Source organism: Algoriphagus locisalis, from assembly GCF_900116615.1.
Lineage (GTDB): Bacteria > Bacteroidota > Bacteroidia > Cytophagales > Cyclobacteriaceae > Algoriphagus > Algoriphagus locisalis.
The window spans coordinates 930,341-988,011 of record NZ_FPBF01000001.1 but is presented as its reverse complement, the minus strand read 5'-3'; the positions used below and the strand labels follow the sequence as shown (position 1 = coordinate 988,011).

Genomic DNA, 57,671 nt, shown 5'->3' with positions numbered 1-57,671 from the left:
GATCAGGAGTAAAGCCATCAATTTTGGTTGTATCCTGACCTTGCTCGGTTAGTTTAAATGCTTCATAAGCAATGTATAAAGCGCCATTGTCTGCCGTGTTTTCACCAATGGTCATAGCACCTTTTACATGTACTGAATCTAGTACAGTGAAGGTGTCGTATCGCTCAATTAATTGTTGGGTTTTGCCTTTGAACTTCTCATAATCAGCATCAGTCCACCAGTTTTTTACATTTCCATCTTTGTCGTATTGAGCTCCCTGATCATCAAAAGCGTGAGTTAATTCATGACCAATTACCATTCCTATGCCGCCGTAATTGATCGCATCATCAGCATACAAATCGAAATATGGATACTGTAAAATACCGGCGGGAAATACGATCTCATTAAGAGATGGATTGTAATAAGCAGTCACCGTAGAAGGAGTAGTTCCCCACTCCATCTTGTTTGGAGCTTTGCCAAACTTATCCAATTGATACTTGCTCTGATCCCTACGCAAGGCTAGTACATTTTCAAAGTACTTGTCTCTGTCTATTGTCACATCGTATTCTCTCCACTCATCTGGATAGCCGATTTTCTTAGTGATGGCATAGAGCTTTTCTTTTGCCTGTGTTTTCGTGCTATCACTCATCCAATCCAGCTTGTTGATTCTACTTTCAAAGGCTTTCTGAAGGTTATTTACCAGGTCTAAAACCCGTTTTTTGGCATCTTCATTAAAATATCGCTTTACGTAAAGCTGACCCAATGCAAAACCTAACTGACGGTCAACTTTCTGCACCATTTGTTGCGCTCTAGTCAGTTGGCTTGATTGTCCTGAGATCACTTTCTCATAGGCAAAGGAAGCATCTTCAAACGGCTTACTCAATACTTCTGCGTAGGAGGACAATGTGTGTGCTTTGATATAAGTCTTCCAATCCGAAAGCGGAACTGCTTTTAGCATTTTATCCAATGCTTCGTAGTAGGCTGGCTGTCTCACATCTACAGAGTCTGCATTCAATTCTAGCTGAGCCAGCATAGTTGACCAACCAATATTTGGATGTATCTGATCAAGCTCAGATACAGCCATTTTATGATAGTTCTCTTTCACAATTCTTCGCTCAATCCGCGTTTTATGCGATTCAGCAAGCTTTTTCTCAATGGCATAAACTTTTGCTGCTTCAGTATTGGCAGCAGGCCCCTCGGTTCCAGTCAATTCAAATAGTGTAGCCAAATATTCTAAATACGCTTGCTGAATTCCCAGCGTGGAAGAATCTGTTTTGAAATAGTAATCCCTATCAGGTAATCCCAAGCCAGTCTGACTAAAGTGGGCAATGTTGATACTGCTATTTTCTGCATCAGGAGAAATCCCCAAACTAACAAGGGATTGCGTGTTTGACTTGATTTCCTCTGTCACGAAATTCATCAGAGCTGGTAAATCATTGATTGCGTGGATATCTTCCAAGATAGGTTTGATAGGCTCAAAACCTCTCGCATCAATAGTCTCAGTATCCATTCCAGAAGCATAGAAATCTCCCACTTTCTGCTCTAAGCTGCCAGCAGTATGCTCAATTGCGGAGACTTCTTCCAAAATATCCTCTAGAAGCTGCTTTTGAGGGATATTCAAAAATGAATACGAACCAACACCGGACTGATCATCCGCGATCTTGGCCGTGTCGTACCAGATGCCATTAACATACCTGAAAAAATTATCTCCAGGCTTGATCGAAGTATCTATTTCGGAAACTTCCACGAACTTTCGAACAGGTTTTGTGTCTCTAGTATCTTCTTGAGGGCTACAGGAGATGAAAAGAATAAAAAGGACAAAGAGTAGATTTTTCATCTGTTTATAATTTGATTTTTAAAGGCCATAACCTGTCCCGTGACAAAGGATACGGGATGGAATCTCGCAGTGATTATAATCAAGCTAGTGTGTGAATTTTTAGTCATGCCTGTCTGCCTCAGGCAGGCTCGATTTCATAAGGGCTCATATTTTGTGAAAAAGTTACTTGATTTCTGGACATGCTCAAACACCGTTTATAAAAGCATTTCTAAGCAATATTAAAATCACCTATTTTTGTGGTAATTTTTATACTAAATTACTCATTATCAGTAATTACTATTCTGTTGACCAAGTTCATACTTTTATAAACCGGCATATTTTTAATGAAAACATTTAAGTTGGAATCCATTCCTTCGCAAAAAGGCAAGGTGGCTGTAGTCACTGGAGGGAATATAGGACTGGGGTATGAAACCGCATTGGCTTTGGCACAAAAAGAAACCACGGTTATATTGGCCTGCCGATCCTTGAATAAAGCACAAAAGGCCAAACAGGATATCCTGAAAAAGGTACCGAAGGCTGATTTGGAAATTATTTTGCTCGATTTAAACAGCCTGAACTCTGTTCGTGAGTTTTCGAAAGAGTTTTCTCGAAAGTATAGCCGGCTTGACTTTTTGATAGCAAACGCTGGGATAATGATGCCACCATTTCAAACCACTGAGGATGGTTTTGAAAGCCAATTTGGTGTGAATTACCTCTCCCATTTTTTATTGGTAAACCTACTTTTCCCACTTATTAAAAAAACAGCAGATTCTAGGGTAGTACTTCTAAGCAGTCTTGCGCATAAGAGCGGGTCGATAAATTTTGATGATTTGAATTCCAAGCGAAGTTATTCAGCTTGGAAAGCCTATGCACAGAGTAAGTTGGCTTGTTTGATTTTTGCGTACGAACTGCATAGAAGATCGGAAGATGCAAGTAGCGATGTAAAAGCTCTTGCCGCTCACCCTGGCTATTCCAATACAAACTTATTTAAGTTCCTTCCAAAATTTGCCCTATCATTATTTAGTCCTCTATCATCAGTCATAGGCCAAAATGCAAAGTCTGGAGCACTTCCTACTCTTAGGGCGGTGTTAGACCTAGAAGTTAAAGGTGGCGAATATTTCGGTCCTTCAGGATTTGGCGAATTCAAAGGCCCGCCTAAAGTGGTTACATCCTCATCAAAATCGCATGATTTGCTTGTCGCATCTAAGCTATGGACAGTGTCAGAAGAAATGACTGGAGAAAAGTTTGAATTGTGAGGGTAGATAATTATTAATCATGGATAGACGGAATGATGCCAGTAACCAATATTTCCTTGCTCACCTGGTCAGAAGACCCCTGCCCGACAGCCTGCGGGGATGACCGAAGACTCCCGCAGTGGCGGGACAGGCTGAAGTGGCCTCATTTCTAAAGTTTAACATGTGCTATTTTGCTTTAGCCCCCTTACTGGTATCAAAGCGGATATACATAATTATTAAAAGCAGCTCCACTATGCACAATCAAGCTTGATAACTCCATTTTGGTGATCATTTTAATAGCATAAAATCATGTGGACGAGCGAAGTCGAGGCCATTTTAATCTACAGGAAAAGAAGTGGATAACTTTTATATTTTTTTATCAGTATCAATTTTCAAACTGAGAGAGAAAATGAAATAGAATTTTTATTTTAAAGTGTTTTAAAAATTAACCACTAAATATCTTTTTTATGAAAAATTTGAAATTAGTAGCCACAATTTTAATTGGAATGGCAGCATTTGGCTGTCAAGAGAAAGAAGACACCTTGGTCAAGGACCAAAATCTGCCCCATGAAGAGATAGTTTACAAGTCTCTTGATTGGGATCTTATGGATGCAAATAGGATTTCGGTTAATGGTAGAGTTTCTGAATCTCCTTATCGACTGGAATTAGTCAGCGCTGAATACATTACGGCACCGGAAAGTGATAAAGCAGGACAAACCGTGATTTTCAACGATCGGGGAAATAAGCAATTGGAATTTGATTTTTCTCCAGTGGCCAAACTAAATGGGATAGCTGATATTTCTTATTATGTGGATCAGGTAAGACCAGGAACTGATTTGGATCTTAGTACTAAGGAAGCTGCCATTGACCGTGCTGCTGCAACATGGGATGCAGTAAGCTGTTCGGATTTCGGACTTTACAAAGTAGCGGGCTTACCATTGCCAATAGGTATTGTCGCAGCCCAGCTGGGTTTCCCAAGTGTTGCAGGCTACATAGCTGACGTCAATCATGCGGGATGGATGCCTGCTAGCTTTTTCGATTTTTTGGCACCTGATGGAAGTCAATTCATTTTAGGAGTGACTTTTACCCTGCTTTTGGTCGATGAGAATGGAGATAATGTAGATACAAATGGAGATGGTAAACTTGATGTGGGATTAAGAGAAATCTACTACAATGATAATTTCTTCTGGGGAGATGGGGATCTGGTGGATGTGGAATCTATCGCACTTCATGAGATGGGACATGGGTTGAGCCAAGGACACTTTGGAAAAGCATTTATTAAGAAAAAAGGAGACATACAGTTCGCTCCCAAAGCTGTAATGAATGCTTCTTACACAGGAGTACAAACAGCGATCAAAGGAACTGACAATGGCGGCCATTGCAGTATTTGGGGTGATTGGCCTAATCAATAATAAAGTTAGTCATTCTTGAATGAAAGCTTAAACTAACGCTTTTCGTTGACGCAAAAAATATTCCTGTTATGAGGTTAATTTCTTATTGAAGTCTTCATAACAGGATTTTTTTTAAAGATTCTTAGCTCCTAGCAACAAGTATAAACGAAGAGTCTGGTTTCCAAAGGCTATTTCGCTGCAGCGATAAGTATTCTGCCACCCTCCCATCAAAGTAATTTACTTCCATCCCAGGATATTCTGCTTCAAGATAGGCATAGGACTTTTTGAAATCCCTTTGATCTCTAAAACCCGACTTCATCAGGTGAATTAAAATCTCTCTTTTGCTGTCTTTACTGATTAAAAAATCCCTCATCCATTTTCTAAGTCTCTTGTGTTTTTTATTTACAGCAGTATCATAGTTATTGATGCCAAAGGGAGGAATCGGACCGTAGTGCCCGACATAGGTGTGTTCGGGGCCTTCAGAAGGTTCTTTTCTGATTTCACTCTCCCATCTATTCATTCTGTCAATGGAAGGCAAATCGACTCTGGATGGAGACATCGCAATAGCATCATACATAAACCGCTTTATAGAAGGCAAAAAACGGTGACTTCTAATTGGAATTCCTTTTTCTACAGACCAGTTGTGAAAAAAACAAAATAACGGTTTATTGAAGGTATGAATATCATGATGGGAAGTCAGATGATCTGGCTCTCTGCCAAAAATGTTTTTGAATTTTTGGTATTGTGCTTCAAATTCGATTTTTACCTGCTCCACTACTTCTGGCTTTTCATATTCCCTGCTGAATTTTTGAAATCCTAAAAAATGATTTTTTTCATCTACCAAAGCTGGAACAGTCTCTGGGTCAACTATAGGACTACCACTGGTAATCGTGAAATGCAAGCCAATAAGACTGGTTTCAAAAAGGTTTTCAGAAGTCCCTTTTCTACTGTACTTTTTAAGTGACTCTACGAAGCTTCTTAAATTTTCCCCATTTACATCGTTAGGTTTATTGACCAAAACCGCTATGGAATTGATCCAACCATGATACAGCGCTAATTGAGCACCTACATCCACTTCATGCACTATCCCTATATCATCTGCAGTCACAATCAATTTTTTCTCTATCAGCGGAATTGCTGAAGTAGTACTAATCGCCCCACTCCATACAAAGCAGTTATTATCCAGAACATACCAGATTTTGGAATCCATGTACTTTTCGCCAATCACCGCATGGGAAATAGTTACTTCAGTATTCTTTCTGATCACCTTAAGTTTTTCAGATTTCACACTCGGGAAGTCTTTTCTTGCATTTACTTGTGCGCTCACCAATCCTTTAAATGTTTCCATTACCCAATTGTTTGTGTGGTGTCTTCATTCGAAGCCTGAGTTCCATTTGATTTTTGACCGATTGGGATTTGTATGGAGTTTCGGACTTTCATCAGCTTATTTAGAATATCAAACCAAAAAGGTGCCCCAAGAGATACTGCAAAAGCAGTGATCAAATAGCCTAGCCAAGTGAGGATTTTTTTGGAATTTTCAGCATTGAGCCAGAAAATTTGAATCTCTGCCGTAGATTTTCTTGTACTCAGGGTCTGGCTATGCTGTTTTACTTCCTCACTCCAGGCATCCAAAAAGTCTTTATTTTTCTTAGTAGTAGTACTATCAATACCAGAAGGATTGTTTGCAAGAAAATCCCTTGCTCCTTCCACATACAATTCACGCATTTCATCATTGACCGATAGATCCTCTGCAAGTTTTATACTATCCACTTGAAAAATAACTGCTAAAACGAATCCTATGATAAATGTAAAATAGGTGACCTTACGCTTAAACCAGCCGGCGATTCTATCCATTTGGTCATCGTACCAGTTTTCGATTAATGCCTTGAATTTTTCTACGTCTGTAGCAGCTTGTTCCCAAAGCAGTTTCAATTGGTATTTTGTTTCTGTTCCTATAGAAAGTCCACTTATTTCCCAATCAAAATCGGCGCTTGTTCGCTTGAATAGTTCTGCTTTTTGAAAATCTATTTCCTCTACCAAAGATTCTATTTCAAACTTATTTGGGGCTTCAGACTGTTTCAAAATCACCAATTCCTCTTCTAGCAATGCGATTTTAGACTCAAGTTTGGTATAGTCAAATTTCGGGATTAGATCTAATGTAGCTTCAATATTATCTACATCATCTAAGTATTGCCCCTTTTTCAAAAGATCTACCAAGGTGCTTGCAAACCTATCTTTAGCAATGTATGAAGGCTTAGAATTCAGGCCTTTATGTCCCAGATATTTTATCGAAGGATGAGCAAAAAAAGCCTTGGTGAGGGGATTGATTGTTTTCACCCAAAATAGATTTAACATGGTGTGATTTATCTGACTTGACTGCTGGTCATCCGCCAACAGACGGTCTATGCCTGTTATCAAATTTTTGGATCTGGAGCTGAAACTAGAAGTGATAGTCTCAATTACAGTCATGGCTAGGAGACTGTACAATAAATAAATAAACACCAAACTGATAAAAACATCAAGTACTATTAATCCGGTCATAAAATATGGAGTTGATTTGAAAAATGATTTAAAAAAGGAATTTACTAAAAAATCTTATTTGTCTGATATACTTACTCTTATGATTTTTAAAAGGGAGTTAGAAATCTATAATTGATAACACATCCATACCCGATTTTAACGGAAAAGCCCTGCAATTATTCAACTGCAAGGCTTTTGTATATTTTTGGAATTAGCTGAAGATTTCACTTTTCATAATCCAACACCCGATTTGCCCAAGGGATAAAATGCTGAAAATTAGGCCCATCGGTGTGCCCACCATCATGCTGACGCCATGCCAAATCTCCATCCAGCATATCTGTACTGTGTGGAGGCATTTCTTCTTTCATGTAGTCATTTGAAACGCCGAGATCAGTTGCACCAAGTAACTTATAAGCAACTCCGGCAGCTACGACAGCCATGTAACTCCCTTTCTGATCTAGCCATTTTGCATCTCCACTTTCTGGAATACCGTAGCTAACAAAAACTGGCCTAGGAGCACAAAGCGCTAGCATATCATGCGAATCCACTGGTAAATCACAACCATCCATTCTCCCAAAAACTGACTCTTCAGCTCCGTATTTCATGTAGTTTCCAGCCATCCAGTAGTTTTCTCCACCTGTGAGGCTTTCCACAGCTTCACCAAAAACTCTTCTATGTAAAGTCGTACCACCTTTTCCTGAGGAACCTATCAAAGCTGTTGCAAACCTTGGCTCGAATGCCATAGTCACCAAAGCTGCTTTTCCATATCTAGAAACGCCTTCAATACCCACTTTTTTGGCATCTACCAAAGGTTCTGTTTCCAGGAAATCCAAAGCTCTCGCAGCTCCCCAGGCCCAAGCCCGAAGTGCTCCCCAATCTTCTGGAGATCGAGGTTGGCCTTTGTTCACCAAACCGATAATTCCCCTTGTGATCCCGGCATGATTATCAGCTTGTATGCTACTTGGGTCAATAGTCACATATCCCCATCCAGCAGCTAGTAGTTGCTCTGTGGATGGAGATTCGCCATTTACAGGCGGTCCAAAAAAACTTGGGCCAGGAAGTCTAGTGACGGGGTTGTATGCGGGGTATTTATCAAAAAGAGCCTTTAGAGAAGGATCATTCTTAATCATCATTTCCTTGAAAGAGGTATTTAATACCTCCATATCTTCTCCATTTGGCTGAGCTGGTGCAGGAAAAGAAGGTCTGCCAAACATCATCAAAACTGGAACCGGGCCTTTTGCATTGGCTGGCACCACTAGCATCATGTTTATATCTACTTCAATAAGTGGATAAGAACTATTGTCCACATGTCCAATAATTTGCTTTGCAATCACAGGCGTTCTGGCCACGAATTCCCTGTCAGTGATTTTTACTTCCCAGTTTACATCTGGTATATTATCAGGAAGCTTACCATATACTTCCCGCTCTAGTGCTTCAACCAGTTCCGGTCTTCTGGTTTCCCACCACATTTCTTCTGAGGTCACTTTCTTTCCTGCATTTGTGGTCAAAATATCTGGCAATTCAGGGCAAGGATTTGCTTTAGACTCGTCGTAATTAGCTGCATTTGGAGCCGACTCATTTCCACTTGGGCCAGGCCGTAGAACTTTGATTCCCAACTGCTGCTGCATATTTGCATGATCTTCCTGATTGGTAAAAGTTACCGGAGCAGGATATTTACTTGTATCAACTTTAGCAGTTTGAGCAGTTGCTAAACCACCAAATCCTAGGAAGAGTGTGAATAAAAATAGCTTGTTCATAATAGGTTAAGGGTATATTGAGAGTTTTAGTCTTGATGTTCTTTTACATGTTTTGCTGCCTCCAGCATGGTCGTAGTCCAAATAGTGTCTTTATTTTCTTCCAAATAATCCAAAAGTATTTGATGAGCTTCCAAAGACACATTTAAGTCATGCTCGCCTCCAACTCCATGAAAAAGGAAAGTGATCAAGGCATTTTTTTCCTGCGCCTCTTTAACTAATTGAATCAGTTCTTCGCCTGTTTCACCATTGATCCCATAACTATCCACGTTTAGTAAATTGATATTACCTATAGAATTCAATGCACCTCGGACACCTCTGGAAGCAACAAAATCATCTTTAATCTCCTCCATAAAAGAGCCTTCACCTGTCGCAGTATCTCCACAAGTGTACGCAAAGGTGCGTTCCTTTTGACCGTCCAAGGACTCCAAAAACACATTAGTCATTCGTATTTCTTTGAGAATCTGAGCGGTGGTGTACTTATGCAAATCATTATCCGGAGAAACCCAGGTCCTTCCTGGAAGCGAAGCATCACAAGGATGGTAAAGTGTGTGATTTCCTAATTCATGACCAAATTCACCAGCTTTTTTCCAATCTTCTAATCTATTCTTACTTCCATCAAAAAATGCTGAGAGGTAAAATGTACCCTTTAGACCACTAGCTTCAAGAGCAGGAATTACATTATCCAAATGCACATTGAGCGCGTCATCGTAGGTGAGAACTACAGCAGCTTGCTTTCCTTGCCATAGTTTTTCGGAAGTTGAAGTTTGTTGTGCAAAGCTGGGAGAGGATACACTGATCAATCCTAGCGATAGGATTTTAAAAATTGATTTCATTCTACAGGTTTTAGGTTGGGTTTGGTCAATTTATGATTTTTCAAATTGAATACATTATTTGATTTAACCTTATTGAAAAGGAAAAAAATTCACTGTCCACAGACAACAGTCGTCCGTCGTCTGTGGACCAAATAAATCAAGTGGTCAACTCCTCAACTCTGCCTTCATAGTCAAACTGCAAATCTTCATGTAGCCCAGATATCAGTTTAACAGCTTTTGCTAATTGCATCTGATAGATATTGTCCAACACCTGATTTCTATGGCGTAGAAAGCCATATTCCTTCAACTTTTCACAGAAAAACAGCAAAACTTCTATTTGATCAGTTTTGACCTTACTGAGTTTGAGTAGCTTGTTCATCTTTCGACGAAGCTTCTGCGCTGACTTTTTCGCATAGTATGAATGATCACCTCTAGCCGTTTGAAAATCAAGTTCCAGTTCTTCCTGCACCATTTCCACATAGAGTTGCGGTTGGTCTTTTTCATTAAGTTTAAAAAACAAGTACGACTTATTATCCCTACTGAATTTACTAAGATCCGCCACCAGATCGATCAATTCCTTCTCATTGAGATAGCTAAGTTCTTTTTTAAGTTGGGCTAGACTTGGGATTTTCATACTGCAAGTTATAGGTTGACCTATATTATTGCTAAAATGATTACCATCGAAATTAATCTTCTTGAAAATGTTGAAGAAGTTCTACTAATTAGGCCTTCTCATTGCCATGAAAGAAATCCTATCAATTATCCAAGCGTATGAATCCAGTCAATCTGAAGGACAAAAAGTAGCACTGGCTACCGTCGTCCAAGTTGATGGTTCGGCCTATCGACGTCCAGGAGCAAGAATGCTAGTGACTGAAGAGGGGCAACTCACCGGTGCCATCAGCGGAGGCTGTTTGGAAGGTGATGCGCTGCGCAAAGCTCAAACTGTAATTTTTCAGCAGAAATCCATGTTGGTCACTTACGATACTACCGACGAGGACGATCAGAAATTCGGAGTAGGATTAGGTTGCAATGGAATTATACATGTTTTGATAGAACCTATTGATTATCAAAACACTATAAACCCTATTGAATTGCTTAAAATTGCAATTTCCGAGCGGGTATTTTGCAGATTGATCACTGTGTTCTCTGTGAAATACTCCAAGCAGGAGCAAGTTGGAACAAGAGTACTTTTGAAGGGAAATCAAACTGTTGGTAATCCAGGATTTTTGGAAAGATCACTTTGGAATCGGATTGAGCATGAAGTAAATTCTTCAGATACGAGTAACCATATCATTCGAAAATATGAGGATCTGGATGATATTCAGGTGTTTTTTGAAGCTATTACACCTGGTATAAGGATCTTACTTTTCGGAGCTGGAAACGATACAATTCCTCTTGCCAAAATCGCTAATGTTTTAGGATTGGAAGTAATACTGATTGATGGGAGAAAGAATCTGGCCACATCACAACGCTTTCCAACAGTTCATCGCATTGTGACAGGTTCAGGCGATGAAGTAGTTAAAGAACTGGAAACTGATGCCCACACCGCAGCTTTGCTGATGACCCACAATTTTGAATATGAAGCTCAGGTATTAAAAGATATTACGCCATTGGGTTTGGCTTATATTGGAATATTGGGACCAAAGAAGAAATCCGAAAAACTGATCGAACGCCTGGGAAATCAGGGACTCACTGTGGATCAGACTGCTATCTACTCACCAATGGGTTTGGATATAGGAGCTGAAGGTTCGGAAGAGATCGCCTTGTCTATTTTGGCTGAGGTGAAAGCGGTTTTGGCAAAAAAACAAGGTACCTTTCTGCGGGAAAAGGATGGTCCCATACACGAAGAAAACTGATGAATACAGGAATAATCATACTTGCTGCAGGAGAATCCAGCAGACTAGGATACCCAAAGCAGATCGCTAAGTACAAGGAAAAGACATTGCTGCAACTAGCAATAGATGGTGCAAATGAGGCTAAAGTTGAAAAGCGAGTAGTAGTACTTGGTGCTTTTAAAGACGAAATCAAGAAGACTTTTCCTGGAGCAAGCATCCCAAACATTCCTAATCCTCACTTCGAAAAAGGCATGTCTTCCAGTATCAAAATTGGTTTGGAATATATGTTGAAGTTCGACAAGCCTGACCAAGTAATTATCATGCTTTGCGATCAGCCTTTTGTAGATGCGAAGATTCTGAACAAGTTAATTGCAACTCAAAAGAAAGAGTCCAAAGGCATAGTAGCCTGTGAATATTCCAAGACCTTTGGTGTTCCTATTCTCTTCGGAAAACAGTATTTCAAAGAATTGATGCAGCTTACTGGTGATGAAGGAGCAAAAAAAATTGCGATGGCTCACGAAGATGATATGGTCACTGTAACTTTCACTAAAGGTAAAGTTGATATTGACACTGAGGAGGATTTGAGGGATTTAAACTTGTAGGTATATCTCCCGCAATGACGCAAAGTTGCAGGTTTCTCTCGCGGCGACGCAGCGACGCCACGCACTTTTAACCTTTGAGGTGTCATTTCGACTGAGGAACGAAGGAGAAATCTCCTTGAAGGTTTTTAAGTAAAATCCACTTTTAATAATTCTAAGAATAATCACTCTTGTCCTTGCATTTAGGCGATTTTGGTGGGCCCATAAAATTACGCCGCGCCGTTGCGTCGCCGCGAGAGATTATATCCCTCTTAAATCCCCAACAACTTTCTCCACCCAAGCCACCGTATCCAACACATCCTGTTCGGTAGTATTCTTTCCCAAGCTAAAACGAATAGAGGCTCTACCTAGGTCTGAATCTAAACCCATCGCCTGTAGTACGTGAGATGGTTTTGGTGAAATGCTGGTGCAGGCAGAGCCTGAACTGACAGCCACTTTCTGGCAAATCTTGCGAAGCAAATCCTCGCCTTCTACCCCTCCAAAAGCAATGTTTGTGACATGAGTAAGCCTATTCTGACTTCCATTCAAAAAAGTATTGGGAATACTTAGAAGCTTGGTTTCAAGTAAATCACGAAGCTTTTCCAATCGCTTTGATTCGCTTTGCATTTCATACATTCTCAATTCTGTTGCTTTTCCGAAACCTACAATTGCCGGGACATTCAGCGTCCCACTTCGGAACCCTTTCTCATGTCCTCCCCCATGCACTTGAGCAAGTGGTTTGGGAAGCGAGTGGTTGTGTCGAACGTATAGCGCTCCAACACCTTTCGGCCCATAGAGTTTATGCGCAGAAATAGCCATTAGATGCACTCCTTTTACGGAAATAGGAATTTTTCCAGCAGCTTGTACTGCGTCGGTGAATAAAATAATGTTGTTTTCTTCTGCAATTGCTTTGATTTCCTCGATGGGATGAATGATCCCAGTTTCATTATTTGCCCACATCAGGCAAATCATTTTCGTATGAGGAAATATACTTGACTTTAAGTCAGAAGTATTAACATTACCTTCTCTATCAACTGGCAAGTAGGTTACTTCAGCTCCTTTCTCTTCCAAAGCTTTCATGGTATCCAATACTGCCTTATGCTCAGTTTGGCAGGTGATATAATGTTGTTTTGATCCTTTATAAAGTTCAAAAGTTCCCTTTATAGCAAGATTGATGGCTTCTGTTGCACCTGAAGTAAAAATGATTTCCTTGCTCTGCGCTCCTATCAAGTTTGCGATCTGCTCACGTGCTTCCTCGACAGCATTCTCTGCTACCCAACCATAGGGATGTGACTTACTAGCTGCATTCCCAAAATGCTCTCCAAACCAGGGAATCATCGCTTCAATTACTTCTGGAGCGCAAGGGGTAGTCGCATTGAAATCTAGGTAAATAGGGTAATTCATATTCTAAAGTAAGTAGTGCCTAGTTATTAGACCATGGTATTTCGGGATTTTTAATATCTAGTATAAAAAAATGTCCACGGTCCACAGATGATACTCAACAGCAGGCTGCGGTCAGTCGTCTGCAGACCGTGGACAATAGAGCAATAATTTCTACTTTTATCTTATATTTTCCACAATTTCCATCATGCAAGAAACCTGGACTCTACCTCTTCCTCATTCCGAAAAACCAACTTCAGATGACCTCAAGCAAGTGTTAAAAGAAAACCAAATGGAATTGGGAATCTTCCTCTCGTACTATTTCAACAAAGAAGGAGCACATTCAGAGAAAGTTGACTTAGCTTCTGAAATCAACTTCAAAGATGAAATTTCAGGTGATTTTGAGTTGGAATTTGACCTCATCCATTACAATGCCTGCTTAGCAATCCATGATCAAAAGCTGGATCAAATGAAAATTACATTTGAGATCGAAAATTATAAGCTGAATCTAAAAGGACCGTATTGGCCAGAAAGAGAGATGGATGAAATTTAGACGTTAGTATCAAGTAGCAAGACATAAGTATTTAGACTTAAGACAAAAGTAGTGAGAGGCAAGAATCAAGATCCAAGATAAGATTCGAACAAAAAAAAGCACTTCCAAATTATACTGGAAGTGCTTTTGTCTTGGTTCTTGAATCTATTTCCTTGATTCTTGTATCTTGATACTTATGTCTAACGTCTAGATACTTATCACGCTCTCTTGATCCCCAAATTAAGATCTGTGAATTCCTTCTGCTCGATGAAAGGCTGACTTCTTAACCTTCTTTGTGTAGCACTGAAAATTGCATTTGCTATTGCTCCGCCTGTTGGTGGTAAACAAGGTTCACCTAGACCAGTCGGATCAAAACCGCTATCTACATAGTAGGTATCCACTGCTGGCACTTCCTTCATTCTGATCAAGCGATACTTATCGAAGTTGGTCTGAGTTGGAAGGCCTCCCTCAAATGTCAGGTTGCCATACATTGCATGGCCCATTCCATCGACCACTCCACCACGAACCTGATGGTTTGCGCCGGTTGGGTTTACGACCATTCCACAGTCTGTAATTACATGTATTTTCTTTAGTATTGGAGTACCGTTTTCCATCTCAATATCAGCTACTTGAGCTACGTATGTTCTATGAGAGAAGTAAACAGAAAAACCTTGCTTCACATTTGAGTTTTTACCCCAATTGGATTTTTCAGCAGCCATTTTTGTAACCCCGATCATACGATCCACATCATAGCGAAGCTCTCCTCCAACAGGATTTGCTTTCGCTTTTTCCATTAATTCCAACCTGAATGCTACCGGATCCTTCTTTGCCGCAAGAGCTACTTCATCTAGAAAAGACTGCTCTGCATAAGCCAGGAAGTTGGTAATAGGCGCTCTCCAAGCATTAGTCGTAATCGAAGAATTGTAGTTAACATTTTCGATCAGTAGGTTTTCAACTGCTCCTGATGGGAAATTATTCTCTCTGGTACTATTTCCTGCATTCATTCCTACTCCCCGAAGTTTGTAGCCAGTCATATTGCCTTCGGCATCCAAAGATGCTTCGAATCTGTACCTCACAGATGGTCTATAAGCTCCACCAGTAAGATCATCTTCCCTACTCCAAGTTAGTTTCACTGGAGCATTCATCATCTTAGAAACATGAACCGCTTCAGACACATAATCTGCCCGAAGTCTTCTACCGAAACCTCCTCCCAAACGGGTGATTTCCACCGAGATATTCTCTGGAGCAACTCCAGTAACTTCCGCAGCGGCTCCTCTCGCGCTTTCGGGAGTTTGGGTTGGACCAATTAATTCTACCGAACCATCTTCGACATGAGCAAAGAAATTCATTGGCTCCATAGGCGAATGTGAAAGGAAAGGACACTGATATTCAGCTGTAACTACTTGTGCGGCATTTTTGAATGCAGTATTCACATTGCCATCTTCCCGCTTTACTTCGGCTTTTCCATTTGCCAATAAGTCCTTAAAAATCTCATCGTGATCTGCTGAGCTCTCTACTTTTCCGTCTGGTTCGTATTCTACATTCAGAAGCTTTTTAGCTTTCATCAGAGGCCAAGTAGAAGTTCCTACCACTGCCACAGAGTTTTCAAAGGTGATTACATCCTTTACTCCAGTAACATTCTTGGCGGCAGCATCATCGATGGATTTGATTTTCATCCCAAAAGGCGCACGCTGAATCATTGCATGCAGCATTCCTTCTCTGTAAAAATCCAATCCAAAAAGTGGTTTTCCTGTGAAAATAGCTGCATTATCAACGTTCTTTACCGGTGTACCTATGATTTTAAAATCCTTCTTGTCCTTTAAGGTAATTTCTTCTGGAGCAGTCAATAAAGATGCATCATTTGCCACTTCACCATAACCTATTTTCTTACCACTGGCTTTGTGGTATATTATTCCTTCAGAGGTATTCAGTTCATCGGCAGATACTTCCCATTTTTTTGCGGCAGCTGCAACCAACAGATATTTTGCAGTTGCACCAGCTTTACGAAGTCGCTCCCAAGAGTGAGGCATGGCACCAGAGCCACCAGTTAATTGACGCTCGTATTTATCCGTGTCGAGATTGGCTTGAAGCACACGAACTCGACTCCAATCAGCATCCAGTTCTTCAGCCACAACCATTGGGAATGAAGTCTTGATATTCTGTCCCAATTCAGGGTTTGGGGAATAAATCACGATATCTCCGCTTGGAGCTATACTCAAAAATGAATTGAAATTCTTGGCATTTGCCAGTACTTCTTCAGTGCTGAGCACTTCCATTTTTGGCGAATCACAGCTCATCCAGTTGAAGCCAATAAATAATCCTCCTGCTGTAGTTCCAGCTATCTTAAGAAAGTCTCTTCTGTTTGTTTTTGTCAGTGTAGCCATGATTATTCGGATTTAGCAGCCATTGCAACGGCCTCTCTGATTTTGTGATAAGTGCCACATCTACAAATATTTCTATTCATCGCTTCGTCAATTTCATCCATTGATGGCGCTGGGTTCATTTTGAGAAATGCAGATGCATTCATGATCTGACCTGCTTGACAATAACCACATTGGGCCACATCCACTTCAGCCCAAGCCTTTTGAACAGGATGGTCACCATCTTCAGATAGTCCTTCTATCGTGGTTATTTCATCTTCGGTCAAACTAGCTGCAGGTGTGATGCAGGAAAACATTGCTTCTCCATTTCTATGAACAGTGCATGCGCCGCATTGGGCTATGCCGCATGAATATTTTGTACCGACTAATCCGAGATGATCCCGAAGTACCCAGAGAAGTGGGGTATCTTCTTCTACATCAACCGAATGAGCCTTTCCGTTGATTTTGAGGTTTATAAGTGCCATGGGTTATTAATTAAGTTTTATTCGATTAAGGTAAAGAAAATCAGAAGAGTATAGAAACCGATTATCAAAATTCCTGGTGATGCTTAGTATGATATCTCCCGCCAAGGCGCAAAGGCGCAGTTTTATTGTAAAAAAGCACAAACCCTCAAAGTCCCTTTAGGCAAAAAAGAGCAAGAAATAACGCCGTATCTCGCACCTTTTTATTTGGTTTTCAGTTAAAGCCAATAGTTTAATCCCCGCTTTTACAGCTTTATATGCTTAAGTTTTTCCTTAAAACATTAAAACACCTAATGATCACCATCATTTCTATAATTCTACTTATAGCCATTGTGGCTGTATTATTTGTCAATCTAAGTCCACAGTTTGGAGCAAATCCATCCAAAGAAAAAGTTCTTCAATACGAAAAACTGGACTATTTCGAAAACGGGAAATTTAGTAACCTCATGCCCACTAATATGGATATGGACTTTACTGAAGCCATCAAAATGCTTCCTGAATTTTTCAAAAATGATCCAACCCGCCGACCGGATTTTGAATTGCCAATTGAATACAGAGATTCACTGGAATTGGTAAATAAGGATCATCCCACGCGTCTGGTTTGGTTTGGACACTCTTCCTTTCTTCTTCAAATTGATGGAAAGACCATTTTGATCGATCCCATGTTTAGTGAGGTGCCGTCTCCTCATCCTTTGCTGGGCAAAAAGAGATATAGTAAGGAATTGCCTATTGAAGTAGAGAAGCTGCCTCAGATCGATATGATCATCATGTCTCATGATCATTATGACCATTTAGATTATGAATCTATTCAGAAGCTGAAAGGTAAAACCAAGTCATTTTATATGCCTTTGGGAATGGGAGCCCATTTCGAGGATTGGGGAGTAGATTCTACCAAAATCCATGAGCTAGGCTGGTGGGATGAGATTCAGGCTGATGGCTTGCTTTTAGCTCTCACTCCAGCTCGACATTTCTCCGGTCGTGGCCTGAACAACCGTTTCTCTACCCTTTGGGGATCGTGGGTGATTCGAGGTGAATCTGACAATATCTTCTTCAGTGGAGACAGCGGCTATGGACCTCACTTTAAGCAGATCGGTGAGAAATATGGCCCTTTCAATTTTGCCATGATGGAATGCGGACAATACAATGAGCGCTGGACTGATATTCATATGGTGCCGGAGGAGACAGCTCAGGCAGCCAAGGATATCAGAGCAAAAACATTTATGCCAATTCACTGGGCAGCTTTCACTCTAGCCATGCACTCTTGGACTGATCCAGTTGAGAGGGTGATCGCAAAAGCCAAGGAAATTAACCAACCAGTTTACGTTCCTGAAATTGGAGAATTCATTGAATTGGATAAAAATCTTGAAACCGAAAGAAAATGGTGGTTAGAACCCAAAGCACTTCCTAATTCAATGATTTCCAACAAGTAGAAACCATTTTCTTGTAATTTTCCCATCTTTTTTCCTGAAATCAAAGACAGTTTATCCTGAAATCACTTCCCAGCAATGAGAAAGTTTTGAGGCATTTTTCCTAATTTGACATTTTGAAATAAAATAAAAAACAACCTAAAAAACCTATGGCTCAGACTATCAAAGCAGCTATCGTAGGGACCGGATTTATCGGTCCAGCTCATTTAGAAGCACTTAGAAGAATTCCTAATATCGAGGTGACAGGCCTTGTAGAAGTAAATCAGGAGGTGGCAGATGCCAAAGCCGCAGAGCTTGGTATCCCAAATGCCTATACTTTTGAAAACATGTTGAAGGATGAAAGCATAGATGTGGTTCACATTTGTACACCAAATTTCCTTCACTTTCCCCAGGCAAAAGCTTGTATGCTTGCCGGCAAACATGTGGTTTGTGAGAAGCCACTTTCCATAACCATTGAAGAAGCTGAAGAGCTTGTCAAAGTGGCCAAAGAAACTGGATTGATCAATGCTGTTCATTTCAACTTGAGATATTACCCAATGGTACGCCAGATGCGTGTGATGCGTCAAAAAGGCGAATTGGGAGATGTTTACTCTGTGATGGGTTCTTACCTTCAGGATTGGCTTATTCATAAAACTGATTATAGTTGGAGATTGGATCCAAAGCAGTCTGGTGGTTCAAGAGTAGTGGCAGATATTGGTTCTCACCTCTTGGATATGACTGAGTATGTGACTGGTTTGAAAGTTACGGCTGTTATGGCTGATTTCTCTATTGTCCACCCTACCCGATTGAAACCATTGAAAGCAGTAGAATCTTTCTCTGGGAAAGCGCTTGATCCAAAGGATTACGAGGAATATGAAGTGACTTCGGAAGACTACGCGACGATCATGCTTCGTTTCGATAATGGACGCACAGGTTCTATCGTCGTGAGTCAGGTAAATGCTGGACGTAAGAATCGTCTGAATATAGAGATTGCAGGTTCGAAGTCTAACTTCGAATTCAATGCTGAAAAACCAAACGAACTTTGGATTGGCAAAAGAGACACTGCAAATGCCATTTTGATGAAAGATCCTGCCTTGGTTGACGAAGGCGCGCGTTCTTTGGTAAGCTTCCCAGGAGGTCACCAAGAAGGATTCCCAGATACTTCCAAGCAACTTTTCAAAGAAGTTTATGCAGCAATCCGAGATGGCAAGCAGCCAGAGTATCCTACTTATCCATCCTTTGCAGACGGCTTGAGAGAGTTGATTATAGGTGAAGCTATCGTAGAAAGTAATACCAAGGAAGCTTGGGTGAAGATTTAAATGAATGTGAGATGCTGGGTGTCGGATGACCGATGTAGCGCTATGGATGTTATATAACGTGGTAAAAACATCGGGCATACGACATCTGCAAACTTTCATAGAATCAAAGACTTTCTGTTTTGATAAAATGTCGTATTTTGAAGGCAAATCTAAAACCAATGACAATGAATTTCAAAAAGAGTTTACTAGCAACTGCACTAATGGCCTTTATCGGTCTTGCGGCATTTGCACAAGAGAAAGCTAGTCCAGCCAAAACCGCAGAAGGTATGGTAGGCGATGCTAAAATCACTATCAATTACTCTTCTCCTGCTGTAAAAGGTAGAATGATTTGGGGAGACCTGGTTCCTCTTGGAGAAGTATGGAGAGCTGGTGCAAATGAAGCAACCACCTTCACAACTACAAAAGACATCATGGTTGAAGGTAAAAATCTGCCTGCCGGAACTTATAGTTTCTTTGTGATCCCAGGTGAGACGTCTTCTACTTTTATCTTCAATAAAGTTGCTAAGCAATGGGGAGCATTTGATTATGATTCTGCTGAAGATGCATTGAGAGTTTCTGTTCCTTCTGGACAGACTTCTTCTTTGGAAGAGCGATTGGTGTATGAAGTAAAGCCATCCAGTTTTGAAATCAGATGGGAATATGGAAAAGCTTCAGCTAAGCTAGGATCATAAGATTCTCAATCTACATGAACTTGAAACCACGGGATTTATCTCGTGGTTTTTTTGTGGGGATTTTATCCAATTAATTCCACTTTTTTAAACAAAACAGCCTTATGCACAATTACTACTATGATATACATTTAAAAGTGCAAAAGCAGGTCTCCATTTGGTTAGATTTTCAAGTTGGCTAAATGAAAAGTGGTAAGTATGGCATGTCTTTTTACGTAAATCTTCTAGCAGGAACACCTTTTTCTGCTTCACCTAATGGATAAAAAGGACAAGCTCCAGCTATGAGTAATCAAACAGTTTCACAGGTCAGTACAGTCACCTTATTGAGATTCGAGGGCTTAAATGCCTTTTGGATTTTTGCTCAAATGCAAAAAGCCCCTAAAATACTAGCTAAAGTTCCAGGTCTTCAGTTTTTCAAATTAATGGGTAGCGGAGGGAAGAATGGTTTTTCTAAAATGCTGAATGTCAATATCTATGCGCTTCATTGTGTATGGGAGTCAGAAAGCCTTGCAGATGAATTCTTTGAAAAATCTGATGCCTTTTCAGAATTTAAGAATAGAACCTCCGAACTATATACCATCTATTTGAAAGCGACTAGAGCGCATGGACTTTGGTCTGGCACAAACCCATACGAAACCCAAGCCATAACTCCCACCGGTCCAATAGCGGTGATTACCAGAGCTAGAATTAAACTGAAATTTCTACCAAAATTTTGGAGCAAAGTCCCCTCTTTGGGAAAAAAAGTGGATGAAGTCAAAGGTTCAATTTATTCCATAGGAATTGGCGAATACCCTTGGTTTATGCAGGCTACTTTCAGCATCTGGGAGTCGTACGAAGCTATGCACAACTATGCCTACGGAAATCCACTTCACATGGAGGTGATCAAAAAAACCAGAGAATTAGGCTGGTATTCAGAAGAACTATTTGCCAATTTCGTTCCCTACAGAACAGAGGGAACTTGGGGAAAGTTAGATGAACAGTTGCAGAAGCTTATATAAGACCGCTTTTGGACATGACCCAATCCTATATTTTCAGGTTCTTTTATGATCTAAAAGCGGATATATATAAATGTATAATTCCCTATAGACCTCGCCGAATACAGAATGCTAGTAAGGCGAAATCACTCCAATCTTATCTGGCTTCGCCCTGAACCATAATGCCCGTTTTTCAAATCTCCATCACAGGCTTTCAAAAGTTTACACTTTAGCTCTTCTAGTTTCTCAGGGTATTTAGAAGACAAATCATTTTCCTCCCTGAAATCATTCGGTAAATAAAATAGCTCAAACGCCTCTTTTCCCATATGAGTTCTAATTTTCCAGCCATCATTTGTGATCAGTGTAGGACCTATATATGAGGAATAAACCACAAACTCATGGGTATTCTCTTCAGCTTTATCTAGCAACTCAGGATAGAAAGAAATCCCGTCTGTCTTAAAATCCTTGGAATAACCCACCAATTCAGCGATGGTAGGCAGGATATCGTAATTGGCCACCAGTCGCCCGCTGATCCGGCCTGCTTGAATCTTTCCAGGCCATCTGACCAGCATCGGTACGTTGATTCCGCCCTGCAAATTACTTCGCTTCATTCCTGCTCTACCGCCGTTGCCATCGAATACATCGCCTGCCAATTCGCTATAGTACTTCCTTTCGTAGTCATCGAAGCGCTCCCCCGTTTCCATATTGGTATAGGGCTTCAGGGTTCGTCCAGCTTGACTGTAATAGATTTCATGTCCATTATCGGAGGTGAAAATGACTAGGGTATTTTCATCAATTCCCAATTCCTCCAGTTTCTGAAGGATCTGCCCCACGTTATCATCCAGGAGTTTGACCATGGAAGCATATTCCTTCTCAATTTGAGTCAAGCGCTCGTCATTTTCAAAATCCGGGTGAACAGCCGGAATAGAAACAGGTCCATGCGGCAACTGCGTAGGAAAGTATAGAAAGAAAGGCTGATCTTTAGTTGCCGTAATAAAGCTCAGAACCTTGTCCATAAAAAGCGTTTGGGAATACTGCTTCTTACCCTTCATATCCCAGCGTTCTTGAAAGGTCTCGGCAGTTTCCGGCTCTCCTGATTTCCCGCTATTTAGCAGGGTATTCCCTTCTATTTCTACCATTTCTCCATTTTCAAATAAGTACGGAGGATAAAACCCATGAGCCCGCTGGTGATCTAAGTAGCCAAAGTAATAATCCCATCCATGTCGTTTCATTTGCTGGTCAGTAGCAGAAAAGCCCCATTCCAATTTACCCACCTGCGCAGTCACATATCCAGCACTTTTCGCGACTTCGCCTAAGAAAACCTGATCATTCGGGACGGGAGAAAGCTTATCGTTTATCCGCGTTTGGATCTCTTCCAAACTCAGATTTTCACTTGCTATTTTCTGATAAATTCCCCCACTGGTGATCTCAAAGCCCTTCGCATGGGTATCTGTAAGCCCGGTAAGCAAAGAAGCCCGTGCAGGTGCGCAGAGCATATTGGAATAAGCCCGCTGGAATCTCAGCCCTTCAGCCGCCAATCGATCAATATTAGGAGTTTTAATGATTTCTTGTCCTTCATGCCCCAATAAGCCAATCCCCAGATCATCCGCATAAATCAGAATGATATTGGGTTTGGTTGCAGATTTATCCGTTTGGGCAAAAGCGGAAAAAAAGATTAAAAAGAAAAGTGGAACTAACAGAAAGGTGCTTTTCATAATTCTCATTTATCGTCTAGGTTCTGGCGAAAATAAGGAATCTGTGTGGACTTGGAGAAGGGGTTAGAGATTTTAGGGTTTTGGGGCTAACAACCAGATAAGGTATGTGCAAAAATCAAAGCCTGAGATTCAATGAACCGCCGTATGCAGCCTGTCCCGAGAATCGGGAAGACCTGTATGTACCGAGGTGTGAGAGGCGCACCTCGGTAACTTAATGGTGGCGAGGCCGCATCCCCGATTGTGCCTTCGTGCTTTTTTCTTTCTAATCTAAATTAATGGAGATATTTAAATGTCCACCGAGTCCCTCATTTATAATTCTTTGCAAAGTCGAAAACCGTATGTCTTTAAGATTTCGTTCTACCTTTGATATATAAGACTTATTTGTTCCTGCTAGTTCTGCAAGCTGCTGTTGAGTCATTCCTTTTTGCTCTCGTGCTTGTTGAATCAACACACCAAGTTTAAAAGAATCAAAATTATTTTCGAATTCTTCTCTTTCCTCTGTTCCTTTTTTACCAATTTTTTCATCGATGAATTGGTCAAGGCTTTTTAGGTTCTTATTCTTTGCTGTCATAATACTCCATTTTTATTTGTTCAGCCTTTTCAATTTGCTGTTTCGGTGTCTTTTGTGTTTTTTTCTGAAATCCGTGTCCAATAACAACCAAATTATCAATATCGAAAAAACAGAAAATCCTGAAAATGTTATTTCCAACTTGAACTCTTATTTCATAAATTCCTGAAGAGTTTTTGATGAATTTCAGATAGTTTTCTGGAATCTGCTCAAGTTCCTCGATTACTCTTAGAGTCCAAAGAATCTTCTTTTTCACCTTATCGGTCTGCTGGCTGTAAAACTCTTCGAAATACTCCTTAAAGAAATAGAGTTCTCGCTTCCTATTCATTTTGCAAAGATACAAAAGTAGTCTAATAGGTCAACTTTATTCGGCGATTTCCAGCATGAAACACAACACTTTTATAAACTCAACTCCCACTACCCAATTGCTTTTATATCGCCAAAGTCCACAAGCATTAGAAGTTCTGCTGTGACCAAATTAAGGATTTCGGAATTACTTTCAAGTGGGTTATCGGAATTAGAATGAGATTTCTCCTCGTTACTCATCGAAATGATCCCGAGCAATTAATCTTCTACTCAGAATCCCCTATTTTTGCAGCCCATGCTCGAAAATTTTGATCCTTCTTCCTTTGACCTCCCGGTAGCGGAGATTATACCTCAAGTCAAGTCCCAGCTTTCCAATGCTAATTCCCTGATTATACAGGCGCCACCCGGTGCGGGAAAAAGTACACTCCTACCCTTGACCTTGCTGGACGAACCTTGGCTTGCCGGCAAGAAGATCATGATGCTGGAACCCAGACGCTTGGCTACCAAGACCATTGCGCAGCGAATGGCATCCATGACGGATACTAAGTTGGGTGATCTGATCGGCTATAGAATCCGATTCGAATCGGCTATTTCTGAGAATACCAGATTGGAAGTGATCACAGAAGGGATTTTGACCCGTATGCTTCATGCTGACAATGCACTGGAAGATGTGGGCTTGGTGATTTTCGATGAGTTTCATGAACGAAACCTTCACTCGGAAGTAGCTTTGGCACTGATCCGGGAAGTACAGCAGGTGTTGAGACCTGATCTTCGGATTTTGCTGATGTCGGCAACTATTGATTCTAAAGTACTTTCAGGTTTGCTCAAGTCCACAGTCATCGAGAGCAAAGGTCGGCAGTATCCAGTGGAAGTGAATTACATGAATGAAGTCGATCAATATTCGATTGGCGAAGATGCAGCACGGCAGATTATTCCTTTGACAAAAGTTCACGAGGGAGATTTCTTGGTTTTTCTTCCGGGTCAAGGTGAAATCCGCAAAGCTCAGGATATTTTAAGAAAAGCCTTGCCCGATGATCTTGTTCTTCCTCTCTATGGACAGCTTTCGCCAGGGGATCAAAATCGAGCAATTATGCCTCATCCCTCGGGAAAGCGGAAGATTGTGCTTTCTACAGATATTGCAGAGACTTCCCTGACTATAGAGGGAGTTAAAGTGGTAGTGGACTCAGGCTTTGCCAAATCATCCAGATTTGATCCAAGATCTGGTTTGTCGAGATTGGTTTTGCATAGAATCAGCCAAGATTCCGCAGATCAGCGCTCTGGTCGGGCTGGTAGATTGACCGCGGGTCACAGTTATAGACTATGGACCAAAGCCATTCAAAACCAACTGAATGAATACCGTACGCCAGAATTGATGGAAGCTGACTTGACAGGTTTGGTGCTGGATATGAAAGCTTGGGGCAAACAGGATATCCGTTCCATGACTTGGCTGACACCTCCTCCGGGTGGTACGTTGGCCTTGGCTGAAAAAACGCTGGAATCCATAGAAGCTATTGTGGATGGAGAACTTACTCCTCATGGAAAGGAAGTTCACAATCTGCCAACACATCCGCGAATCGCCCATATGCTGATCAATGCAGCCGAGATAGATCAATTGGGTTTAGCGACTGATATAGCTGCGATTTTGGATGAACGAGATCCGCTGGGAGGAGATGTCGGAGTGGATTTGAATCTGAGAATTGAAGCCCTGAGAAGATTCAGACAGCATAATGTGAGTATTCCCCGAATCAAAAAAATAGAAAAAATGGCTGCCTCTTACCGCAAGATGTTTTCTATTCAGCCTGAAAATGGCCCGGTTGATCCTTGGCAAACGGGGTTGCTACTAGCCTACGCATATCCAGAACGTATCGCCGCTGCCCGACCTGGGAATAATGCCCAGTTCCAGTTGGCAAATGGGAAAATAGCTCAAATCGGCCATAAGGATGACCTTGCTCATGAATCTTGGCTTGCCGTAGCTCATGTGGATGCGCGGGATGGAATGGGCAAAATCTGGATGGCTGCACCAATTAATCCCAAGGATTTGGCTCCCATGCTGAAAACCAAAGAAGTGCTAAAATGGGATAGAAAGAAAGGCGGTTTACAGGCACACGCTGAGATTCGGATCGGATCAATTATCCTTGGCACTAGACCTTTGGCAAAGTATTCCGATGGAGACGTAACGGAAGCAATACTGGAAGCAATCCGCGAGGAAGGTGAATATTTGCTGGACTTCAATGAAGAAGTGGAGCAATTGATTTTGCGGGTGCAAAGCTTAAAAAGCTGGAATCCTGAGCAATCTTGGCCCAATTGGTCAGTAGCTGAACTATGCGAAAAACCTGAAACTTGGCTAGTTCCTTACCTTCAGAGAATTCAAAAGAACGATGATTTCAAAAAGTTAAACCTAAGTCAGATTCTCTTGCATTCCCTTGATTTTGAGCAACAAAAGGAATTGGACAAGCTTGCACCGGCAACAATAGAAGTTCCTTCTGGAAGTAAAATCAGGTTGGAATATAGAAAAGACGAAATCCCACTTTTGGCTGTAAGACTTCAGGAATTGTTTGGTTTGCTGGAAACTCCCACGGTAAACAATGGAAAAGTAAATGTACTAATTCAGTTGCTTTCTCCAGGTTACAAACCGGTGCAGCTCACGCAGGATCTGAAAAGCTTTTGGCAGAATGGATATTTTGAGGTGAAGAAGGAACTGAAAAGACGGTACCCAAAGCACGAATGGCCGGAGAATCCAATCTCAGCTGAAGCAGTTAGAGGCGTGAAAAAGCGCTTTTAAGCCGCCACTGACTTCATATTGTCTAGGTAATTCAAAAATTGTAGAAAAGCAGCAATGGTGAAAGGAGTCATTTCCTCTGAATTGATTCTCTCCAGAAATGACTGTCGAAGAACAGGGTAATCCTCAGGATTATAGAGTTTGCTTAGCGCGGTAGATCGAAAAGCAGATTCTACCATATTATAAACCTCAAATGGATCCTCTTTATGATTGAGGAATTCCTTCTCTAAGATGATAGGGTTTATCATTTGATTTAGCCAATTAAAACCTGTCATTAAAAAGAAGTTCTCGATGGAATAAAGCAATTCCGATAACTGTTTATCATTCGTAATCCTGATTCTTCTTGGGTAAAATTTCCCCAAATTGTGCGGAGTTTGTACTAAAGTAAGGGATTGGTTTGCGTATTGATCAGGTGTAGGTAAATACTTTCTTACCAATTCTTCTACTTCATTGATGCGGATTCCAAGGTGATATTCAACCCAGCTTTCATCAGATCCCTCTACAAAATGGACATAAACTACCTGCTTTCCATGGGGATAAACCTTTTCGAAAAACAATTGAGAATGATTTAAGTCAAACCCATTCGATTTGAAAAAATCTGATTGCAAGCAAATAACATCCTGTTTTTTCATGACCAACATCCTTTTTTGTATTGTAAAAACACAATAATCGGACAAATGTTGTTAGTCCTCAGAAAATAATTCTCGTATTTCTTCTAGAATTGGTTCTACTTCAAGTTTTTTCAATTGCAGGCTTCCTTCATCCTCGGGGTTGTGCAAATAATGATTCCAGTGTTTCTCAGCTTTGCGAAGCGTGCGAGGAGTCATATCAAATTCCACTTCGTCCAAATACATTTTGGCGAGTGCCTGAGCTTTAAAATTGCCGAAAAGGAAAACCCTAAAAATATCCACAAAGCGCAAACTCAAATCAAATTCCTCTAATATCTGAACAAAAGCCCCTTGATGCGCCCGATTTTTCTTGTCATTGATGGCTTCAAAAATGGCATCCAAAGACTCTTCATTATATGATGATTGGGAAAGTGCTCGGCAGGCTAAATATGAAACCTCCCAGTTATCTCCTTTCACTAATTCGATTACAGCATCTCGGCCACTTTCATCAAGTTTTTTGCCCAGTTTATCAGCAAAATAAAAAGCTTCCTTTTCATTAGGATCGCTCATGCGCTTGATCAAGCCTTGGATTTCCTCGTCCATGATTTTTCGGTTAATTTGTGCAAATATAAGTGAAAAGCCTCCCCCACTATGATTTCCGGCAACCCAAAGTTAATTAGTCTTGAAAAGTATCAATCGATTCTGGAGATCTCAGAAAATAATCGGCTAACCGGCGATTTGGATATCTCTAAGCATCAGTGGGTAATATCAGATTCTGATTCCTGGCTGGCTCGGGTATTTCTTCCATGGAGTATGTCGCCAAATGAATCGGGAAAGCTTTCATTGAAAGATGATTTTCATTTGGCTTTGGTGATGATCCGTGCTGGAATAGCTGTGACGGGCTATTTTCACAATGGAAAAATGCTTGATCACAAAGTTTTCAGGGCTTATATGGTTCGTCAAAAACAAGGGAAAAGCCAGATCAAATACCTAAAAACCAAAGGAAAATCGAGAGCTGGATCGAGATTGAGACTAGGTGAATCAGAGCAGTTTTTTGAGGAGATCAATGAGCGGCTCCAGCAGTACGAAGAGAATTATCCAATTACGACTTGGGGTATCAGTTGCGGCAAAACACTCTGGCCATACTTCTTTGGTAGTAATACTCCTACTCCTTTCGCTAAAAACGCAGATAACCTAATCAACATTCCTTTCCATGTTCAGCAGCCTGACTTTGAGACTTTACAGGCAATTCATAAAAAATTGAACGGAATTCATTTATTGCTTTCTGAGAAAGGAGAAGAGCTTTTTGGAAATGATTTATTAGAAGTTTCAGCGCAGCAAAAAAAAGATGAGGATAATTGGTGAGGTGAAAAATGGTCAATTGCCAATGTTCAAATTTAATGGTCAAGGACTTTGTTTTCTTTGTGGCTTTTGTGGTTAAAAAATGCAGATTACAAACCATATCAGCCAAGGTAATTTTAGAAATAAAATCTTATTTTAGAGGAAACTTCCCAACCATGAAAGCGAAAGAGGTAAAGAGAAGACTAATCGAAAAAATAGAGCAAATCAATGATCCCAAGATTCTTGATGAGGTTAATCGACTTTTAAATTTTGACGTGGATAAATCCGATTTATTGATATTGTCCACGGATCAAACTAATGCAGTTGAGGAAGGAAGATCTCACTATTTTTCTGGGAAAGTGAAAAGTGACGATCAGCTTAACGAAGAAATTGACGAGTGGCTAAAAAAGTAGTCTGGACTGAAAAAGCTGAATTGGATAGAAAGGAAATTTTATCCTATTGGAAGGGTAGAAATAAATCCAATGCGTATCCGATTAAGCTTAATGAATTATTCAAGGAAGCGACAAGACTTATCCAATCAAATCCTCAGATTGGCAAATTGTCAAACAATCAAAGTGTCCGGTCAAAAATCGTAAAAGATTACTTGATGTTTTATGAGGAATACCCGAATGAAATTGTGATTCTAGCAATTTGGGATAATCGACAAAACCCTCAAAATCAAGAATATTTTACGGGCTAATAACTCAAATTATCATCCGTTCTTATGGAAAGCTGATCCAGAAAATTCAGCATTTTATAGTTACCAGCTATATGTTCCGATTGACCATAGCGCACAAGTAAAGGTTCTGGAGAAGAATCACAGCAATTGGAATTGCGCTCTCCGTGTAAACCTCCGCGACCACGGCGGTTAAAATCCACCACAAAAGTCATAAAGTGCATGAAGTGGTGAACACTCTGGCTATGTTGTTTAGAATCCTCACAGGTCAATTAGAAACGATTCCCCTTTTTACTCTTTGCTTTCCATTTTACCTTTAAGCCTCTTCAGATGTTATTCAATCAACACTTTCATATTCTTCAGCTATTGTGCTTACTTACAAACCTGAATAAGAAAATATTACAAACACATTTAATTTAAAATGGAATTAACCACAGTAATAAAATCCTTTGAGGAACTCAGTAATCATGAGCTATATTCGATCATCAGACTTCGCAATGAAGTATTTGTGGTCGAACAAAATTGTGTTTTTCAGGATGCTGATGATAAGGACCAGATAGCCGATCATGTGATGATCAAGGCAGATGATTTTTTGGTGGCCTATGCAAGAGTATTACCAGCCGGAGCGTCATTTTCGGAAGTTTCCATAGGTAGAGTGGTTAGTGATATGAGAGCTCGTAGGACGGGTGCAGGAAGAAGATTGATGAAAGATTCTCTTTCCTTTATTTTAGAAAAGTATGGGCCATGCTCCGTAAGAATTGGTGCACAGACCTATTTAAACGAATTCTATCAATCTCTTGGTTTTGAAAATGCTGGAGAAAGATATTTAGAAGATGGAATCGAGCATATAGAAATGACTACCAAGGTTTAGTTCTTCTACTTATAAAAAAGCAATCTCAAGTTTGATATGATGCTCATGTACAGATTGGTTTTTTAGTTCAAACATGTTCTTGAATTACCAATGAAAACAAACAGATCAGGTTTCTAAGATTCTGAGATCAAATAAGCCTGAAAACAGAAAAAGCCAGAATTTCTTCCGGCTTTTCATGCATTTATTTATAATCAATGAGTCGTGTTCGTCACATCTCCAGGGTAATTTGCGTTTAGCAGATTCATGGTTTCGTGAGCCACCTTGATATTGTACTCATACGCCAGGCTTTTGTAGTTCACCAAATCGACTATGGTACCGATGAAACAAAGTCCTACGGTCAGGAAATACAAGATACCCAGGCCTATTTGCCCCAAGATGAATCTATGCAATCCCGCAAATCCAAAGAAACCGATCAATGTCAGAATCAAAATCATCTGGGCGTCTTTTCTTCTGGCGCGATAAACCTGCGCAAAAAGCGATGCCTGATCCTCATCCATATTTTTCATCAAACCCTGGATATAACCCAGCTCCATTCCTTCCAATTCGGGAAGGTGTCTTAATACATTAGCCATAATTGTGTGTTGTTTTTAGGTTTTTAATAAGTTGCCAAATTCTAGAGAAAATAACCGCATATGCCAGCAGAGCCAGCGGATGCATGTTCCAGGAAGCTTGGAAATCCCCTCTTGCAAGTAGATTCATCGACCTTCCTAAGCCACAACCCGGACACCAATCAAATCCCAGTTGGCTCAGCGGACAGAGACTTAGATGACTCCCTCCGTGAGGATCCAGGAAAACTATCGCTACCAAACTTCCGATCCAGAAGATCAGCTCTAGCGGCAAATTTGATATCCATCGGGTGATTACCTTCATATTTGCTAGATGTACGAAAAAGATGCCATTGATAAAAAGTGCCTTGGAATGCTTTATTTAACAGGTTAAGCTAAGGTAAGTGAATGCAAACGAACATAAAAGTGTACGGTTATGAACGGTTTAATTCAGGTAGTTTTATTTCCAGTTTATCCCCATATAAAGCCTTTTGATTGGATTCATTTTGCCTTGCAATCTGAGTATATCCTTTAGCAGTACCATAAGCTTTCCAACCAGAGAATTTAAAAACCAAACCAAGCAACTCCCCATTGACTGGAATGGAAGACTGGATATTGAGCGCCTGAGAGACTTCTTTTCCTAAGAAAAAATTCAAAATCGGAACCACCTGACCAGAAATTAAAGGATCTGGAATACTTGATTTATAATAAGCAATTAACGCTTGGATCAATTGATGTCCTGCTGTAGTAGATTTAACATGTCTTCTTCTGATCAGTTTTTCAAGTGCAAATGCTTCCTTGGGATTATCCGGCCAGTACTTTTCCTGAATTCCCATCAATCGTCCAACCCATTTCCAATACAACATGATCACTGAAACTTCATGAGAACTCACGCTAAAACCCATTTTTTTCCAACCTCGGATGACGATCAGGCTGAAAGAAAGATTGGTTCCGATTAGATCTTCTTGATTGATGGGTTTCCCAAATGAATCATTCCAATCATGGGCATACTTAGAAATAAAATAACGGCTGAAAGCATGGATCAACCGAACTTTAGCACAGGTCAAATAGGCTTTCTTTTTGGTGAGAAATGCCCCTGGTTCGAATATATCCAGGATAAACGTTCCCGTTTCTCCTAATCTCCGACCTATATCATTGAGAATTCTCTTTGACCTCACCAGCACCTCTGCCCCATCTCCAAACGCATAAGCATAAGGCAAGGAGTAAAATCCCAGCATTGCCAAGTATAAATCACCTTTTTGATCAAAGATTTTTTGACCTTGAGCCAAAATCTCTTCAGGAAATTCATTTTGTTTTAAGTAAAAGTTGAAAAAGTGCTGAAACGCTGCAGGATAGGAAGCTTCTATCTCATCGGGAATTTCTACCCAAGAATTTATCTGAGTGATTAATTCTGGATTTTTTACCAATACGCTAACCAACTGATCTGCAAGCGGATCTTGAAGAGTTCTCAAGTGGTCAAATTCAATATTCTGGTATAGTTTTAGTTTGCTCACAGCATTCTAACCTTGTTTTTGTACTTTGGTTGAAAAATTTCGCATTAATGATTAAAAAGAGTTTTTTTCTCACCTCTATTTATTGTCTGATTTTAGTGTATTCAAGCTTTGCCCAAGTAGGAACTGACCTATGGGTAATACCTACTAGCGGAAAGGGGAATAACTTTAAATTATTGCCTGAAACCGCGTATGCGCTCACTGATCGGGCTGAATATGATAACCAGCCAAGTTTTATCAATGACTACCAACTGGTGTTTTCTGCTGCTGATGAAAAAGGAAATCATGACATTATCGTCTATAATTTTGAAGCTGAAAAATTCACTAATCTTTCCAAAACAGCCGATACAAGTGAGTTTTCGCCCAAGATTACAGATTGTGGAATGTACATTTCGGCCGTGGTGATGGAAGCAGATAGCACGCAGCGAATCTGGCTCTACCCTACCTCCTTCGAACCTGCGGAACTACTTTACGATGACATACAGCCTGTTGGTTATTACGACTGGTATGACAATAAAGCGGCGATGTTTGTCCTCGGTGCTCCAAATAAGTTGATCTATGCAAGAGGTAGGAATGACCTATTAGAAATTGATTCAGCGATATCTCGCTCTATCCACAAGCGGCCAAAGACTTCGGAAATAACCTATATGACTCAGCCTTACGCAGGTCAAGCTGGCATTATTAAAAGCTACGATATTGAAAATGGTAATAGAGAAGTATATCTTCAAGGAATTTCTGGGTCTCAGGATTTCATTTGGCTGGATAAAAAACACCTACTGATGGCTTCTGGAAATGAAATTTTTATACGAAAATACAGTAATTCTGAGTGGAAATCACTTGGGAAAATAGAAATGAATACGCATCAAAACATCACCCGAATGGCCTATAGCGAAGATCTTAATGTGCTAGTGGTCGCAATGAATAGAAAATAATCAAACACTATGAACCCTATTAAATCAACCTTATTTATGGCCGCGCTCTTCGTTGGAACGCAGAGTTTTTCTCAGGAAATAGAAGACAAAAAAGGCATTGTGGCAAAAAATGCAGAATTAGTAAAAGTCCAAGATGGCTTTGAATTCACCGAAGGTCCAGCTGTAAATCGCTTTGGTGACGTCTTTTTCACTGATCAACCTAATAATCGAATTCATAAGTGGAATGCGCTATCTAATGAGGTGAGTGTGTTTAAAGAAAATGCAGGTAGATCAAATGGCATGTATTTCCTTCTTGACGGCACCTTGGTGGCAGCTGCAGACAATAAAAATGAACTCTGGGCTTTCGATACCGATGGCAATCACGAGGTTTGGGTTACAGCCTTCAAAGGGAAAAAACTGAATGGTCCAAATGACCTTTGGGTAAGACCAAAAGGCGGTATTTATTTTACTGATCCGCTTTATCCACGGGCCTATTGGGAAGGAAGAACCAAGGAGTCAGAGCAAACTGGTCAAAATGTTTACTTTTTGTCAGCCGATAGAACAGAACTTTTCGCTGTGGCAGAAGACTTGGTTCAGCCCAATGGAATCGTGGGAACACCTGACAGCAAATATCTGTATGTATCTGATATCGGTGCCAAAAAGACCTATAAATACGAAGTACGGGAAGATGGGTACTTGATCAACAAGGAGCTTTTTTGCGAGATGGGATCTGATGGTATGACCATAGACGAGCGAGGCAACGTTTACCTGACCGGAAAAGGCGTGACAGTATTTAATAAGAATGGTGAACAAATAGCACATATACCTGTCCCTGCTGCATGGACTGCAAATGTTGTATTTGGGTCTCTGGACAGAAAAACATTATTTATCACTGCCTCCGATGCAGTTTATACCTTGCAGATGAAAAATAGAGGCGTTTGGTAAGAGTTTCAAGGAGCAAAAAAATCCCGGTAGAGCTGAATCTATCGGGATTTTTTTTGGTTTTCTCCAGCTGTTTGCTGGAAAAATAGAACTTAACTTGTTTTAGAATACCCCTATAAAGTGGCTTCCGTCAACGTTTTCTAGTTGAGCTCCTTTGGTTACTTCACCTGATTCGGTATCTACCACGTAGATGTTTCCATTTTTACCTACTGGAGCTTGAGTAAGGTAAATATCCGTACCATCCACTACGAACCCTTGGTACTGGAACAAGTAAAAGTCAGCTTCGTAAGGGATGTCATCAAGTCTCACAGCTGTCTTTGCGTTTAGATCCGCCAAAGCAAAGAATCCCTGTGCACCTGCGACTCCTTCTTCAGACCCGTCATGACGATAAGCAATCACTGCTTTTCCGTTTGCAGCAGGTCTCCACGCTAGAATATACGCACCTTCTACACCCAAAGCATCGTCTAGATTAAACACATATGAATCGTCATATTGGTTGTTTGAACCGATTCTCAGGATATGCGAACCATTTGGATCTCCTTGGTTGGCTTGATAAACACTTCCGTTGTATTCAAAAGCGTTGATACTACGGTATCCGTTGGTATTTCCATATCCTACAGCAGAAGTAATTACGGTTGGATTCAACAAAGAAGGATAATCCAATACAATGGTTTTGGAGCCTAAAATTTCTCCCGAATTATCTGATTCACCAGTGGCTGGATCTACTTTGCTTAAGCGAGCTCCTATGTACAATTTATCTCCGGCTGCATTTAAGGTCGGCATATCAATTCTTGAGATATAATAACCGTTTGCTTCTTCCTCTTCACTTAGAGCCAAAGAACTCTCCTGGAAATCTATGATAGAAGAATTTACCAAATTCAAGGTCACAACTCCCATAGTTGCCTCGTGACGCAAATAAGTGTCATCAGTGGCGTTTTCTGGTGTATCATTGTCGTCAAATTGTGCTTCAGCATTCACATATACTGCTGCTCCTGTTTGATCTCCATCAAATAGTTTAATCCATCTTGGAGCAGAACCTACATAAGGCGCGATACTTACTCCAGTGCCATTTTGAGTGAAATCTTGGCCACCTTCTACGGTGTACTTCGTGTACTGCCCACCCGTATCACCGGCATAGCTGATGTTGAAAATAGTGTTACCATCCTCAGAAGACTGTAATCTGGCCGTTCTGTTAGAAGGAACAATAAAGCCGTTATCAAAAGGAGCTATGGATACCGTAGGGTCTTTAGCTTCCTCACTGCTTAGGGAGTAAATTAATGTTCCTCCATTTCCGTCGCCAGGATTATCACCCATTCTTGCTGCCGCCACAGTGATCCATCTACTTTCTCCATCTGGACCCGGGTTTGGATTTGGGTTTGGAGTCGGGTCTTCAGTACATGCTGCCAAGAGTCCACCTGCCAGTAGAATTGCAGTCAGTTTTTGGAAATTTTTAAAAGTGTGTTTCATTAGGTAGTTGGTATTAATTGGTTAATAATTATTGATTCTATAGTTTAATTTCAGGTAAAATGCTCTCCCCGGTTTTTGCACGGAAAGGTTATCATACACAGGCTTGTCGAAGATGTTTTTGATGTCAAAACTCATCACCAACTTATCGGCTGGAAAGACATAACTAAGTCCTACATCTTGAGCTAATTGCTGCGGAACTTTAAAGAACTCATCGCCCACAGTATTTGATCCCTGAGGCACCAGGTAGGAAAATTCATCTGTGAAATACATGGTGTAAAAGAGATTTAACCGGGAATCCTTTTGGATTAAATCTTTAAATGAATAGCGTAAACTCCCATTCATGGTAAAAAATGGCGTGTTTGGCACATCAATCTCCACGCCTCTGTTTACTATTTTCAGATCAAATCGGGAAACATTGAAGTTCAAGCCAAAACTGTTGTTGAATGTATAGTCTAGTTGTGCGTCAAACCCTTTGGAAGTTCCATTCCCCTGATTTTCATAAAGTATGGTCTCGTCATTGACATTCAAGGAAGTCTCGATAGGCAAACCTATTCTGTCTTTGATGTTACGGGTGAATAGATTGGAAGAAACGGTAAAATCGTGCTTGTTTATGTTGAACGAGCCTAGGCGCAATCCTAGGTTAAAGTTATTGCTAAGCTCAGGTCTGATGCTAGGATTGGCTACCACATTATCCCCATCGTTACCAAATACTTCACTTTCATTTGGAAGTCTGACAGCTTTTTCTGCTGAAGTTAACAAGGTGATATTTGGAAGAACAGCATAGGAAACTGTAAATCCGTAGCCTTCATCTATTTTGTTGGCTCTGGTAATATCATCTACTATTTCGTTGGTTTCCTGATTGATCTCAGGGTCAATATTTATCGTTTCCTGCTGGTAGTATTTTCCAAAAACATTTGCATTGAGTTTTTCATCCAAAGCATTTAGCTCATAGGTAAGAGAGACAATGTTCTTTTTCAGATCTCTTGTTCCTCTGAACGTATTTTCCAAAACTGATCTCAACTGATCAGTATCCACTCGATCTATGCCGCTATACACATGATTAAGTAGGAATCGGTGATTCTTGCTAACCGCGTATGAAACCCCAGTTCGAATGGAAGACACATTTCTATTGATTCTAGCCAGTGTAGGTCCACCTTCCTGCTGGGAATTCCATGAATACTTGTATTCATTCCCTCTGAAGTCAATTGCCCTTTCTCCATTCCAACTGTATGCCCAGGCGAGCGTGTCGCTTACCATACGGTTTCTCTTGCCGTACAAGCCATTTACATTGATATCCAACCCTTTTGTAAAAAGATCTTTCTTTTGGTAAGTGAGATTCATCAGAGCCGCATCCGATTCCATAAATCTATCCTTATAAGGCATAATGGTCATAAAAGCCCCGTGTTGGATTTCTTTATAATCACTGGATCCTGTGAAGCCAATTAAAAATTGATCTGCCCATTTTACATCAGTATAGCCAATCTGAAACATTCCCCCTGAAGACCTGTAGGCATCATTGAATCTTCTAGCTGTAATCGGAGTTTGCACTCCTCCTATTCCTGTCACCACTACGCTTCTGCCAGAGACCTTATAGTCATTGTCGGAATAATTGTAAAAGAGGGATCCTTTAACCGTGAAGCCTGATTCTTTGAAACGATGCAAACCGTTTAAACTAGCCTGTAAGGTATTGAAGGAACCATACGAAACGGAAGCATTGAAATTTGATTGAACAGAATTTTGAAGCACAATATTGATAGCTCCACCCAGAGCATCATCTGCCAAGTGCCCGGGAACTACCCCTTTGTACACTTCAATTTCCTTGATCATTGAAGGCGGAATACTATTCAGGTTAAATGAATTGCCATATGCAGAGATGGGAATTCCATCGATAAAAATACGAACAGCACTTCCTGACAAACCATTTAAACTGTAATTGACTTCAGAGCCTAAACCACCGTTTTGCCGGATTTTAACCCCTACGGTAGTGTTTAACAATTCGTTTGTCTGAATATTTCGTAGGCTAGCTTCTTTGGTATCTACTATATTGACGGCGAATCCGGATTTTTCTATTTCACTTTTGTGTGATTCTCCTTTTACTAAAACTTCCGCTAGTTCATTATCTGCTGCGCGTTGAAGCTTGGTTGACACCTGTACAGAAGGTTTGTCAATTGTAATATTGAAATCAAGTTTTTGGACCTCAATACTGCTAACTGCGATCTGATGAATGCCAAAGGGTAAAGCTACCAGTTCGTATCTTCCATTTTCATCAGAAAGCACTCCCTTATTTAAAGATTTGATGTAAACTGTGGCAAAAGCTACGGGTGCTCCATCTTCAAATGTCAAGGTGCCGGTCACATTCCCGGTTTGGGAATAACCTCCAAAAGCTATTAAGAAGCTAACGCAAAAAGTAAGTATAAGTATTGCTGCTTTCATAGATTCCTGTTTGAACAGCAGCAAAAGTAATTCTTAATTGTAATTAATCTAAATAAGATTAATAAAATTTCTACTCACTTCAATTTCTTACCTAAAATCTGGTTGAAATGATCTATACAACCTGCTAAAAATTAGTGAATTATAAATAAAAGGACTTAAATACCATTTTTTAAAAAAAAATAAGAACATTGAATCAACTAAGTAGGTGTTCCTATATTTCTCTTTCAAAATAAGCTCTGAAAATCCATTAGAAAGCCTCTCCAATAAAAATATAGAACCCTGATCCTTCTGCAGTGAATGCATAATCCAGGCGGGTATAGATATCCTTTTTGGGGAATAGTAAAAAACGCAATCCAGCGCCTGCAGACCAGGCTATTTTGTCTAGATTTAGATTAGAGAAATCCGGGAAAACCGTTGCAACTCCTGCAAAAGCAGCCGCCCCGATCCGATTTGAAAATCCCAAGGGAAGTGGAAGAAACCGCATTTCAACCTGTGTGGCTAGTTGGTTATTGTCCCGAAAACGTCCTGAGTAATAACCGCGCATCATGCTGTCTCCTCCCATCAATGCCATCTGATTAAAAGGAATATTCCCCCTATTAAATTGGCCTAAAAGCTGCGCTGCAAACACAGTATGCTTTCCAACTGGCCTATAGAATCTACTGTCAGATATTACTGTACTGAACTCGTAGTCGCTTAAACCATCAAAGTATTTCAGGTAGCCCAATTCAGAGAAAAATCCTTTTCTCACATTCAGCACATTATGCCTGTCATCATATACTACACCGGCACCCAAACCAAAATTGGTAGATCCTTCGCTCCCATTTGGCAGTTCGAAGCCGGAACTCTCAGGCGCTGAGACAAAATTAACCGACCCCAAGCGCTGAAAATCCATTTCAACTCCAACGAAAAGGTTACTTCTTACTTTACGAAGTACACGTTCCTTAATGAGTATCTGATTTGCTTCCACCAATGCCAAGTAATCCGGCGAGCTCTCCATTCCGATTCCATAGTATTTCAGGGGAAAGCTCTGAAACCGTAATCGTCCCAGAAAAAACCACTTGCTCTGATCCGAATACAAGGCGTGATCAAACCAAAGTCCATATTGGTTTTCCAGCGTAAAAAATGTAAAACCACTGATTTCGCTCAGTCTATTAGTAGTGTCTCTTTTTGCGTAATACACATACAATGATGAAAGACCGATTTCCCAGCTTGTTTCCGGTGAATAGGCCAATGTCGGATAAACCAAAAACTGTGGGTTTCTAATATCCGAGGTATCATTGATCAGACTGTTGATGTATTTCTTTACAAAACCTTGGGAATAGCTTGCCCTGCTGCCGCAAAAAAGCAGCAACAGCATGCAAATAGTTATTTTGAGGATGTTTTTGATATGGGTTATTTAGCAGATACCATCAATTTCACAGGCTTCACCACTACCTTCAGCGATTTCTAGAGAAGGATTAGTCTTTGCATATTCAGCCCAAGCTTTCTCCAGCGTCTGATCAAAAACCTCATCTGGCTGGGCACCTGAGATGCCAAACTTCCTGTCCAAAACAAAGAAAGGGACTCCCCTTACTCCCAATTGGCGGGACTCGTAAATATCCTGGTCAACTTCATTCTCAAACTTATCAGTGGTCAGCACTTCCTGAATTGAAGTTTCTTCCAGTCCAAGCGCTTTTCCTAATCTTAGTAAAACAGCATCATCATCGATATTGACAGCGTCAGTGAAATAAGCTTTCAGCAAACTTTCTTTCATCTCATCACCTTTTCCAACTGTCTTAGCCAAATGCAATAGTCTGTGAGCCTTTTTGGTATTTGCCACCACCGTTTTGTCCAAGTGATACTCTAGCCCTTCCTGAGCAGCCATATTTGCCACATTTGCTGTGATCTCTTTGGTTTGCTCCAGTGACCAGCCTTTTACTTCAGCTAGATATTCCTGCGAACTCTTATTTGGCTGTGTGACCTGATCTGGATTAAGCAAAAAGCTCTTCCACTCGATCTCTATTTTATCTTTTTGAGGGAATCTCTCGATTGCCTTTTCTAGTTTTCTTTTGCCTATGTAGCAGAAAGGACATGCTACGTCAGACCATATTTCTATTTTCATATGTTTATTTTTGTTTTTCTATGGTCATATGGAATCTCGCATGAGAAATAATCATCCATTTGTGTGACGATCTTCGACATGCTCGATTTCATGTGTTTATAATTTGTTTTTTAGAGGCCATAACCTGTCCCGTGACAAAGGATACGGGATGGAATCTCGCAGTGTTTATTATCATGCCAGTGTGTTACTTTTCAGTCTTGCTCGATTTCATCAGTAAAATCTTTAAGTAACTTTAGCTAAACTATCAATCAAGCCAAAAGAGTTCAGCTAATCGTGAAAACAAAAGAATGCCCTTCCTGCGCGATGGAGATAGATACCAAAGCAAAGATTTGCCCTATCTGTAAATTCGAATTCCCACAACGCTCGCCATGGATCACCTGGGTAGCTATTATACTTCTGATCGTCTGGATTATCAGCTACATTCTTTGAAAGGAAGTATTTTTTCTCAAGATAAAAGCACGCCAAATAATATTCTGAAAACGGTCAGATTCGCAAGTTTGACAGGGGATAATTATGAATCTGAAAATAATTTTCTTTAATCATTATAATTTTTCCTAAAACCCTTGCATTTTCTTTTCTAAGGAATGAATTTTGCCACCTTATTACGCATGACACAAGTAAATCACATAGCGCCATCCTTCTCTCTAGCTACAACAGTAGTGGTGAAAGCTGTTGCTATTGCTTTTTTCACTCCTTCAAGGACGTGTAGATTTTTCTATAGGGTTTAACCCTATGTTGAATAATGGTATTCCTACGCGGAGTACGCGCTCGCCCTTTTACACTTTGATTTATTTACCAATTTTCCGATTTCATCGGAATTAACACATGCAATCCCTAATGGATAACATTTCATTTCAGATTATTGTAGCCAATCCTTCTCACAAGGAATATTCCTCTCAGATTACTGATGAGATGGAAAATTCCGCAAAAGCCCGTGGAACTGGTATTGCCAAACGAAGCCCAGCTTATGTGGAAACCAAAATGGATGAGGGCAAAGCTGTGATCGCATTAACTTCCGATGGAAAATGGGCAGGTTTCTGCTACATCGAGGCTTGGGGACATGGTAAGTATGTAGCAAACTCCGGTTTGATTGTTTCCCCTGAATACAGAAAATATGGTCTTGCCCGCAAGATCAAGAATGAGGTATTCAAACTTAGCCGTAAAAAATATCCTGATTCCAAGATTTTTGGATTAACTACTGGAGCTGCAGTGATGAAAATCAACTCAGAGCTAGGCTATATTCCTGTATCCTACTCAGATCTTACTGACGACAATGAGTTCTGGAAAGGATGTCAAAGCTGTGTCAATTACGAGATATTAATGAGCAAAAACAGGCAAAACTGTCTTTGCACAGCGATGCTTTACGATCCCAATTCTAAGAGAAATCACACCCAGGAATTGGCGCTAAGAGAGGATTTCAATAAAGAACTCAAATTATTTGATCGCTGGGTAAGATTAAAGAAATATGTGATGCTTAAATTGAATAAGTCTAAGGACACTATTTCAAGCATCTTTTTATAAATCAATTCTTCCTTACTTAACTTATAGGAAGCAAAACCTTAATCACATGAAAAAAATAGTTTTAGCCTATAGTGGAGGCTTGGATACCACATTTTGTGCCCTACATCTTTCCAAAGAATTAGGATATGAAGTGCATGCAGTTTTGGTAAACACGGGCGGATTTTCGGAAGAAGAATTGAAAGACATTGAAGAGCGGGCAAACGGATTAGGCGTAGCTTCTTTCAAAACACTTCATGTAATGGATACTTATTACAATGAGGTGATCAAGTATTTGGTTTTCGGTAACGTACTGAAAAACCAGACCTATCCCCTTTCTGTTTCCGCTGAGCGTATTCTTCAGGCAAAATCTCTAGCTGAATATGCGAAGTCAATCGGTGCGAAAGCTGTGGCTCACGGTTCTACCGGAGCAGGAAATGATCAGGTACGTTTTGATATGATCTTTCAAACTATCGTTCCAGACATAGAGATCATCACTCCTATCCGAGATTTGAAATTGAGTCGTGCCGAGGAAATCGAGTATTTGAAGAAGCATGGAGTAGAAATGAACTTCGAGAAAGCTGCTTATTCTATCAATAAAGGAATTTGGGGTACTTCTGTAGGAGGAAAAGAGACGTTGACTTCTTCTGACTACTTACCAGAAAACGCTTGGCCAGTTCAGGTAACCGAAACAAAACCATTAGAAGTGATTCTTGCTTTCGAAAAAGGAGAATTGAAAGGTGTTGATGGAAAACAATATAAAGATTCTGTTGAGGCCATTCAGGCTTTACAGGCTTTAGCTGCACCTTATGGCATCGGTCGTGATATCCACGTTGGAGATACGATTATCGGTATCAAAGGACGTGTTGGTTTTGAAGCTGCTGCTCCAATTATCATCATTAAAGGCCACCAATTGCTGGAAAAACATACGCTGACTAAGTGGCAGCTATTCTGGAAAAACCAGTTGGCTGAATTCTACGGCAATCACCTGCATGAGGGACATTACCTGGATCCAGTGATGAGAAATCTGGAGGAATTTATGGCTAGCACCCAAACTTATGTGACTGGAAACGTTCGCGTTTTACTTCAGCCTTACCGATTTACTTTACTTGGAATCACTTCTGAGCATGATTTGATGTCCAACAAGTTTGGTAGCTACGGTGAAATGAACAAAGGTTACACAGCGGAAGATGTGAAAGGGTTTACCCGTATTTTGGGTAATCAGACTTCCATTTTCCATAAGGTAAACTCAGAAAATGACTAAATTCAAAACAGCGATCATAGGCGCAGCCGGATATACCGGAGGCGAATTACTTCGTTTGCTAGTTCATCATCCTGCCTGCGAACTTGTCTATGTACATAGCAATAGCCAGAAGGGCAAAAAAGTAGCTGAGGTTCATCCTGATTTGATCGGAGATTGTGATTTGATCTTCACTGATGAAGTTCAAACCGAAGGAATTGAAGCAGTATTCCTAGGCTTACCTCATGGTCAGACCAAGGGTTTCTTGGAGCAACATACATTTTCTCCGGAGACAGTTTTGATCGATTTATCTACCGATTTTAGAGATGAGTCCAACGGATTTACTTACGGCCTTCCTGAAGTGAATTCAGAGAAAATCAAATCAGCCAAAAAGATTGCAAATCCAGGTTGCTTTGCCACAGGAATTCAGTTGGCATTACTTCCAGCTATCGCAAAAGGCTGGGTGAAGGATACGATACAGATCTCTGGAATTACGGGAAGTACCGGTGCCGGCAAGAAATTGGCTGAGACTTCCCACTTCAGTTACAGATCTTCAAATATGTCTGTTTATAAGCTTTTTACGCATCAGCATATAAAGGAGATTACTCAGACTTTTAAGCAAACAAATTCTGAATTTTCTTCTGAGATTCTCTTTGTTCCTTATCGTGGTAACTTCCCTAGAGGAATCTGGATCACAGCTTACTTTCCTTTCGAAGGAACTCAGGAAGAAGCTGTAGCAGCTTACAAGGATTTCTATAAAGACGCAGCATTTACACATGTTTCAGATGCTGATATCGATATGAAGCAAGCTGTGAATACAAATAAGGCGATCGTTCATGTGCAAAAAGAAGCAGGTCAGCTTGTGATTTATTCTGCCATTGACAACTTACTTAAAGGCGCTTCAGGACAGGCGGTTCAGAATTACAATTTGGCATTTGGACTTGAGGAGAGGATGGGCTTGAATCTGAAAAGTATAGCTTTCTAAGATATTAGAAGCTAGACACAAGATTCAAGACTGATTAGTGGACAGTTCGAAATTTAGTGTTCATCATTCAGCATTCATCATTTCAATTCTAGAAATTGAAGTATGATGTACAGTCTATCTCGTAAATCAAAAATCGTAATTCGTAATTCCACATGAAATTATTTGATGTTTACCCGCTGATCCCAGTGACCATAGCTAAAGCTGATGGGGCTAAACTTTGGGACGAAAACGGTCAAGAATATATAGACCTTTATGGAGGTCACGCGGTGATTTCCATTGGTCACACGCATCCCCATTATGTCAAGCGAATCAAAGATCAATTGGATCAGATCGCTTTTTACTCCAATTCTGTTCAGATCCCTATCCAAAAGGAATATGCTGAGAAATTAGGTGAGCTTTCCGGCTATCCTGATTACGAGCTTTTCTTATGTAATTCAGGTGCAGAAGCCAATGAGAATGCAATTAAGCTTGCTTCTTTTGCTACTGGCAAATCTGGTTTTATAGCCTTTTCGGGAAGTTTTCATGGTAGAACTTCAGGCGCAGTTGCTTTGACTGACAATCCAAAAATCGTTGCTCCATGTAATGTCCGTGAAGATTTCCATATTCTTCCTTGGGCAGGCTTAGATGCAGTGGAAGAGGCTTTGAAGTCAAATGAAATAGCGGGAATCATCATTGAAGGCATACAAGGTGTCAATGGCATTCAGGTTCCAAGTGCAGAATTTCTTCAAGGATTGGCTTCACTTACCAAGAAGTATGAGGCAAAATTGATTTTGGACGAAGTTCAGTCAGGATTTGGTCGTACAGGAAAATTCTTTGCACATCAATTAGTAGATGGAATAAGTCCCGATATCATTAGCATGGCCAAAGGCATGGGAAATGGATTTCCGATTGGTGGAATCTTGATTTCTCCCGAATTCAAAGCCACTTATGGATTGCTTGGAACTACCTTCGGTGGCAATCACTTGGCTTGTGCAGCCGGCTTAGCAGTGGTGGAAGTAATTGAAAAAGAAAAGCTTTTAGAAAACGCTACCAAACTCGGTGATAAACTTTTGGAAGCACTGAAAAGTATCCCCGGAATCACTGCTATTCGAGGTACAGGCTTGATGATCGGCATAGATCTGGATCGTGAAGCTGGACCTGTACGCTCCGAATTAGTGAATAAATACCACATGTTCACTGGAAGTGCCGCAGGAAAGAATACGATAAGACTACTGCCTCCTTTAAATATCGAGTGGAATCAATTAAATTCGTTTATATCTGCATTAAAAGAAATCTTAAGTCAATCCCCTACCAGTTAACTAATGGCCAATATTATCCAGCCACTACAGCACTTTACCAAATTTGAATCCCTCGAATTAGGAAACCAATTAATCGAGCAAGCTTTAGCATACAAGGCAAACCCAGCACTTGATCAAGCGAAAGGTGCAGGAAAACGCATAGGATGTATTTTCCTAAATCCTTCTCTTAGGACACGGGTTTCTACACAACTTGCTGCTTTGAATCTGGGTATGGAGCCTATTGTGCTGAATATGGATAAAGAAGGCTGGGCGCTTGAGATGCAGGACGGTGCAGTGATGAATCGCGGAACAGTGGAGCATATTAAGGATGCAGCGGCCGTGTTGGGATCTTATTTTGATATTTTAGCGATACGTGCATTTCCGTCTTTGACCAATAAAGAGGAAGACATGAGTGATTTTACCTTTTCTCAGTTTGTGAAGTATTCCGGAGTTCCAGTAGTCAGTCTGGAATCCGCCACCCGTCACCCGCTACAAAGTCTTGCAGATCAAATTACGATAAGAGAGAATTGGTCAGGCAAAAAGAAACCTAAAGTTGTCTTGACTTGGGGTCCACATATTAAGGCGATTCCTCATGCAGTGGCTAATTCCTTTGCGGAATGGACGCTTGGAATGGATCATGATTTGACAATTACACATCCTGTGGGATACGAATTAGATGAAGCATTCACTAAAGGAGCAACCATAGAATATAATCAAAGTAAAGCATTGGAAGATGCTGATTTTGTGTATGTTAAAAACTGGTCGTCTTTCAATGATTACGGGAAGATTCTTTCCACAGATGCTTCTTGGATGCTCACTGAAAATCATTTTGAGAATGCCAAAAATGCTAAAGTAATGCACTGCCTTCCAGTAAGAAGAAATCTTGAACTGTCAGATGAAATTCTTGACGGCCCTAGATCCTTGGTGCAGGTGCAAGCAAAAAATAGAGTATTCGCAGCCCAGGCGGCAATTAGCCATCTGTTAGGAAACAAATAAAGACTTACACCCAATGAAAATCAGTATTATTAAAATCGGAGGTAATGTCATCGACTTTCCAGAAAAGCTGGATGAATTTTTAGCCCTTTTCTCCAAATTTCCTGGACACAAAATATTGGTTCATGGAGGTGGGGTGATGGCATCCAGATTTGGTGAATCTCTTGGAGTCATGCCAGAAATGGTGGACGGAAGAAGGATCACTGATCAGGAAACCTTGGACGTAGTAACCATGGTTTATGCCGGATTGATTAATAAAAATATCGTAGCTAAGCTTCAAGCGCTCAAAGTGAATGCCATTGGAATGACTGGTGCTGACGGAAATATTATTCGTTCTATCAAGCGGCCTGTCAAAGGAATTGACTACGGATTTGTAGGTGATATTCAGGAAGTTAATACCAAGTTGATTGATCATTTACTTTCAGGCGATTTACTACCTGTGGTTAATGCGATTACCCATGATGCAAAAGGCCAATTACTCAATACAAATGCAGACAGCATTGCCTCTGCCCTAGCCACTAGCTTGGCGAAAGAGCATCAAGTCAATCTTTATTTTTGCTTTAATAAGAGTGGTGTTTTGATCGATGAGAAAAATGAGAATTCCATTATTCCGTTGATCAACGAAGATATTTACGACGAGCTCCGCAAGGAAAATGTAATACACTCCGGGATGATCCCAAAATTGGATAATGCCTTTGAAGCTTTAGAAAAAGGAGTAAATCATGTGTGGATTGGAAAAGCAGAAAACCTTCATTTGGCAGCAAAAGGAAAAATTTCAGGAACTACAATAGAGCGTAGCCGATATGACCTCTATTAATTAACTAATATGATTATCTGCAATCTTTCCAGTACCTAAAATTTCTTTGCTCACTTGGTCAGAAGACCCCTGCCCGACAGCAGGCGGGGATGACGGGTGACCGAAGTGGCCTCAATTCGTGAATTAACCAAATCCTAAATTGGTTTTGGTTCTTTTCTGGTAAGAAAGAGGAAAATCATATATAATAACCATAAAAAAAGGATGGAATTATACGATAGTGCAGTTGAGCTTCTTAATCGATTAATAGAGATTCCATCCTATTCTAAGGAAGAGAGCTCCACTGCAGAAGTCATCGAAGAGTTTTTCACAGCTAGAGATATTGAAGTTCATAAATCAGGAAATAATATCTGGGCTTTTGCCAATTTATTTGATAAAGAAAAGCCAACGATCTGGCTCAATTCCCATCATGACACCGTCAAGCCAAATGCTGGTTACACTAAAGACCCCTTTTTGGCAATTACGGAAGATGGTAAACTTTACGGCCTAGGAAGTAACGATGCCGGAGGGCCATTGGTGAGTTTGATAGCAGCTTTTTCGCATTTCTACGGACAGGACCTCCCGTTTAACCTAATCATGATCGCTTCGGCTGAGGAGGAGATTTCTGGTAAAAATGGAATTGCTTCTGTTATCGATCAACTTCCAGCTTGTGACTTGGCCATCGTTGGAGAACCTACCTTGATGGGGATGGCTGTTGCTGAAAAAGGGCTAATGGTTATAGACGCAAAAATACACGGCAAAGCTGGACATGCTGCCCGAGAGGAAGGCATAAATGCTATTTACCTTGCTTTGGAAGACTTGCAGAAAATCAGGGATTTTGAATTCCTAAAAGTCTCTGAATTCCTTGGCAAGACAAAAGTTTCCGCAACAGTTATTCATTCAGGCCAGCAGCACAATGTGGTTCCGGATCTCTGTGAATTTGTCTTGGATGTGCGTGTGACCGATGCCTATACATTGGAAGAAGCTTTGGAAGAATTGAAAGACTCTCTAAGCGCTGAACTTGCACCTCGTTCGCTCAGACTTCAATCCTCACATGTCCCTGAAGGGCATTTGATTCTAAAAGTAGGACAGCAACTTGGCCTCAAAACCTATGGAAGTCCTACCCTATCTGATCAGGCTTTGATCCCCTACCCATCTGTAAAAATAGGCCCTGGCGACTCGGCAAGGTCACATTCTGCAGATGAATTTATTTATTTGAACGAAATTCAGAATGGCATCGAAGGCTATATCCAACTATTGGAAACCTACGCCAGCATGCTCACTCAAACTAATTAAAAATGAAACTTTGGCAAAAAGAAACTGGAAGCAAAAAGGAAGTTGAATCCTTCACTATTGGTCGCGATCCAGAGTTTGACATTTTATTGGCACCCTTCGATGTGCTTGGCTCCATGGCACACGCACAAATGCTTTCTACAATTGGACTACTGACTGTGGAAGAAAATGAAATTCTACAGCGTGGCTTGAAGGATATTTATTTTGAAATAGAGAAAGGACAGTTCGAAATCGCTCCTGGAGTAGAAGATGTGCATTCTCAAGTAGAGTTTTTGCTAACCGAGCGCTTTGGCGATGTAGGAAAGAAACTTCATAGCGGAAGAAGCCGAAATGATCAAGTGCTGGTAGACCTGAAGCTTTATTATAGAGCAGCCATTCAGGGTTTGGTAGAAGAAAGCATCGAGCTATTTGATTTGTTGATTAAGTTGGCAGAAAAGCATAAAGGAGACTTGATGCCGGGATATACACATACGCAGCTAGCTATGCCTTCTTCTTTTGGACTTTGGTTCAGCTCTTTTGCCGAAGGCTTAAGTGAAGATCTAGGAATGCTGAAAGCTGCTTTTGATCTGGCTAACAAAAACCCTTTGGGTTCTGCGGCAGGTTATGGTTCTAGCTTTCCATTGAATAGAACAATGACCACAGAACTACTAGGTTTTGCTGACCTTCATCACAATGTGCTGAATGCTCAAAACAGTCGTGGAAAAACCGAACGCACCTTATCTTTTGCAATGGCCGGGATGGCCGGAACATTAAATAGAATGGCTGCTGATGTGTGTATTTTCATGAATCAGCATTTCGCTTTTATCAAGTTTCCGGATGATCTGACTACGGGAAGCAGTATCATGCCGCATAAGAAAAATCCAGATGTATTTGAGTTGATACGTGCAAAAACCAATCAGATTCAATCGGTGCCAAATGCAGTGTCAATGATTCTAACGAACACAACAACAGGATATCACAGGGATTTACAATTACTCAAAGAAGAAATATTCCCTGCTTTAGAAAGCCTTAAATCCTGCCTAAGCATGACCACGTTTATGCTCAAATCGATCAAGGTGAAAGAGAACATTCTCGTGGATCCCTTTTACAAACATCTTTTTTCAGTAGAAGTGGTTAATGACTTGGTGTTGAAAGGAATGCCGTTTCGAGATGCTTACAAGCAAGTAGGACTGGATATAGAATCAGACAATTTCTCCCCAAACCAAAGCAAACTAAACCATTCACATGAAGGAAGTATTGGGAATCTTAACCTTCCGGAAATTGAAGAGAAAATGAAGAAAGCTATTGAACAATTTAATTTTCAGGTCGTACAGCAATCCATACAAGCTCTTTTAAAATAAGGTCTTTTGAAGGTTTTATATTTTTAATTAGAATCAATCAAAACAATAATTTATTTTTAAAGAATTAGAGAAATATAATTTTCACCCCAATTCTTTAAAAACCCTATAAAATGAATAACCTTTTTGGAAGCAATCTCAAATATGACTTAAAAGCCAGTTTAGTGGTTTTCTTGGTTGCCTTACCACTTTGTTTGGGGATTGCTGTCGCTAGTGGAGCGCCTCCCATGTCTGGTCTAATCGCTGGAATTGTAGGTGGAATAGTGATAGGAAGCCTATCTGGGTCCAATGTAAGTGTAAGTGGCCCTGCCGCAGGATTGACTGTTATCGTGCTTGATTCAATTAACAGCATGGGGTCTTTACCCCTATTTCTTGGTACGCTTGTCGTGGCGGGATTGATTCAGGTTGGTTTAGGCATAGCTAAAGCCGGCGTAATCGGTTACTACTTTCCACATTCAGTCATCAAGGGAATGCTTACGGCGATAGGCTTAATACTGATCCTAAAACAAATCCCACATGCACTTGGCTATGATGTGGATTTGATGGGAGACCAAGCTTTTTTGCAAGCAGATGATCACAATACTTTCTCTGAAATCTATTATGCTTTCAAGTACAGCAGCTTCGGAGCTATACCTATAGTATTAATAGCACTTGGCATTTTGATTGCTTTTGAAAAACCAAAACTCAAACATCATAAAATCTTTGGCGCAGTTCCAGGAGCATTATGGGCAGTAATTTCCGGAATAGTAATCAATTCGCTCTATGGCATTTGGAAACCTGAATGGCAACTTGGAGGTGAACACCTGGTAAGTATTCCAGTTCTTGGCAATCTTGGGGAAATTGGGGATTTATTGACCTTTCCTGATTTTTCTATGATAGGTGAAAGCACTTTTTGGGTAGTGGCCTTGACCATTGCTATTATAGGAAGTCTTGAAACATTATTAAGTATAGATGCGGCAGATAAATTAGATCCGTTGAAGCGGATCAGTCCACCTAGCAAGGAATTGTTTGCCCAGGGTGTCGGAAATACTGTATCGGGATTAATCGGGGGGTTACCGATTACTGCTGTGATTGTAAGGAGTTCTGCGAATATTGCTTCAGGCGCCAGAACCAAAATGTCCGCCATATTCCACGGGGTTTTATTGATGATATTGGTTTTGTCAATCCCGAATATTCTAAATATGATACCACTAAGCTGCCTGGCCGCAGTACTTTTTGTAGTGGGATATAAACTCGCCAAACCTGCTATATTCGTAAATATCTACAGAAATGGCTGGGACCAATTCATCCCATTTATAGTGACCGTAGTAGCTATACTATTTACGGATCTTTTGGTAGGAATCGGTATAGGAATGGTCTTTGGGCTATTCTTTGTGATGAAGACTAATTTCGTTCGTGCCGTTACTTTGACGGAGATGAATGGCAACTACCTACTTAAGCTTCAAAAAGATGTATCTTTTCTAAATAAAGCGCTATTAATGAAACAGCTGGAGAAGATACCTGCGGGTTCCAAAGTGATCATCAATGCACAGAAAGCGCAGTTTATTGATCACGATATTCAGGAGGTTTTGAATGACTTCATTGCCTCCTGTTCAGACAAGAAAATTAGTATTACAATAGAAGGTTTTAACTATAAATTACACGAAAAAGTATGAGCCCTTACGAGAAATTATTGATTCAGAATAAAGCATGGTCAGCTGATCAAAAACTGGCAGATGCAAATTTTTTTGGAAGACTAGAAAAGCAACAGTCTCCAAAATTCCTATGGATTGGATGTTCGGATAGTAGAGTTCCTGCCAATCAAATTACCGGTACTGACCCTGGTGAGATTTTCGTTCACCGAAACATCGCCAACATGGTAGTCCATACGGATGTAAACCTTCTTAGTGTGTTGGAATACGCCGTGGTGGTGCTGAAAGTGGAACACATCATAGTCTGCGGGCACTACGGCTGCGGTGGAATTGAAGCTGCTTTAGGAAATAAGAGCTACGGAATTATCAACAAATGGCTTCTTAATATCAAGGAGGTTTATAAAATCTACCAAAAAGAAATCGACGCAATTGAAGTCCATGAAGATAAGGTAAACAGACTGGTAGAATTGAATGTGATCGAGCAATGCCAAGATCTGATTAAAACTTCTACGATTCAGAAAGCCTGGAAATCAAGAAATGCACCAACCATACATGGATGGGCTTACGGACTGAAAGATGGCTTAGTCAATGAATTGGTTAACATTGAACCTGATTTAGATAGTATTAATCCGATTTTTAGGTTTGACTCGGCTGAATTGGATAAATAATTTCAGTTTTTTGGTCAGCGATTAAGAAAAAATTTTGATTTCTTATTCGCTGACCTTTTATTTGCAGCATCCTTTCACTTTTTAAGTGCTCGGATTTATAAAGAAGAGGCGAGAGACAGGCTCATTGACCCTCTGGCAACCTGGAAAGTCCAAGGTGCCAATTCCTGCCAAGAGAGCTATTCTCTTTTGGAACTATAAGTTCAATAAACATGCACACAGGATTCATCACTCAAGTTTCTATTTCAACACCTTCCCTCCTAGAGCTTCAGGCTTTATTTCTGTGTTGATATTATTCCTGCCTATTTCGAAGTAATTCGTAAGGGCTTTTTAATGTCCAAAATTTTTCAAACCATAAATCCATAATATCATGTCAAAAAACCTTCATTTCGACACACTTCAAGTTCACGCAGGCCAAGAACCAGACGCATCTACAAATTCCCGCGCAGTTCCTATTTATCAAACAACTTCTTATGTTTTCAACTCGGCTGAGCATGGGGCAAATCTCTTTGGTCTAAAGGAATTTGGAAACATCTACACCAGGATCATGAATCCTACTACAGATGTTTTTGAAAAGAGAATCGCCGCATTAGAAGGAGGTGTAGCTGCAGTTGCTACTAGTTCAGGACAGGCCGCTCAGTTTTTAGCATTGAATAACATCATGGAAGTTGGCGATAACTTTGTATCCAGCTCATTTCTTTATGGTGGAACATTCAATCAGTTTAAAGTTGCCTTTAAAAGAATTGGTATTGACGCAAGATTTGCCAAAGGGAAAGAAGCTTCTGATTTCGAAGCATTAATTGACGAAAAAACCAAAGCAATCTACTTGGAAACTATCGGTAACCCAGAATTCAATATTCCTGATTTCGAAGCTATTGCAGCAGTAGCCAAGAAACACGATATCCCTTTGGTGGTAGATAATACGTTTGGTGCAGGTGGATATTTATGCCAGCCAATCGCTCATGGAGCTAATATTGTGACTTCCTCCGCTACCAAATGGATAGGCGGGCACGGAACTTCCATAGGTGGAATCATCGTGGATGCAGGAAATTTCAACTGGGGAAATGGAAAGTTCAAGCAATTCTCAGAACCTTCCGAAGGCTATCATGGCTTGAATTTCTGGGAGGTTTTCGGTGAAAACAATCCTCTAGGGCTTCCAAATATCGCTTTTGCAATTCGAGCTCGTGTGGAAGGGCTTCGCGACTTTGGCCCGGCTATCAGCCCGTTCAATTCTTTCCTTTTGCTGCAAGGCATAGAAACGCTTTCCCTAAGAGTAAGTAAAACAGCAGCTAATACCTTGGCTTTGGCAGAATGGCTAGAATCACATCCTGCTGTTCAAAAAGTAAATTATCCAGGTTTGGCTTCTTCTCCATATCACTCTTTGGCTAAAAAATACCTGAGAAATGGATTTGGGGGAGTATTATCTTTTGAACTGAAAGGTGATAAAGAGCAAGCATCAAATCTGATCAATAATCTAGAATTGATTTCTCACCTAGCCAACGTAGGTGATGCCAAAACACTGATCATCCAGCCAGCAGCCACCACACATCAGCAACTTTCTGATGAGGAGCAACTTGCTGCAGGTGTCACTCCGACTTTATTGAGAATCTCCTGTGGAATTGAACACATCGAAGATATCAAGTCGGACTTACAACAAGCTTTCGATAAAATTTAACCTTTCAAATGAACCTAAAAAGTCAGTACGCTTCGATTACTATGACCCAGGAAATATTTCATTCTAGTCTGCCTTTACATCTGGAATCAGGAGAGATTCTTCCAGAATTTGACCTGGGCTATACCACTTATGGACAGCTCAATACAGACAGATCCAATGTAATCTGGGTTATCCATGCGCTTACCGGAGACTCTAATGCACAAGAATGGTGGAGTGGACTGATCGGGGAAGATAAGTTTTTCGACCCGGCAGACCATTTCATTATTTGTGCAAATCTTCTGGGATCTTGCTATGGCTCTACACAGCCATTCAGCGAAAACCCTAAAACCGGAAAGCCATATTACTATGATTTCCCCCAAATGACCTCTCGTGACCTTGCGGCTGGTTTGGAACGCTTGAGGGTTCATTTGAAAATAGATTCAATTCACACACTAATCGGCGGATCATTGGGAGGTCAAGTCGGGCTGGAATGGGCTTATACGCTGGGTGAAAAACTCAGAAATACGGTAATTCTAGCATCTACTGCCAAGACAAGGCCATGGGTAATTGGCTTCAATGAAACCCAGCGAATGGCAATAGAATCAGACTGTACCTGGGGTGAAAACGCCGAGTCTGCGGGTCAAAAAGGCCTAGAAACAGCCCGTGCGATTGCAATGCTTACCTACCGGCATCCACAGGATCTGGAAAGGAAGCAGGCTGATTCTGAAAATAAAATGGACGATTACCGCGCTTCATCCTATCTCAGGTATCAGGGACAAAAACTTGCAAAACGTTTTAACGCTCTTTCTTACTGGACTTTAAGCAAAACGATGGATTCCCATGATTTGGGTAGAAACCGTGGCGGTTTGGATGAGGCTTTGGGGCAAATTGAAGCTAATGTATTGGCAATTGGGGTAGATTCTGACCTGCTGTTTCTTCCTTCAGAATCGCAGTATATTAGTCAGAAAGTCAAAAAAGGAACTTACAAGGAAATCACTTCATCAGCGGGGCACGATGCTTTTCTGATTGAATTTGAGCAACTTTCCTACATTCTTAAATCCTTCTATTTACAGCAAAAATCCTCCTGAAACGCGGATTGTTAACATAAACAGCGGCTGCCTCAACTTTTGAGAAAGCCGCTGTTTTATTTGGGACCAAAGCAGATTTATCGTTCAAACAGTCTAATCTCAGCCTGGAATTGATTTTGGCGACAGCATTATTTTTTCACTCTATTCCATTCTACCGTCCGGCTGACCCAGGAATCTCCTAAAAACCCTTTAACCTCAAGTACATCTTTCTTTTTAAGTTGCAGCTCACAGGTATAACTCAAGCCTGATTCTGGATCATATATTTCACCTTCAGACCAGATCCCATTGTTATATTTTAGACCTTTCAGAATGGTTAAACCCATTAGAGGTCGATTTCTCAAACTAGTATCTGCATTCACTACATCCAAAAACACTTCTGGATCACCTTCGTTTTGCCGGATCCAGACAAGTTTGCCAATCATTTCATTCTCATTTTCCATGATTTCAATGCGAGCTGTTTTTTCAGTATTGTACCAAATGCCTATGATTTTTGATTTGGATTGACCTTGTACAGTCTGATGTCCACATATGATCAACAAAACGACAATTGAAGCTAATTGACAAGTTTTCATAAAAAATGGGTTTGGTAAACTCATAATTGAACTAGATTTGAATTTATTCAATTTCACCCTAAAATCATACCCAATTTTTGATGCATTCGAGTATTACGTTTTCTGGCACCACACTTCATTTACTTGCTGAGAAGGCTATTTGGATTTCAGAAAGCAAAACTTTACTTATAGCAGATCTACATTTCGGTAAAGCGGCTCACTTCCGAAAATCAGGGATTCCAGTTCCAGAGCCAATACATTCACATGATTTACAGGGTATTAGATCGCTTGTTGAAAAATACGCTCCAAGTGATTTTTATGTTCTAGGTGATTTATTTCACAGCGATTGGAATGAGCAATGGAATGAATTGAATGCTTTTCTACAGGATTTTCCAATGACTAAATTCCATCTTGTCAAAGGAAACCACGACGTTCTCTCTCCTTTGGCCTACCAGCAGTCCTTATTTGAAATTCATGAAAAACCAGTCGATTTGGGGAATTTGTTTCTCACACATGAACCTTCGAAGGAAATCCCAGAAGGCAAACTGAATCTTTGTGGACACCTACACCCTGGTGTTAGGCTTCAGGGAAAAGGAAGACAATCAATCAGAATCTCTTGTTTTCATCTTGGAGAAAATCAATTGATACTTCCGGCTTTTGGTCGCTTTACAGGTCTAGCGCTAGTGAAGCGAAAGCCAAAGGACCAGATTTTTGGAATAAGCGGAGAAAAAGTGATTAAAATCCTTTCTAAAGAATAGATTGGCAATATCCTTGGGGAAGGTTACTTTTGAGCAGAAATCATAATCTATGGCCAATTATCCAAGAAAGAAAAAGACATTAGGACACTTCAAATTCGGAAGCGTACTCTTCAGCACTACCCTATCACTTTTTATAGTCGGTCTTTTCGGAGTGATATTGATTCAGGCAAAAACACTGACAAGTATGATCCGGGAGAATATCGAAGTTCAGGTATTCTTAGAGAAAAACTTGGAGCAAAAAGAGCTTGATGCTATTCATGATAATCTTTCTTCCCGATCTTTTATTCTGCAAAAAGGTGATAGCCTTAATCTGAAATTTGTCTCAGACGAAGAAGCTGCTGCTACCTTTATAGAAAGTACAGGCGAGGATTTTACTAAATTTCTTGAGGACAATCCACTTCGTGACAGTTTTGTGCTTACAATAGCTGAAGAATTCCAGACTTCTGAGCAATTGGAAGCGATAGTAGCAGAAATTCAGGACGTACCAGGTGTATTTGAGGTGTCATATATGACGGATTTGGTAGATTCTATCAACAAGAATCTATTGAAAGTAAGTATAGTTTTGGGTGGATTTATATTGATTTTGATCATCACTGTAGTAATGTTGATCAATAATACTATTCGTCTGGCATTGTTCTCCCAGCGATTCCTAATTCGCTCCATGCAGTTAGTTGGAGCTACCAGAGGTTTTATCAGAAAACCGTTCCTTTCCAGAGCATTTCTATTTGGTTTGATGGCTGGAGGTTTTGCATCGCTAATACTTTTCGCATTGGTAAAATACACTCAGGCGAATATCGAAGGTTTTGCCATGCTACAAAACCAACAGTTGTTGTTCTTACTTTTTGGGATTTTAGTTACAGTAGGCGGAATTCTATCAGTTCTAAGTACCTTGCGGGCTGTCAATAAGTATTTAAATATGTCCTTGGACGAACTCTATTAATATAATGAGCAAATCATCTTTCCCATTTTCCAGTAAAAACTACAAGCTGATGTTCATCGGCATCGGGCTTATCATCCTTGGCTTTGTAATAATAGGACTTGACAGTGAGCCTCACGGAAATGGCATATTAGGTCTGACGATAGGCCCAATCGTTACTTTGGCTGGATTTATTTTTGAATTCTATGCCATTTTTGCAAAAACAGAAAGTAATAAGTAAGAAGAAGCGTGGAAATAATTGATGCGATTATCCTTGGTATTATTCAGGGATTGACCGAGTTTTTGCCTGTATCCTCCAGCGGTCATTTAGAATTAGGAAAAGCAATTTTGGGAGAAAGCAAAATGCCTGCTGAAGGGCTGATGTTTACAGTGGTTGTTCATTTTGCCACTGCACTAAGTACTATTGTGGTCTTTAGAAAGGACATTTCCGAAATTTTCAGAGGCTTATTTAAATTTCAATGGAATGAGGAAACACAGTTTGTTTCCAAAATCGTGTTGTCCATGATCCCTGCAGCCATCGTTGGGGTCGTCTTTGCTGAGGAGTTAGAAACCTTATTTGATGGACAGATTCTATTTGTAGGATGCATGCTAGTTTTGACAGCGGTACTCCTTTTTTTGGCGGATAAAGCAAAATTCACCAATCAGCCGGTAACCTTTGGCCAAGCATTAATCATCGGAATTGCCCAAGCAATCGCTATTCTACCAGGTATTTCACGATCTGGAGCTACTATTTCCACATCAGTTCTTTTGGGAATTGATAAAGGGAAAGCAGCTAGATTCTCATTCCTGATGGTTGTTCCATTGATTTTAGGCAAAATAGCCAAAGACATTTTAGATGGCGGCCTTTCGTTAGAAACCGAAGGAATCGGCTACCTGAGTGCTGGATTTGTCGCTGCTTTTGTAGCGGGTATCGTTGCCTGTACATGGATGATCAAACTAGTAAAAAACAGTAAACTCAGCTATTTTTCAATCTATTGCCTAATCGTAGGTGTGATAGCAATTATCGCTGGATTATATTTATAGAATGCAAGATCAACCCTACGGAGAAGTATTTTTAATCGACAAACCGCTAGAATGGACATCTTTTGATGTGGTAAGAAAAGTCAGAAATGCACTCAAAATCAAGAAAGTAGGACATGCTGGCACGCTTGATC

General features: G+C 40.5%; 56 protein-coding genes and 1 riboswitch (2 of these 57 running past the window's edge). Of the genes, 34 read left to right on the top strand and 22 right to left on the bottom strand.

All coding sequences use genetic code 11. The features are described from left to right. A protein-coding gene (locus BM386_RS04310) for a M13 family metallopeptidase (RefSeq protein ID WP_091691803.1) crosses the window boundary here: on the bottom strand, positions 1 to 1,816 show its 5' portion. The gene continues 209 nt to the left of window position 1, outside the view; the window shows 1,816 of its 2,025 coding nt (coding positions 1–1,816); it begins with the start codon at positions 1,814 to 1,816; its stop codon lies beyond the left edge, outside the window. A gap of 323 nt (positions 1,817 to 2,139) precedes the next feature. On the opposite strand from BM386_RS04310, the gene BM386_RS04305 reads away from it, so the two are divergent. Then, positions 2,140 to 3,051, top strand: a complete 912-nt coding sequence (locus BM386_RS04305; protein ID WP_091691802.1) for an oxidoreductase — start codon at positions 2,140 to 2,142, stop codon at positions 3,049 to 3,051. Positions 3,052 to 3,497: 446 nt separating this feature from the next. Then, positions 3,498 to 4,442, top strand: a complete 945-nt coding sequence (locus BM386_RS04300) for a hypothetical protein (protein WP_091691801.1) — start codon at positions 3,498 to 3,500, stop codon at positions 4,440 to 4,442. 121 nt (positions 4,443 to 4,563) lie between these two features. Here the strand turns inward: BM386_RS04300 and BM386_RS04295 are convergent, their stop codons facing one another. The 5 genes from BM386_RS04295 to BM386_RS04275 form a co-directional block, all read right to left on the bottom strand. Next, positions 4,564 to 5,769, bottom strand: a complete 1,206-nt coding sequence (locus tag BM386_RS04295) for a ChbG/HpnK family deacetylase (RefSeq protein ID WP_091691800.1) — start codon at positions 5,767 to 5,769, stop codon at positions 4,564 to 4,566. Then, positions 5,769 to 6,962 (bottom strand): hypothetical protein, encoded by a 1,194-nt coding sequence (locus BM386_RS04290; RefSeq protein WP_091691799.1) that lies wholly within the window; start codon positions 6,960 to 6,962, stop codon positions 5,769 to 5,771. Before BM386_RS04290 ends, BM386_RS04295 begins: the two co-directional genes overlap by 1 nt. Positions 6,963 to 7,165: 203 nt before the next feature. Further along, complete coding sequence (locus BM386_RS04285; RefSeq protein ID WP_091691798.1) at positions 7,166 to 8,698, bottom strand: glucuronyl esterase domain-containing protein; 1,533 nt, start codon at positions 8,696 to 8,698, stop codon at positions 7,166 to 7,168. A gap of 26 nt (positions 8,699 to 8,724) precedes the next feature. After that, the gene (locus BM386_RS04280; protein ID WP_091691797.1) at positions 8,725 to 9,531 is read right to left on the bottom strand and encodes a polysaccharide deacetylase family protein; all 807 of its coding nucleotides are present in this window, start codon (positions 9,529 to 9,531) and stop codon (positions 8,725 to 8,727) included. Positions 9,532 to 9,667: 136 nt separating this feature from the next. Further along, positions 9,668 to 10,144, bottom strand: coding sequence for a hypothetical protein (locus tag BM386_RS04275; protein WP_091691796.1), 477 nt, complete (start codon positions 10,142 to 10,144; stop codon positions 9,668 to 9,670). Between the two features lie 106 nt (positions 10,145 to 10,250). Here BM386_RS04275 and BM386_RS04270 point away from each other — a divergent pair, with 106 nt between their 5' ends. Both BM386_RS04270 and BM386_RS04265 read left to right on the top strand, forming a co-directional pair. After that, positions 10,251 to 11,366: an XdhC family protein gene (locus BM386_RS04270; RefSeq protein WP_091691795.1), complete on the top strand. Its 1,116-nt coding sequence runs from the start codon at positions 10,251 to 10,253 to the stop codon at positions 11,364 to 11,366. Next, entirely contained in the window at positions 11,366 to 11,947 is a 582-nt protein-coding gene (locus BM386_RS04265) for a nucleotidyltransferase family protein (RefSeq protein WP_091691794.1), read from the top strand. The genes BM386_RS04270 and BM386_RS04265 overlap by 1 nt, the downstream gene beginning before the upstream one ends. 237 nt (positions 11,948 to 12,184) lie before the next feature. Here BM386_RS04265 and BM386_RS04260 read toward each other — a convergent pair whose 3' ends face one another. Next, positions 12,185 to 13,327 (bottom strand): cysteine desulfurase family protein, encoded by a 1,143-nt coding sequence (locus BM386_RS04260; RefSeq protein ID WP_091691793.1) that lies wholly within the window; start codon positions 13,325 to 13,327, stop codon positions 12,185 to 12,187. Between the two features lie 184 nt (positions 13,328 to 13,511). On the opposite strand from BM386_RS04260, the gene BM386_RS04255 reads away from it, so the two are divergent. After that, the gene (locus BM386_RS04255; protein WP_091691792.1) at positions 13,512 to 13,856 is read left to right on the top strand and encodes a hypothetical protein; all 345 of its coding nucleotides are present in this window, start codon (positions 13,512 to 13,514) and stop codon (positions 13,854 to 13,856) included. Between the two features lie 197 nt (positions 13,857 to 14,053). Here the strand turns inward: BM386_RS04255 and BM386_RS04250 are convergent, their stop codons facing one another. Then, positions 14,054 to 16,219: a xanthine dehydrogenase family protein molybdopterin-binding subunit gene (locus BM386_RS04250; RefSeq protein ID WP_091691791.1), complete on the bottom strand. Its 2,166-nt coding sequence runs from the start codon at positions 16,217 to 16,219 to the stop codon at positions 14,054 to 14,056. A gap of 2 nt (positions 16,220 to 16,221) precedes the next feature. Beyond that, positions 16,222 to 16,680 carry a (2Fe-2S)-binding protein gene (locus BM386_RS04245; RefSeq protein ID WP_091691790.1) on the bottom strand — a complete coding sequence of 153 codons (459 nt, stop codon included), beginning with the start codon at positions 16,678 to 16,680 and terminating at the stop codon, positions 16,222 to 16,224. A gap of 290 nt (positions 16,681 to 16,970) precedes the next feature. On the opposite strand from BM386_RS04245, the gene BM386_RS04240 reads away from it, so the two are divergent. From BM386_RS04240 to BM386_RS04225, 4 genes are all read left to right on the top strand, one after another. Continuing rightward, positions 16,971 to 18,107, top strand: a complete 1,137-nt coding sequence (locus BM386_RS04240; RefSeq protein WP_091691789.1) for an MBL fold metallo-hydrolase — start codon at positions 16,971 to 16,973, stop codon at positions 18,105 to 18,107. Between the two features lie 146 nt (positions 18,108 to 18,253). Then, the gene (locus BM386_RS04235; RefSeq protein WP_091691788.1) at positions 18,254 to 19,402 is read left to right on the top strand and encodes a Gfo/Idh/MocA family protein; all 1,149 of its coding nucleotides are present in this window, start codon (positions 18,254 to 18,256) and stop codon (positions 19,400 to 19,402) included. A gap of 164 nt (positions 19,403 to 19,566) precedes the next feature. Beyond that, a complete protein-coding gene (locus BM386_RS04230) occupies positions 19,567 to 20,073 on the top strand; it encodes a DUF2911 domain-containing protein (protein WP_244545455.1) in 507 nt (168 codons plus the stop codon). Positions 20,074 to 20,351: 278 nt separating this feature from the next. Next, entirely contained in the window at positions 20,352 to 21,068 is a 717-nt protein-coding gene (locus BM386_RS04225; RefSeq protein WP_091691786.1) for a hypothetical protein, read from the top strand. Positions 21,069 to 21,190: 122 nt separating this feature from the next. Here BM386_RS04225 and BM386_RS04220 read toward each other — a convergent pair whose 3' ends face one another. From BM386_RS04220 to BM386_RS04210, 3 genes are all read right to left on the bottom strand, one after another. Then, on the bottom strand, positions 21,191 to 22,759 hold the full coding sequence (locus BM386_RS04220; protein WP_091691957.1) for an arylsulfatase: 1,569 nt from the start codon (positions 22,757 to 22,759) through the stop codon (positions 21,191 to 21,193). Between the two features lie 262 nt (positions 22,760 to 23,021). Continuing rightward, positions 23,022 to 23,330, bottom strand: coding sequence for a helix-turn-helix domain-containing protein (locus BM386_RS04215; RefSeq protein WP_091691785.1), 309 nt, complete (start codon positions 23,328 to 23,330; stop codon positions 23,022 to 23,024). Continuing rightward, entirely contained in the window at positions 23,314 to 23,655 is a 342-nt protein-coding gene (locus BM386_RS04210) for a type II toxin-antitoxin system RelE/ParE family toxin (RefSeq protein WP_091691784.1), read from the bottom strand. Before BM386_RS04210 ends, BM386_RS04215 begins: the two co-directional genes overlap by 17 nt. A 273-nt stretch (positions 23,656 to 23,928) precedes the next feature. Here BM386_RS04210 and hrpB point away from each other — a divergent pair, with 273 nt between their 5' ends. Further along, positions 23,929 to 26,415 carry an ATP-dependent helicase HrpB gene (gene hrpB / locus BM386_RS04205; protein ID WP_091691783.1) on the top strand — a complete coding sequence of 829 codons (2,487 nt, stop codon included), beginning with the start codon at positions 23,929 to 23,931 and terminating at the stop codon, positions 26,413 to 26,415. Here the strand turns inward: hrpB and BM386_RS04200 are convergent. Both BM386_RS04200 and BM386_RS04195 read right to left on the bottom strand, forming a co-directional pair. Continuing rightward, positions 26,412 to 27,044 (bottom strand): hypothetical protein, encoded by a 633-nt coding sequence (locus BM386_RS04200; protein ID WP_139235841.1) that lies wholly within the window; start codon positions 27,042 to 27,044, stop codon positions 26,412 to 26,414. The genes hrpB and BM386_RS04200 overlap by 4 nt on opposite strands. Before the next feature lie 51 nt (positions 27,045 to 27,095). After that, complete coding sequence (locus tag BM386_RS04195) at positions 27,096 to 27,623, bottom strand: HEAT repeat domain-containing protein (RefSeq protein WP_091691781.1); 528 nt, start codon at positions 27,621 to 27,623, stop codon at positions 27,096 to 27,098. A 48-nt stretch (positions 27,624 to 27,671) separates the two neighbouring features. Between BM386_RS04195 and BM386_RS04190 the strand changes: the two genes are divergently transcribed. From BM386_RS04190 to BM386_RS04170, 4 genes are all read left to right on the top strand, one after another. Next, positions 27,672 to 28,385: a hypothetical protein gene (locus BM386_RS04190; RefSeq protein ID WP_091691780.1), complete on the top strand. Its 714-nt coding sequence runs from the start codon at positions 27,672 to 27,674 to the stop codon at positions 28,383 to 28,385. 152 nt (positions 28,386 to 28,537) lie between these two features. After that, entirely contained in the window at positions 28,538 to 28,774 is a 237-nt protein-coding gene (locus BM386_RS04185) for a hypothetical protein (protein WP_139235839.1), read from the top strand. After that, complete coding sequence (locus BM386_RS04180) at positions 28,759 to 29,061, top strand: type II toxin-antitoxin system RelE/ParE family toxin (RefSeq protein ID WP_091691778.1); 303 nt, start codon at positions 28,759 to 28,761, stop codon at positions 29,059 to 29,061. Before BM386_RS04185 ends, BM386_RS04180 begins: the two co-directional genes overlap by 16 nt. Positions 29,062 to 29,458: 397 nt before the next feature. After that, positions 29,459 to 29,908 carry a GNAT family N-acetyltransferase gene (locus BM386_RS04170; protein ID WP_091691776.1) on the top strand — a complete coding sequence of 150 codons (450 nt, stop codon included), beginning with the start codon at positions 29,459 to 29,461 and terminating at the stop codon, positions 29,906 to 29,908. Positions 29,909 to 30,099: 191 nt separating this feature from the next. Here the strand turns inward: BM386_RS04170 and BM386_RS04165 are convergent, their stop codons facing one another. The 3 genes from BM386_RS04165 to BM386_RS04155 all read right to left on the bottom strand — a co-directional run bounded on the left by BM386_RS04165 (position 30,100) and on the right by BM386_RS04155 (position 31,967). Further along, a complete protein-coding gene (locus tag BM386_RS04165) occupies positions 30,100 to 30,480 on the bottom strand; it encodes a TM2 domain-containing protein (RefSeq protein ID WP_091691775.1) in 381 nt (126 codons plus the stop codon). Continuing rightward, positions 30,473 to 30,778 carry a DUF2752 domain-containing protein gene (locus tag BM386_RS04160; protein WP_091691774.1) on the bottom strand — a complete coding sequence of 102 codons (306 nt, stop codon included), beginning with the start codon at positions 30,776 to 30,778 and terminating at the stop codon, positions 30,473 to 30,475. The genes BM386_RS04165 and BM386_RS04160 overlap by 8 nt, the downstream gene beginning before the upstream one ends. A gap of 109 nt (positions 30,779 to 30,887) precedes the next feature. Then, positions 30,888 to 31,967: an oxygenase MpaB family protein gene (locus BM386_RS04155; RefSeq protein ID WP_091691773.1), complete on the bottom strand. Its 1,080-nt coding sequence runs from the start codon at positions 31,965 to 31,967 to the stop codon at positions 30,888 to 30,890. Between the two features lie 47 nt (positions 31,968 to 32,014). On the opposite strand from BM386_RS04155, the gene BM386_RS04150 reads away from it, so the two are divergent. After that, positions 32,015 to 32,896: a TolB-like translocation protein gene (locus BM386_RS04150; RefSeq protein ID WP_091691772.1), complete on the top strand. Its 882-nt coding sequence runs from the start codon at positions 32,015 to 32,017 to the stop codon at positions 32,894 to 32,896. Between the two features lie 9 nt (positions 32,897 to 32,905). Next, positions 32,906 to 33,820, top strand: coding sequence for an SMP-30/gluconolactonase/LRE family protein (locus BM386_RS04145; protein WP_091691771.1), 915 nt, complete (start codon positions 32,906 to 32,908; stop codon positions 33,818 to 33,820). Between the two features lie 99 nt (positions 33,821 to 33,919). On the opposite strand, the gene BM386_RS04140 is transcribed toward BM386_RS04145, so the two are convergent. The 4 genes from BM386_RS04140 to BM386_RS04125 form a co-directional block, all read right to left on the bottom strand. Continuing rightward, a complete protein-coding gene (locus BM386_RS04140; RefSeq protein ID WP_091691770.1) occupies positions 33,920 to 35,284 on the bottom strand; it encodes a hypothetical protein in 1,365 nt (454 codons plus the stop codon). 21 nt (positions 35,285 to 35,305) lie between these two features. Next, positions 35,306 to 37,717, bottom strand: coding sequence for a TonB-dependent receptor (locus tag BM386_RS04135; RefSeq protein WP_091691769.1), 2,412 nt, complete (start codon positions 37,715 to 37,717; stop codon positions 35,306 to 35,308). Positions 37,718 to 37,964: 247 nt separating this feature from the next. Next, positions 37,965 to 39,074 carry a BamA/TamA family outer membrane protein gene (locus tag BM386_RS04130; protein WP_091691768.1) on the bottom strand — a complete coding sequence of 370 codons (1,110 nt, stop codon included), beginning with the start codon at positions 39,072 to 39,074 and terminating at the stop codon, positions 37,965 to 37,967. A gap of 39 nt (positions 39,075 to 39,113) precedes the next feature. Beyond that, complete coding sequence (locus tag BM386_RS04125; RefSeq protein ID WP_091691767.1) at positions 39,114 to 39,818, bottom strand: DsbA family oxidoreductase; 705 nt, start codon at positions 39,816 to 39,818, stop codon at positions 39,114 to 39,116. A 273-nt stretch (positions 39,819 to 40,091) separates the two neighbouring features. Between BM386_RS04125 and BM386_RS23590 the strand changes: the two genes are divergently transcribed. The 13 genes from BM386_RS23590 to BM386_RS04065 all read left to right on the top strand — a co-directional run bounded on the left by BM386_RS23590 (position 40,092) and on the right by BM386_RS04065 (position 54,271). Further along, the gene (locus BM386_RS23590; RefSeq protein ID WP_170856992.1) at positions 40,092 to 40,247 is read left to right on the top strand and encodes a hypothetical protein; all 156 of its coding nucleotides are present in this window, start codon (positions 40,092 to 40,094) and stop codon (positions 40,245 to 40,247) included. A 408-nt stretch (positions 40,248 to 40,655) separates the two neighbouring features. Next, positions 40,656 to 41,339 (top strand): GNAT family N-acetyltransferase, encoded by a 684-nt coding sequence (locus BM386_RS04120; RefSeq protein ID WP_091691766.1) that lies wholly within the window; start codon positions 40,656 to 40,658, stop codon positions 41,337 to 41,339. Between the two features lie 46 nt (positions 41,340 to 41,385). After that, positions 41,386 to 42,579, top strand: coding sequence for an argininosuccinate synthase (locus BM386_RS04115; protein ID WP_091691765.1), 1,194 nt, complete (start codon positions 41,386 to 41,388; stop codon positions 42,577 to 42,579). After that, entirely contained in the window at positions 42,572 to 43,540 is a 969-nt protein-coding gene (gene argC, locus BM386_RS04110) for an N-acetyl-gamma-glutamyl-phosphate reductase (protein WP_091691764.1), read from the top strand. The genes BM386_RS04115 and argC overlap by 8 nt, the downstream gene beginning before the upstream one ends. Before the next feature lie 152 nt (positions 43,541 to 43,692). Then, positions 43,693 to 44,838 (top strand): aspartate aminotransferase family protein, encoded by a 1,146-nt coding sequence (locus BM386_RS04105; protein ID WP_091691763.1) that lies wholly within the window; start codon positions 43,693 to 43,695, stop codon positions 44,836 to 44,838. Between the two features lie 3 nt (positions 44,839 to 44,841). Next, positions 44,842 to 45,813 carry a Rossmann-fold NAD(P)-binding domain-containing protein gene (locus tag BM386_RS04100; protein ID WP_091691762.1) on the top strand — a complete coding sequence of 324 codons (972 nt, stop codon included), beginning with the start codon at positions 44,842 to 44,844 and terminating at the stop codon, positions 45,811 to 45,813. A 13-nt stretch (positions 45,814 to 45,826) separates the two neighbouring features. After that, the gene (gene argB / locus BM386_RS04095; protein WP_091691761.1) at positions 45,827 to 46,627 is read left to right on the top strand and encodes an acetylglutamate kinase; all 801 of its coding nucleotides are present in this window, start codon (positions 45,827 to 45,829) and stop codon (positions 46,625 to 46,627) included. 201 nt (positions 46,628 to 46,828) lie between these two features. Continuing rightward, entirely contained in the window at positions 46,829 to 47,899 is a 1,071-nt protein-coding gene (locus BM386_RS04090; protein WP_091691760.1) for a M20 family metallo-hydrolase, read from the top strand. 2 nt (positions 47,900 to 47,901) lie between these two features. After that, on the top strand, positions 47,902 to 49,236 hold the full coding sequence (argH, locus tag BM386_RS04085; RefSeq protein WP_091691759.1) for an argininosuccinate lyase: 1,335 nt from the start codon (positions 47,902 to 47,904) through the stop codon (positions 49,234 to 49,236). 110 nt (positions 49,237 to 49,346) lie between these two features. Beyond that, entirely contained in the window at positions 49,347 to 50,888 is a 1,542-nt protein-coding gene (locus BM386_RS04080; RefSeq protein ID WP_091691758.1) for a SulP family inorganic anion transporter, read from the top strand. Beyond that, positions 50,885 to 51,532, top strand: a complete 648-nt coding sequence (locus BM386_RS04075; protein WP_091691757.1) for a carbonic anhydrase — start codon at positions 50,885 to 50,887, stop codon at positions 51,530 to 51,532. The genes BM386_RS04080 and BM386_RS04075 overlap by 4 nt, the downstream gene beginning before the upstream one ends. Positions 51,533 to 51,624: 92 nt before the next feature. Then, positions 51,625 to 51,733, top strand: a riboswitch (SAM riboswitch). A 166-nt stretch (positions 51,734 to 51,899) separates the two neighbouring features. Beyond that, complete coding sequence (locus BM386_RS04070) at positions 51,900 to 53,204, top strand: O-acetylhomoserine aminocarboxypropyltransferase/cysteine synthase family protein (protein ID WP_091691756.1); 1,305 nt, start codon at positions 51,900 to 51,902, stop codon at positions 53,202 to 53,204. A gap of 8 nt (positions 53,205 to 53,212) precedes the next feature. Next, positions 53,213 to 54,271, top strand: coding sequence for a homoserine O-acetyltransferase family protein (locus BM386_RS04065; protein ID WP_091691755.1), 1,059 nt, complete (start codon positions 53,213 to 53,215; stop codon positions 54,269 to 54,271). 128 nt (positions 54,272 to 54,399) lie between these two features. Here the strand turns inward: BM386_RS04065 and BM386_RS04060 are convergent, their stop codons facing one another. After that, positions 54,400 to 54,843, bottom strand: coding sequence for a DUF2147 domain-containing protein (locus BM386_RS04060; protein WP_170857030.1), 444 nt, complete (start codon positions 54,841 to 54,843; stop codon positions 54,400 to 54,402). 80 nt (positions 54,844 to 54,923) lie between these two features. Between BM386_RS04060 and pdeM the strand changes: the two genes are divergently transcribed. The 5 genes in view from pdeM to truB are tightly spaced (at most 49 nt apart) and all read left to right on the top strand, a layout consistent with a single transcriptional unit that may run on beyond the window. Beyond that, the gene (gene pdeM, locus BM386_RS04055) at positions 54,924 to 55,580 is read left to right on the top strand and encodes a ligase-associated DNA damage response endonuclease PdeM (RefSeq protein ID WP_091691753.1); all 657 of its coding nucleotides are present in this window, start codon (positions 54,924 to 54,926) and stop codon (positions 55,578 to 55,580) included. 49 nt (positions 55,581 to 55,629) lie between these two features. After that, complete coding sequence (locus tag BM386_RS04050) at positions 55,630 to 56,520, top strand: cell division protein FtsX (RefSeq protein WP_091691752.1); 891 nt, start codon at positions 55,630 to 55,632, stop codon at positions 56,518 to 56,520. 4 nt (positions 56,521 to 56,524) lie between these two features. After that, entirely contained in the window at positions 56,525 to 56,737 is a 213-nt protein-coding gene (locus tag BM386_RS04045) for a DUF3098 domain-containing protein (protein WP_091691751.1), read from the top strand. Positions 56,738 to 56,745: 8 nt separating this feature from the next. Continuing rightward, complete coding sequence (locus BM386_RS04040; protein WP_091691750.1) at positions 56,746 to 57,540, top strand: undecaprenyl-diphosphate phosphatase; 795 nt, start codon at positions 56,746 to 56,748, stop codon at positions 57,538 to 57,540. Between the two features lies 1 nt (position 57,541). Further along, positions 57,542 to 57,671, top strand: the 5' portion of a protein-coding gene (truB, locus tag BM386_RS04035) for a tRNA pseudouridine(55) synthase TruB (protein ID WP_091691749.1). It continues 575 nt past the right edge of the window; only the first 130 of its 705 coding nucleotides appear in the window; it begins with the start codon at positions 57,542 to 57,544; its stop codon lies off the right edge, out of view.

Coding starts and splice junctions, on each gene's coding strand:
- BM386_RS04150 (WP_091691772.1), top strand. CDS start 32,015: ATGATTAAAAAGAGTTTTTTTCTCACCTCTATTTATTGTCTGATTTTA.
- argH (WP_091691759.1), top strand. CDS start 47,902: ATGAAACTTTGGCAAAAAGAAACTGGAAGCAAAAAGGAAGTTGAATCC.
- BM386_RS04145 (WP_091691771.1), top strand. CDS start 32,906: ATGAACCCTATTAAATCAACCTTATTTATGGCCGCGCTCTTCGTTGGA.
- BM386_RS04305 (WP_091691802.1), top strand. CDS start 2,140: ATGAAAACATTTAAGTTGGAATCCATTCCTTCGCAAAAAGGCAAGGTG.
- BM386_RS04200 (WP_139235841.1), bottom strand. CDS start 27,044: ATGAAAAAACAGGATGTTATTTGCTTGCAATCAGATTTTTTCAAATCG.
- BM386_RS04105 (WP_091691763.1), top strand. CDS start 43,693: ATGAAATTATTTGATGTTTACCCGCTGATCCCAGTGACCATAGCTAAA.
- BM386_RS04060 (WP_170857030.1), bottom strand. CDS start 54,843: ATGAAAACTTGTCAATTAGCTTCAATTGTCGTTTTGTTGATCATATGT.
- BM386_RS04160 (WP_091691774.1), bottom strand. CDS start 30,778: ATGAAGGTAATCACCCGATGGATATCAAATTTGCCGCTAGAGCTGATC.
- BM386_RS04275 (WP_091691796.1), bottom strand. CDS start 10,144: ATGAAAATCCCAAGTCTAGCCCAACTTAAAAAAGAACTTAGCTATCTC.
- BM386_RS04165 (WP_091691775.1), bottom strand. CDS start 30,480: ATGGCTAATGTATTAAGACACCTTCCCGAATTGGAAGGAATGGAGCTG.
- BM386_RS04235 (WP_091691788.1), top strand. CDS start 18,254: ATGGCTCAGACTATCAAAGCAGCTATCGTAGGGACCGGATTTATCGGT.
- BM386_RS04245 (WP_091691790.1), bottom strand. CDS start 16,680: ATGGCACTTATAAACCTCAAAATCAACGGAAAGGCTCATTCGGTTGAT.
- BM386_RS04090 (WP_091691760.1), top strand. CDS start 46,829: ATGGAATTATACGATAGTGCAGTTGAGCTTCTTAATCGATTAATAGAG.
- hrpB (WP_091691783.1), top strand. CDS start 23,929: ATGCTCGAAAATTTTGATCCTTCTTCCTTTGACCTCCCGGTAGCGGAG.
- BM386_RS04045 (WP_091691751.1), top strand. CDS start 56,525: ATGAGCAAATCATCTTTCCCATTTTCCAGTAAAAACTACAAGCTGATG.
- BM386_RS04075 (WP_091691757.1), top strand. CDS start 50,885: ATGAGCCCTTACGAGAAATTATTGATTCAGAATAAAGCATGGTCAGCT.
- BM386_RS04115 (WP_091691765.1), top strand. CDS start 41,386: ATGAAAAAAATAGTTTTAGCCTATAGTGGAGGCTTGGATACCACATTT.
- BM386_RS04230 (WP_244545455.1), top strand. CDS start 19,567: ATGAATTTCAAAAAGAGTTTACTAGCAACTGCACTAATGGCCTTTATC.
- BM386_RS04290 (WP_091691799.1), bottom strand. CDS start 6,962: ATGACCGGATTAATAGTACTTGATGTTTTTATCAGTTTGGTGTTTATT.
- BM386_RS04260 (WP_091691793.1), bottom strand. CDS start 13,327: ATGAATTACCCTATTTACCTAGATTTCAATGCGACTACCCCTTGCGCT.
- BM386_RS04065 (WP_091691755.1), top strand. CDS start 53,213: ATGAACCTAAAAAGTCAGTACGCTTCGATTACTATGACCCAGGAAATA.
- BM386_RS04050 (WP_091691752.1), top strand. CDS start 55,630: ATGGCCAATTATCCAAGAAAGAAAAAGACATTAGGACACTTCAAATTC.
- argB (WP_091691761.1), top strand. CDS start 45,827: ATGAAAATCAGTATTATTAAAATCGGAGGTAATGTCATCGACTTTCCA.
- BM386_RS04240 (WP_091691789.1), top strand. CDS start 16,971: ATGATCACCATCATTTCTATAATTCTACTTATAGCCATTGTGGCTGTA.
- pdeM (WP_091691753.1), top strand. CDS start 54,924: ATGCATTCGAGTATTACGTTTTCTGGCACCACACTTCATTTACTTGCT.
- BM386_RS04080 (WP_091691758.1), top strand. CDS start 49,347: ATGAATAACCTTTTTGGAAGCAATCTCAAATATGACTTAAAAGCCAGT.
- BM386_RS04140 (WP_091691770.1), bottom strand. CDS start 35,284: ATGAAACACACTTTTAAAAATTTCCAAAAACTGACTGCAATTCTACTG.
- BM386_RS04170 (WP_091691776.1), top strand. CDS start 29,459: ATGGAATTAACCACAGTAATAAAATCCTTTGAGGAACTCAGTAATCAT.
- BM386_RS04195 (WP_091691781.1), bottom strand. CDS start 27,623: ATGGACGAGGAAATCCAAGGCTTGATCAAGCGCATGAGCGATCCTAAT.
- BM386_RS04130 (WP_091691768.1), bottom strand. CDS start 39,074: ATGCTGTTGCTGCTTTTTTGCGGCAGCAGGGCAAGCTATTCCCAAGGT.
- BM386_RS04225 (WP_091691786.1), top strand. CDS start 20,352: ATGAGTAATCAAACAGTTTCACAGGTCAGTACAGTCACCTTATTGAGA.
- BM386_RS04255 (WP_091691792.1), top strand. CDS start 13,512: ATGCAAGAAACCTGGACTCTACCTCTTCCTCATTCCGAAAAACCAACT.
- argC (WP_091691764.1), top strand. CDS start 42,572: ATGACTAAATTCAAAACAGCGATCATAGGCGCAGCCGGATATACCGGA.
- BM386_RS04220 (WP_091691957.1), bottom strand. CDS start 22,759: ATGAAAAGCACCTTTCTGTTAGTTCCACTTTTCTTTTTAATCTTTTTT.
- BM386_RS04280 (WP_091691797.1), bottom strand. CDS start 9,531: ATGAAATCAATTTTTAAAATCCTATCGCTAGGATTGATCAGTGTATCC.
- BM386_RS04270 (WP_091691795.1), top strand. CDS start 10,251: ATGAAAGAAATCCTATCAATTATCCAAGCGTATGAATCCAGTCAATCT.
- BM386_RS04300 (WP_091691801.1), top strand. CDS start 3,498: ATGAAAAATTTGAAATTAGTAGCCACAATTTTAATTGGAATGGCAGCA.
- BM386_RS04100 (WP_091691762.1), top strand. CDS start 44,842: ATGGCCAATATTATCCAGCCACTACAGCACTTTACCAAATTTGAATCC.
- BM386_RS04190 (WP_091691780.1), top strand. CDS start 27,672: ATGATTTCCGGCAACCCAAAGTTAATTAGTCTTGAAAAGTATCAATCG.
- BM386_RS04185 (WP_139235839.1), top strand. CDS start 28,538: ATGAAAGCGAAAGAGGTAAAGAGAAGACTAATCGAAAAAATAGAGCAA.
- BM386_RS04070 (WP_091691756.1), top strand. CDS start 51,900: ATGTCAAAAAACCTTCATTTCGACACACTTCAAGTTCACGCAGGCCAA.
- BM386_RS04265 (WP_091691794.1), top strand. CDS start 11,366: ATGAATACAGGAATAATCATACTTGCTGCAGGAGAATCCAGCAGACTA.
- BM386_RS04295 (WP_091691800.1), bottom strand. CDS start 5,769: ATGGAAACATTTAAAGGATTGGTGAGCGCACAAGTAAATGCAAGAAAA.
- BM386_RS04120 (WP_091691766.1), top strand. CDS start 40,656: ATGGATAACATTTCATTTCAGATTATTGTAGCCAATCCTTCTCACAAG.
- BM386_RS04210 (WP_091691784.1), bottom strand. CDS start 23,655: ATGAATAGGAAGCGAGAACTCTATTTCTTTAAGGAGTATTTCGAAGAG.
- BM386_RS04125 (WP_091691767.1), bottom strand. CDS start 39,818: ATGAAAATAGAAATATGGTCTGACGTAGCATGTCCTTTCTGCTACATA.
- BM386_RS04250 (WP_091691791.1), bottom strand. CDS start 16,219: ATGGCTACACTGACAAAAACAAACAGAAGAGACTTTCTTAAGATAGCT.
- BM386_RS04135 (WP_091691769.1), bottom strand. CDS start 37,717: ATGAAAGCAGCAATACTTATACTTACTTTTTGCGTTAGCTTCTTAATA.
- BM386_RS04285 (WP_091691798.1), bottom strand. CDS start 8,698: ATGAACAAGCTATTTTTATTCACACTCTTCCTAGGATTTGGTGGTTTA.
- BM386_RS04215 (WP_091691785.1), bottom strand. CDS start 23,330: ATGACAGCAAAGAATAAGAACCTAAAAAGCCTTGACCAATTCATCGAT.